Source organism: Pseudomonas sp. TE12508, from assembly GCF_056279485.1.
In genome coordinates, this window is record NZ_JBWCCN010000006.1 from 167740 (window position 1) to 225410 (window position 57671).

Annotated in this window: 54 protein-coding genes and 1 tRNA gene (2 of these 55 only partly in view); 20 read left to right on the plus strand and 35 right to left on the minus strand. The window is 59.1% G+C overall.

Annotated features, from left to right (window positions below; all coding sequences use genetic code 11):
* Positions 1 to 309, plus strand: partial view of a MurR/RpiR family transcriptional regulator gene (locus tag ACZ9IM_RS10305; RefSeq protein WP_177319492.1) — the end only. Its footprint begins 552 nt before the window's first position; only the last 309 of its 861 coding nucleotides appear in the window; the start codon falls outside the window, past its left edge; it ends in the stop codon at positions 307 to 309.
* Between the two features lie 108 nt (positions 310 to 417).
* Here ACZ9IM_RS10305 and ACZ9IM_RS10310 read toward each other — a convergent pair whose 3' ends face one another.
* The 11 genes from ACZ9IM_RS10310 to edd form a co-directional block, all read right to left on the minus strand.
* Positions 418 to 1287: a D-hexose-6-phosphate mutarotase gene (locus ACZ9IM_RS10310; protein ID WP_427628286.1), complete on the minus strand. Its 870-nt coding sequence runs from the start codon at positions 1285 to 1287 to the stop codon at positions 418 to 420.
* Positions 1288 to 1518: 231 nt separating this feature from the next.
* Entirely contained in the window at positions 1519 to 2865 is a 1347-nt protein-coding gene (locus ACZ9IM_RS10315; protein WP_218397890.1) for a carbohydrate porin, read from the minus strand.
* Between the two features lie 266 nt (positions 2866 to 3131).
* Positions 3132 to 4292, minus strand: coding sequence for an ABC transporter ATP-binding protein (locus ACZ9IM_RS10320; RefSeq protein WP_007902371.1), 1161 nt, complete (start codon positions 4290 to 4292; stop codon positions 3132 to 3134).
* Positions 4293 to 4295: 3 nt separating this feature from the next.
* Positions 4296 to 5141, minus strand: a complete 846-nt coding sequence (locus ACZ9IM_RS10325) for a carbohydrate ABC transporter permease (RefSeq protein WP_102616685.1) — start codon at positions 5139 to 5141, stop codon at positions 4296 to 4298.
* Positions 5134 to 6042, minus strand: a complete 909-nt coding sequence (locus ACZ9IM_RS10330; protein ID WP_007902369.1) for a carbohydrate ABC transporter permease — start codon at positions 6040 to 6042, stop codon at positions 5134 to 5136. The genes ACZ9IM_RS10325 and ACZ9IM_RS10330 overlap by 8 nt, the downstream gene beginning before the upstream one ends.
* Before the next feature lie 186 nt (positions 6043 to 6228).
* Complete coding sequence (locus tag ACZ9IM_RS10335; protein ID WP_218397894.1) at positions 6229 to 7536, minus strand: ABC transporter substrate-binding protein; 1308 nt, start codon at positions 7534 to 7536, stop codon at positions 6229 to 6231.
* Between the two features lie 117 nt (positions 7537 to 7653).
* Positions 7654 to 8913, minus strand: a complete 1260-nt coding sequence (locus tag ACZ9IM_RS10340; protein WP_476223835.1) for a D-mannose isomerase — start codon at positions 8911 to 8913, stop codon at positions 7654 to 7656.
* 243 nt (positions 8914 to 9156) lie between these two features.
* Positions 9157 to 10626, minus strand: coding sequence for an ATP-binding protein (locus tag ACZ9IM_RS10345; RefSeq protein ID WP_192343885.1), 1470 nt, complete (start codon positions 10624 to 10626; stop codon positions 9157 to 9159).
* Positions 10616 to 11347, minus strand: coding sequence for a response regulator (locus ACZ9IM_RS10350; RefSeq protein WP_008006907.1), 732 nt, complete (start codon positions 11345 to 11347; stop codon positions 10616 to 10618). The genes ACZ9IM_RS10345 and ACZ9IM_RS10350 overlap by 11 nt, the downstream gene beginning before the upstream one ends.
* 227 nt (positions 11348 to 11574) lie before the next feature.
* Complete coding sequence (locus tag ACZ9IM_RS10355; protein ID WP_476223836.1) at positions 11575 to 12534, minus strand: glucokinase; 960 nt, start codon at positions 12532 to 12534, stop codon at positions 11575 to 11577.
* Positions 12531 to 14357 (minus strand): phosphogluconate dehydratase, encoded by a 1827-nt coding sequence (edd, locus tag ACZ9IM_RS10360; RefSeq protein WP_008072944.1) that lies wholly within the window; start codon positions 14355 to 14357, stop codon positions 12531 to 12533. The genes ACZ9IM_RS10355 and edd overlap by 4 nt, the downstream gene beginning before the upstream one ends.
* 219 nt (positions 14358 to 14576) lie before the next feature.
* On the opposite strand from edd, the gene gap reads away from it, so the two are divergent.
* The 3 genes from gap to ACZ9IM_RS10375 all read left to right on the plus strand — a co-directional run bounded on the left by gap (position 14577) and on the right by ACZ9IM_RS10375 (position 17718).
* Positions 14577 to 15578 (plus strand): type I glyceraldehyde-3-phosphate dehydrogenase, encoded by a 1002-nt coding sequence (gene gap, locus ACZ9IM_RS10365; RefSeq protein WP_008013978.1) that lies wholly within the window; start codon positions 14577 to 14579, stop codon positions 15576 to 15578.
* A gap of 148 nt (positions 15579 to 15726) precedes the next feature.
* Positions 15727 to 16191, plus strand: a complete 465-nt coding sequence (locus ACZ9IM_RS10370) for a methylglyoxal synthase (RefSeq protein ID WP_123495468.1) — start codon at positions 15727 to 15729, stop codon at positions 16189 to 16191.
* 195 nt (positions 16192 to 16386) lie between these two features.
* Complete coding sequence (locus ACZ9IM_RS10375) at positions 16387 to 17718, plus strand: CoA transferase (RefSeq protein WP_476223837.1); 1332 nt, start codon at positions 16387 to 16389, stop codon at positions 17716 to 17718.
* Between the two features lie 125 nt (positions 17719 to 17843).
* Here ACZ9IM_RS10375 and ACZ9IM_RS10380 read toward each other — a convergent pair whose 3' ends face one another.
* Both ACZ9IM_RS10380 and arcD (ACZ9IM_RS10385) read right to left on the minus strand, forming a co-directional pair.
* Positions 17844 to 18707, minus strand: a complete 864-nt coding sequence (locus tag ACZ9IM_RS10380) for a DNA-3-methyladenine glycosylase family protein (protein WP_476223838.1) — start codon at positions 18705 to 18707, stop codon at positions 17844 to 17846.
* Positions 18704 to 20131, minus strand: coding sequence for an arginine-ornithine antiporter (gene arcD / locus ACZ9IM_RS10385; protein WP_427622888.1), 1428 nt, complete (start codon positions 20129 to 20131; stop codon positions 18704 to 18706). Before arcD (ACZ9IM_RS10385) ends, ACZ9IM_RS10380 begins: the two co-directional genes overlap by 4 nt.
* Positions 20132 to 20578: 447 nt before the next feature.
* On the opposite strand from arcD (ACZ9IM_RS10385), the gene arcD (ACZ9IM_RS10390) reads away from it, so the two are divergent.
* The 12 genes from arcD (ACZ9IM_RS10390) to ACZ9IM_RS10445 all read left to right on the plus strand — a co-directional run bounded on the left by arcD (ACZ9IM_RS10390) (position 20579) and on the right by ACZ9IM_RS10445 (position 35209).
* A complete protein-coding gene (arcD, locus tag ACZ9IM_RS10390; RefSeq protein WP_476223839.1) occupies positions 20579 to 22006 on the plus strand; it encodes an arginine-ornithine antiporter in 1428 nt (475 codons plus the stop codon).
* Positions 22007 to 22041: 35 nt separating this feature from the next.
* Entirely contained in the window at positions 22042 to 23298 is a 1257-nt protein-coding gene (gene arcA / locus ACZ9IM_RS10395) for an arginine deiminase (protein WP_427622890.1), read from the plus strand.
* 69 nt (positions 23299 to 23367) lie between these two features.
* Positions 23368 to 24378 carry an ornithine carbamoyltransferase gene (locus ACZ9IM_RS10400; protein WP_123495477.1) on the plus strand — a complete coding sequence of 337 codons (1011 nt, stop codon included), beginning with the start codon at positions 23368 to 23370 and terminating at the stop codon, positions 24376 to 24378.
* Between the two features lie 191 nt (positions 24379 to 24569).
* Positions 24570 to 25499, plus strand: a complete 930-nt coding sequence (arcC, locus tag ACZ9IM_RS10405) for a carbamate kinase (RefSeq protein ID WP_063341308.1) — start codon at positions 24570 to 24572, stop codon at positions 25497 to 25499.
* Between the two features lie 12 nt (positions 25500 to 25511).
* Positions 25512 to 25874, plus strand: coding sequence for a DUF5064 family protein (locus ACZ9IM_RS10410; protein ID WP_123495482.1), 363 nt, complete (start codon positions 25512 to 25514; stop codon positions 25872 to 25874).
* A gap of 207 nt (positions 25875 to 26081) precedes the next feature.
* Positions 26082 to 27590 (plus strand): sigma-54-dependent transcriptional regulator, encoded by a 1509-nt coding sequence (locus ACZ9IM_RS10415; protein ID WP_476223840.1) that lies wholly within the window; start codon positions 26082 to 26084, stop codon positions 27588 to 27590.
* 456 nt (positions 27591 to 28046) lie between these two features.
* The gene (gcvH, locus tag ACZ9IM_RS10420) at positions 28047 to 28430 is read left to right on the plus strand and encodes a glycine cleavage system protein GcvH (protein WP_008005432.1); all 384 of its coding nucleotides are present in this window, start codon (positions 28047 to 28049) and stop codon (positions 28428 to 28430) included.
* 11 nt (positions 28431 to 28441) lie between these two features.
* The gene (gene gcvP, locus ACZ9IM_RS10425; RefSeq protein WP_427622893.1) at positions 28442 to 31294 is read left to right on the plus strand and encodes an aminomethyl-transferring glycine dehydrogenase; all 2853 of its coding nucleotides are present in this window, start codon (positions 28442 to 28444) and stop codon (positions 31292 to 31294) included.
* Positions 31295 to 31496: 202 nt separating this feature from the next.
* Positions 31497 to 32873: an L-serine ammonia-lyase gene (locus ACZ9IM_RS10430; protein ID WP_008072921.1), complete on the plus strand. Its 1377-nt coding sequence runs from the start codon at positions 31497 to 31499 to the stop codon at positions 32871 to 32873.
* 33 nt (positions 32874 to 32906) lie between these two features.
* Complete coding sequence (gene gcvT / locus ACZ9IM_RS10435; RefSeq protein WP_476223841.1) at positions 32907 to 34031, plus strand: glycine cleavage system aminomethyltransferase GcvT; 1125 nt, start codon at positions 32907 to 32909, stop codon at positions 34029 to 34031.
* A 381-nt stretch (positions 34032 to 34412) separates the two neighbouring features.
* On the plus strand, positions 34413 to 34625 hold the full coding sequence (locus tag ACZ9IM_RS10440; RefSeq protein WP_003175786.1) for a cold-shock protein: 213 nt from the start codon (positions 34413 to 34415) through the stop codon (positions 34623 to 34625).
* A 95-nt stretch (positions 34626 to 34720) separates the two neighbouring features.
* Positions 34721 to 35209, plus strand: coding sequence for an RDD family protein (locus ACZ9IM_RS10445; RefSeq protein ID WP_008072918.1), 489 nt, complete (start codon positions 34721 to 34723; stop codon positions 35207 to 35209).
* A gap of 131 nt (positions 35210 to 35340) precedes the next feature.
* Here the strand turns inward: ACZ9IM_RS10445 and nadA are convergent, their stop codons facing one another.
* From nadA to ACZ9IM_RS10535, 18 genes are all read right to left on the minus strand, one after another.
* Positions 35341 to 36399 (minus strand): quinolinate synthase NadA, encoded by a 1059-nt coding sequence (nadA, locus tag ACZ9IM_RS10450; protein ID WP_427622895.1) that lies wholly within the window; start codon positions 36397 to 36399, stop codon positions 35341 to 35343.
* A 251-nt stretch (positions 36400 to 36650) separates the two neighbouring features.
* A tRNA-Lys gene (locus ACZ9IM_RS10455) sits at positions 36651 to 36726 on the minus strand.
* Positions 36727 to 36789: 63 nt separating this feature from the next.
* Entirely contained in the window at positions 36790 to 37482 is a 693-nt protein-coding gene (queC, locus tag ACZ9IM_RS10460) for a 7-cyano-7-deazaguanine synthase QueC (RefSeq protein ID WP_476223842.1), read from the minus strand.
* A gap of 1 nt (position 37483) precedes the next feature.
* Positions 37484 to 38131 carry a 7-carboxy-7-deazaguanine synthase QueE gene (gene queE, locus ACZ9IM_RS10465; RefSeq protein ID WP_008072914.1) on the minus strand — a complete coding sequence of 216 codons (648 nt, stop codon included), beginning with the start codon at positions 38129 to 38131 and terminating at the stop codon, positions 37484 to 37486.
* Positions 38132 to 38310: 179 nt separating this feature from the next.
* Positions 38311 to 39162 (minus strand): tol-pal system protein YbgF, encoded by an 852-nt coding sequence (ybgF, locus tag ACZ9IM_RS10470; RefSeq protein ID WP_476223843.1) that lies wholly within the window; start codon positions 39160 to 39162, stop codon positions 38311 to 38313.
* A gap of 6 nt (positions 39163 to 39168) precedes the next feature.
* A complete protein-coding gene (pal, locus tag ACZ9IM_RS10475) occupies positions 39169 to 39666 on the minus strand; it encodes a peptidoglycan-associated lipoprotein Pal (RefSeq protein ID WP_003178634.1) in 498 nt (165 codons plus the stop codon).
* Positions 39667 to 39718: 52 nt separating this feature from the next.
* Positions 39719 to 40987 carry a Tol-Pal system beta propeller repeat protein TolB gene (gene tolB / locus ACZ9IM_RS10480; RefSeq protein ID WP_201060569.1) on the minus strand — a complete coding sequence of 423 codons (1269 nt, stop codon included), beginning with the start codon at positions 40985 to 40987 and terminating at the stop codon, positions 39719 to 39721.
* Positions 40988 to 41016: 29 nt separating this feature from the next.
* A complete protein-coding gene (tolA, locus tag ACZ9IM_RS10485; protein WP_008072426.1) occupies positions 41017 to 42096 on the minus strand; it encodes a cell envelope integrity protein TolA in 1080 nt (359 codons plus the stop codon).
* Positions 42096 to 42548: a protein TolR gene (gene tolR, locus ACZ9IM_RS10490; RefSeq protein ID WP_162556275.1), complete on the minus strand. Its 453-nt coding sequence runs from the start codon at positions 42546 to 42548 to the stop codon at positions 42096 to 42098. The genes tolA and tolR overlap by 1 nt, the downstream gene beginning before the upstream one ends.
* Positions 42549 to 42571: 23 nt before the next feature.
* A complete protein-coding gene (gene tolQ / locus ACZ9IM_RS10495; RefSeq protein ID WP_007897030.1) occupies positions 42572 to 43267 on the minus strand; it encodes a protein TolQ in 696 nt (231 codons plus the stop codon).
* On the minus strand, positions 43257 to 43724 hold the full coding sequence (gene ybgC / locus ACZ9IM_RS10500; RefSeq protein ID WP_007933231.1) for a tol-pal system-associated acyl-CoA thioesterase: 468 nt from the start codon (positions 43722 to 43724) through the stop codon (positions 43257 to 43259). Before ybgC ends, tolQ begins: the two co-directional genes overlap by 11 nt.
* 127 nt (positions 43725 to 43851) lie before the next feature.
* The gene (gene ruvB / locus ACZ9IM_RS10505; RefSeq protein WP_476223844.1) at positions 43852 to 44913 is read right to left on the minus strand and encodes a Holliday junction branch migration DNA helicase RuvB; all 1062 of its coding nucleotides are present in this window, start codon (positions 44911 to 44913) and stop codon (positions 43852 to 43854) included.
* Positions 44914 to 45531, minus strand: a complete 618-nt coding sequence (gene ruvA / locus ACZ9IM_RS10510) for a Holliday junction branch migration protein RuvA (protein WP_059182263.1) — start codon at positions 45529 to 45531, stop codon at positions 44914 to 44916. It lies immediately after the preceding gene.
* A gap of 114 nt (positions 45532 to 45645) precedes the next feature.
* Positions 45646 to 46170 carry a crossover junction endodeoxyribonuclease RuvC gene (ruvC, locus tag ACZ9IM_RS10515; protein ID WP_008147379.1) on the minus strand — a complete coding sequence of 175 codons (525 nt, stop codon included), beginning with the start codon at positions 46168 to 46170 and terminating at the stop codon, positions 45646 to 45648.
* A gap of 166 nt (positions 46171 to 46336) precedes the next feature.
* Positions 46337 to 47083 (minus strand): YebC/PmpR family DNA-binding transcriptional regulator, encoded by a 747-nt coding sequence (locus ACZ9IM_RS10520; RefSeq protein WP_008072427.1) that lies wholly within the window; start codon positions 47081 to 47083, stop codon positions 46337 to 46339.
* A gap of 123 nt (positions 47084 to 47206) precedes the next feature.
* The gene (aspS, locus tag ACZ9IM_RS10525; protein WP_008072428.1) at positions 47207 to 48982 is read right to left on the minus strand and encodes an aspartate--tRNA ligase; all 1776 of its coding nucleotides are present in this window, start codon (positions 48980 to 48982) and stop codon (positions 47207 to 47209) included.
* Positions 48983 to 49104: 122 nt separating this feature from the next.
* Positions 49105 to 49326: an FmdB family zinc ribbon protein gene (locus ACZ9IM_RS10530; protein ID WP_010457489.1), complete on the minus strand. Its 222-nt coding sequence runs from the start codon at positions 49324 to 49326 to the stop codon at positions 49105 to 49107.
* A gap of 136 nt (positions 49327 to 49462) precedes the next feature.
* Positions 49463 to 49801 carry a ribbon-helix-helix domain-containing protein gene (locus tag ACZ9IM_RS10535; RefSeq protein ID WP_476223845.1) on the minus strand — a complete coding sequence of 113 codons (339 nt, stop codon included), beginning with the start codon at positions 49799 to 49801 and terminating at the stop codon, positions 49463 to 49465.
* Between the two features lie 464 nt (positions 49802 to 50265).
* Here ACZ9IM_RS10535 and ACZ9IM_RS10540 point away from each other — a divergent pair, with 464 nt between their 5' ends.
* Entirely contained in the window at positions 50266 to 50868 is a 603-nt protein-coding gene (locus tag ACZ9IM_RS10540) for a cold shock domain-containing protein membrane protein (RefSeq protein ID WP_427622898.1), read from the plus strand.
* A gap of 76 nt (positions 50869 to 50944) precedes the next feature.
* Here ACZ9IM_RS10540 and ACZ9IM_RS10545 read toward each other — a convergent pair whose 3' ends face one another.
* A complete protein-coding gene (locus ACZ9IM_RS10545) occupies positions 50945 to 51151 on the minus strand; it encodes a SlyX family protein (protein ID WP_427622899.1) in 207 nt (68 codons plus the stop codon).
* Positions 51152 to 51154: 3 nt separating this feature from the next.
* The gene (locus ACZ9IM_RS10550; protein WP_123495507.1) at positions 51155 to 51580 is read right to left on the minus strand and encodes an HIT family protein; all 426 of its coding nucleotides are present in this window, start codon (positions 51578 to 51580) and stop codon (positions 51155 to 51157) included.
* A gap of 899 nt (positions 51581 to 52479) precedes the next feature.
* Here ACZ9IM_RS10550 and ACZ9IM_RS10555 point away from each other — a divergent pair.
* Positions 52480 to 53826: an OprD family porin gene (locus ACZ9IM_RS10555; RefSeq protein WP_427622900.1), complete on the plus strand. Its 1347-nt coding sequence runs from the start codon at positions 52480 to 52482 to the stop codon at positions 53824 to 53826.
* Positions 53827 to 53891: 65 nt separating this feature from the next.
* Here ACZ9IM_RS10555 and ACZ9IM_RS10560 read toward each other — a convergent pair whose 3' ends face one another.
* Both ACZ9IM_RS10560 and ACZ9IM_RS10565 read right to left on the minus strand, forming a co-directional pair.
* Positions 53892 to 54734, minus strand: coding sequence for a mechanosensitive ion channel family protein (locus ACZ9IM_RS10560; protein WP_427622901.1), 843 nt, complete (start codon positions 54732 to 54734; stop codon positions 53892 to 53894).
* A gap of 138 nt (positions 54735 to 54872) precedes the next feature.
* Positions 54873 to 55358: a YajQ family cyclic di-GMP-binding protein gene (locus ACZ9IM_RS10565; RefSeq protein WP_476223846.1), complete on the minus strand. Its 486-nt coding sequence runs from the start codon at positions 55356 to 55358 to the stop codon at positions 54873 to 54875.
* A 139-nt stretch (positions 55359 to 55497) separates the two neighbouring features.
* On the opposite strand from ACZ9IM_RS10565, the gene ACZ9IM_RS10570 reads away from it, so the two are divergent.
* Entirely contained in the window at positions 55498 to 56415 is a 918-nt protein-coding gene (locus ACZ9IM_RS10570) for a putative 2-dehydropantoate 2-reductase (protein ID WP_427622902.1), read from the plus strand.
* Between the two features lie 45 nt (positions 56416 to 56460).
* Positions 56461 to 57671 carry the 5' portion of a sensor histidine kinase gene (locus ACZ9IM_RS10575; RefSeq protein WP_476223847.1) on the plus strand. Its footprint extends 826 nt past the window's final position, so only the first 1211 of its 2037 coding nucleotides appear in the window; its start codon is at positions 56461 to 56463; its stop codon lies beyond the right edge, outside the window.

Here is a 57671-nt window from a genome sequence, read left to right on the forward strand (position 1 = left end):
TACACCGGCCGCACCCGGGAACTGGTGGAAGTGGCGCGCATCGCCCGGGAAAACGGTGCTTCGGTGCTGGGCCTGACGGCCGAGGGTTCGCCGCTGGCCAAGGCCAGCACCTTGAGCCTGAACATCCCGTTGCCGGAAGACACCGACATCTACATGCCGATGACGTCACGGATCATTCAGCTGACCGTGCTCGATGTGCTCGCCACCGGCATGACCCTGCGCCGGGGCGTGGATTTCCAGCCGCATTTGCGCAAGATCAAAGAAAGCCTGAATGCCAGTCGGTATCCGATTGGGGATGAGTTTAATTAACTCGTACCGATCGTTCCCACGCTCTGCGTGGGAATGCCTCTAGGGACGCTCCGCGTCCAGTGACGCGGAGCGTCACGGGCTGCATTCCCACGCAGAGCGTGGGAACGATCAAGCGCAGAGCGTGGGAACGATCACCCGCGCCTGCAAACTCAAATGCGCCCGCTCCCCCGGTTCCAGGCACAGGCTGTCGGTGCCGCCGCTGGCCGCTTCCACACAAACAAACTCTAAAACCTCGTTCCAGCTCACGCCCAGCAACGGCCGCGAGCCGGGATGCCAGACCACCGTGTCTGCATGATCGCCGGTGTCGATGCACAATTGCCGCTGCCAGGCGTGGTCCTTGAGCTGCAATTCGCCGTCATGCTGGAACACTCGCTGACAACCGCCATCAACCCGCAACTCGCCTTCCTGCTGACAAACCTGGCGGCTCAACTGGTCGTAACCTTGCGCGCCATCGAGCCCAGACAGCGCTACCTCGCCCACATCACCAATACGCCAATAGGCATGCAACGCCTGGCTCAACTGGCACGGCATGTCGTCTTGATGCTCGGTGCTCAGGTGCAAATCCATGCGTTCGCCCAGATGCGCGTGCAAGTCCACTTGCCAGTCGCACAGCTGTAACTGCCAGTGCAGGTGCACGCCATCGTCATCAGCGCTGCTGTCGAGCAGTTTCCAGTCGAGCAAACGCGCCCACCCATGGGACGGCCAGGCGTTTTCGCTCGGATGACGGCCGTACCACGGCCAGCACACCGGCACACCGCCGCGAATCGCACCGACATGCGGCCACTTCGCCGCGCACCACAGCCAGGGTTTCTGCCCCTTTGGCTGGAAGTGCAGCAACTGCGCGCCCTGCCGACTGAACACCGCCTGACACAGCGGATGGTCGATCACCAGCACATCGCGCATCTGATAGCGCTCCCACGCAAACACCGGACGTTCGCGCAAGGATTTGAAGAAGCGTTGTAGCGGATGCTCAAGCATGTGCCACGGTCCTGAAAATCATTTTTCTACCTGATCATTCCCACGCTCTGCGTGGGAATGCATCCCGTGACGCTCTGCGTCACATACGATGGACGCAGAGCGTCCAGAGCGGCGTTACCACGCAGAGCGTGGGAACGATCTGTCCAAGGGGTGCGCTGCCCCCAAAAAAAAGCGGACAGCCATGGCCGTCCGCAAATATGCGCACATAGAGAGGAGCTTATCGCAACAGCGTTAGAACACCGACTGAATTTTCAGACCAGCCACCAGAGCGTTGTCGACTTCATCCACACCGCCCGGGTGAGTGATGTATTGCAGGTTAGGACGGACGGTCAGCCAGTTGGTAACGTGGAAGCCGTAGTTGATCTCGTAGTTGTACTCGGTGGAACGCAACGGCGAGAACAGCGGGTCTTCGTAGTCGGTGACACCATTGGCAGCGTTGACCAACTCGGCGTTTTTCTTCACGTCATCGTTGACATGGATACGGGCGAAACCGATTCCGACGTCGTCTTTAGGACGCGCATCGAACGGCCCCTTGTACACAAACATCAGCGACTGGTAGTTGTCGACGAAGTTGGTGTCCTTGTCGTGGAAGGTGGCGTTGGCGGCGATGTTCAGACCGCGTGAAGCATCACCGTTATGCGTGGTGAGTTGTTGCTGCGCCACGAACCAGTAGCCGTGCTTGCTATCGTGACTGCGATAGGCATTACCGCTGGTTGCCGCATCGTCGCCGTTGTCGTCTTTACGCACGTCATCGGCGTTGGCAGTGCTCTTGTAGTAACCGACACGGTATTCGCCCGGCAGGTTGTTGACCTTCGGCGACCAGACCAATTCAACCGGCAAGACGGTGCCCTCGGTACCACTGCCGCTGAGCTTGAAGCCGTTACCGTGCTCAAGTTGCGACGGGTTCTGGTTGTACGCGCCGATCTGCGCATAGAACTCGGGCGTGATGTTGTACTTCACGCGAACCGCTGCCTGCATGACCGGCCAGTTGTACCAGATGTTGGTTGCCCAGTTACCCGCTTGTGAACCGCAGAATGCCAGGTTCTGGAACTCGCAAGGGAAGGTGTTGAAGTCTTCGCCTTCGCCGAAGTAACCGGCCTTGACGTCCAGTTTACCGTCGAGAAACTGGTGCTTGATCCACAACTGGGTCAGACGGACCATGTGGCCACGGCCGTAGACTTCCTGGGAGGAACTCAAGGTGCCGGCACGCGGGTCGCCGACACGGTCATTGGAGATGTTCTGGCCGTTACGGTTGGTGAGCTGGATCTTCGCCTGGGTGTTATCCCAGCCCCACAGTTTTTCCAGGTCCAGCGCCACGCCCAAGCCAAACTGGTCGGCGTAACGCGCCGTCTTGTCGTCGTTGTAGCCGCCATGCAGGTTGGCGCCCACTTCACCAACGTAGTCGGCCTTGATGTCGATACCTTGCTCGATCAGCCTGGTCCGCTCGCCGCCCCAATCCCCGGTCATCCACTGCGAGTCGGCACTGAACGCGTCAGCCGCGTGCGCGCTACCGGCCATAGTCATCATCGCAAGAGCTGACAATTGGCAGATAAGCTGAGCGTTGTTCTTCTTCTTCATCCCTACATCCTCGTCTTTATTGTTATTAACTGTTTTTATCTAACGCGGTTTACATCGATTGCGACGCACGACAGTCCGGGCGCCACAGATCCCCCCTGTGGGAGCGAGCCTGTGGCGAGGGGGCTTGCCCCCGTTGGGGCGCGAAGCACCCCTGAAACCAGTCACCGCGATCCAGGATTAGAAAGCAGTGACCGGTTTACGACTGCTTCGCAGTCGAACGGGGGCAAGCCCCCTCGCCACAAAAGCCCATTCCCACATTTGATTCTTCAGCGGCCTTTGAACTGCGCCACGTTGGCGCTGTGAGCTTCGGTTTTCGGCAGGCCGGCCACCCCCAGGCGTTCACCGGTCTTGGCATCGAACAACAGCACTTTCGATGGATCGAATTGCAGGGTCAGGGTCTCGCCCACGGCCGGCGCGACGTCCGGTGCCAGGCGGCAGCAGACTTTGGTGTCGTTGAGGTTGACGAACACCAGGGTGTCGGGACCGGTCGGCTCGGTGACCTGCACTTCGGCACGAATGGTCGGCAAACCATTCGGCTCGCTACCCGCCAGCACGATCTGCTCCGGGCGCATGCCGAGGATCACTTCGCGGTCTTCGAGACCGGCATCCTGCATGCCCAGCGGCAATTCGCAGCGCGCCTGACCGCTGTCGAGCAGTGCCACCAGACGACCTTCCTTACGCTGCAACCGCAGAGGAATGAAGTTCATTGGTGGCGAACCGATGAAGCTCGCCACGAACAGGTTGGCCGGGTTGTTGTAGATGTCTTTCGGCGTGCCGAACTGCTGAATGATCCCGTCCTTCATCACCGCCACTTTGTCGCCCAGGGTCATGGCTTCGATCTGGTCGTGGGTCACGTAGACCGTGGTGGTTTTCAGACGCTGGTGCATCAGCTTCATTTCGGTGCGCATCTCGACCCGCAGCTTGGCGTCGAGGTTGGACAGCGGTTCGTCGAACAGGTAAATCTTCGGCCGCCGCGCCAGCGCCCGGCCCATGGCCACGCGCTGTTGTTGACCACCGGAAAGCTGGCCCGGCTTGCGGCTGAGCAGGTGTTCGATTTGCAGCAGCTTGGCCACGCGAGCGACTTCTTCGTCGATTTCGGCGGTGGGCATTTTGCGAATCTTCAGGCCGAACGCGATGTTGTCGCGCACGCTCATGGTCGGGTACAGCGCGTAGGACTGGAACACCATGGCGATGTCGCGATCTTTCGGGCTCATGCCGCTGATGTCGGCGTCGTCCACCAGGATCGCGCCGCCGCTGATGTTTTCAAGTCCTGCGATGCAGTTCATCAGCGTGGACTTACCACAGCCCGATGGACCGACCAGGATCAGGAACTCACCGTCATTGATCTTCAGTTCGATGTTTTTCAGGGTGTCCGGCAAACCGGCACCGTAGGTCTTGTTGACGTTGCGTAATTCGAGAGTTGCCATGTTCTACCCCTTGACCGCGCCGGACGTCAGCCCACGCAGGAAATACTTGCCAGCGAATATGTAGACCAGCAGTGTCGGCAGCCCGGCGATCATCGCGGCGGCCATATCAACGTTGTATTCCTTGGCCCCGGTGCTGGTGTTGACCAGGTTGTTCAGGGCCACGGTAATCGGCTGGGCATCGCCACTGGCGAAGACCACGCCGAACAGGAAGTCATTCCAGATCTGCGTGAACTGCCAGATCAGGCAGACCATCACGATCGGGATCGACATCGGCAGCAGGATCTTCCAGAAAATCGTGAAGAAGCCCGCGCCATCCAGCCGCGCCGCCTTGACCAGCGCATCCGGAATGCTCACGTAGTAGTTACGGAAGAACAGCGTGGTGAACGCCAGGCCGTAGACCACGTGCACCAGCACCAGGCCCGTGGTGGTGTTGGCCAGGCCGATCTTGCCGAGGGTGAACGAGGCTGGCAGCAGCACGGTCTGGAACGGCAGGAAGCAGCCGAACAACAACAGGCCGAAGAACAGTTGCGAACCACGGAAGCGCCACATCGACAGTACGTAGCCGTTCATGGCACCGATGAACGTAGAGATCAGTACCGCCGGCACAGTAATTTTCACCGAGTTCCAGAAGTAGCTGCCGACACTGTCCCAGGCCTTGATCCAGCCGATGCCATCAATCACTTGCGGCCAGCTCAACAGGTTGCCGGTGCGGATGTCTTCCGGGGATTTGAAACTGGTCAGCAGCATCACCACCAGCGGGACCAGATAGATCGCCGCAGCCAACAGCAACGTTGCGTAGATCGCGATGCGGCTGAAGCTGATACCCGGTTTGCCAAGTTGATTACTCATGGCGTTTGCCTCGCAATTCGGAGTACAGGTACGGCACCAGAATCGCCAGGATCGCGCCGAGCATCATCATCGCGCTCGCCGAACCAATGCCCATCTGGCCACGGCTGAAAGTGAAGGAGTACATGAACATCGCCGGCAGGTCAGACGAGTAGCCCGGGCCACCCGCGGTCATTGCCGCCACCAGGTCGAAGCTCTTGATCGCGATGTGCGCCAGGATCATGAAAGCGCTGAAGAACACCGGGCGCAGGCTCGGCAATACGATCTTCAGGTAGATGGTCGGCAGGCTCGCACCGTCGACTTGCGCCGCGCGGATGATCGATTGATCGACGCCACGCAGGCCGGCCAGGAACATCGCCATCACAAACCCGGAGGCTTGCCACACGGCGGCAATCACCAGGCAATACACCACGCGATCCTGATCCACCAGCCAGTCGAGACGGAAGCCTTCCCAGCCCCAGTCACGCAGCATTTTGTCCAGACCCAGGCCTGGGTTGAGCAGCCATTTCCACGCGGTACCGGTGACAATCATCGAGAGCGCCATCGGGTACAGGTAAACGGTGCGGATGAAGCCTTCCTTGCGAATGCGCTGATCCAGCAGCACCGCGAGGAACACCCCCAGCACCAGGCTGATGCCGATGAACATGCCGCCGAACACCGCGAGGTTCTTGCTCGCGACCCACCAGCGATCGTTGTCCATCAGGCGGATGTATTGCTGCAGGCCAACCCACTTGTAGCTCGGCATGAAACTGGAGTTGGTGAAGGACAGAACGAATGTCCAGATGATGTAACCGTAAAAACCAACCAGGACGATCAGCATGCTTGGCGCCAAAACCAGTTTGGGGAGCCAGCGCTGCAATGCGTCGAACGGTGAGGCTTTGCTGAAAACCGCCACAGAGCTCATCGGGATAATCCAGTTGAAGAGGAATGAAATCGGCACGGCGATCCCTTGTGGGAGCGGGCTTCTGTGGGAGCTGGCTTGCCTGCGATGGCATCAACTCGGTTTGAAGCTAAACCGAATCGCCTGCATCGCGGGCAAGCCTGACTCCCACATAAACCCATTCCCACAGGGGTAACGCGGCGTCAGGGATTACTGGGCGGCTTTGACAGCCGAGGCCAGTTGCGCGCTGGCCTTGGCCGGGTCAGCGTTCTTGTCGTTCATGAAGTTGGTCACCACATCAAAGATCGCGCCCTGTACGGCCAGGGACGTGGCCATGTTGTGCGCCATGCTCGGTTGCAGGCCGCCAGTTTTCTCGTCAGCCAGGAAATCCTTGGCGGAGGCTTGAGCGCAAGAATCGAAGCCCAGCGCGCTCATGTCGTTAAGCATGTCGGTACGCACCGGGATTGAGCCTTTGTTGATGCTGAAGACTTTCTGGAAGTCTTTGCCCAGAGCGACCTTGGCCAGGTCTTGCTGGGCGGCGATGTCGCCTTTGCGATCGGCTTTGAGCTTGAACACGGCCATCGAGTCGATGTTGTAGGTGAAGGCTTTTTCAGTGCCCGGGAACGGCACGCACTGATAGTCCTTGCCTGCGACTTTCTTCGCGGCGGTCCATTCGCTCTTGGCCCAGTCGCCCATCATCTGCATGCCGGCCTTGCCGTTGATGACGTCGGCTGCGGCGATGTTCCAGTCACGACCGGCGCGGTTCGGGTCCATGTAGCCGGTGACTTTTTTCAGCTCGGTGAAGGCCTTGGCCATCTCAGGCCCCGAGAGGGTTTTCTGGTCCAGGTCGACCAGGGCTTTCTTGTAACCATCTGCGCCCATGACCGAGAGCACCACGTCTTCAAACACGGTGCTGTCCTGCCACGGCTGGCCACCGTGGGCAAGCGCAATGAAGCCGGCGGCTTTGAGCTTGTCGCCAGCGGCATAGAATTCTTCGAGGGTGGTTGGCGCTTTGTCGATCCCGGCTTTCTTGAAGACTTCCGGGTTGATCCACAGCCAGTTGACGCGGTGGATGTTCACCGGCACGGCGACGTAATCGCCTTCGTATTTCACGGTGTCGGAGACTTTCTTGATCAGCAGGTTATCCCAGCCTTCGGACTTGGAAACCTCTTTGAGGGTGTCGGTGCTGAGCAGGCCAGTGCTGCCCCACTCCTGGATGTCCGGCCCCTTGATCTGGGCAACGCCCGGCGGGTTACCGGCCACGGCGCGGCTTTTGAGTACGGTCATGGCCGTGGAGCCGCCACCGCCGGCAACTGCGCCGTCCTTCCAGGTGAAACCGTCTTTTTCGACTTGGGCCTTGAGCACATCGACGGCTGCTTTTTCACCACCAGACGTCCACCAGTGAACGACTTCCACCGAACCTTTGGCATCGGCGGCAAGGGCACTGACGGGGAATGCAGCAACAGGAAGCAGTGAAGCGAGAGAAATGACAGTAGCGAGGCGAGAAATCGCATTCATCTAGTAGTACCTTTCTTGTTGTTATGCATGCAAGTCTGGTGCTTGCGCTGCATAGGATTCTAAACAGGGGATGCCCCTTCGCAGGTAACGAAGGGACGCGCGAATGTCACCACATGGTTACACAGCAACGCTCTGGGACAACTGCGCCAGTGCACTCGCCATGCTCGGCGCCAGTGGCAGGCGCGGGATCAAAACGGCTTGCCAGGCGTGATACAGGTCGGGTTTGCCGGCCCAGATATCGGCGCTCGGACGGTTCAGCGGATCGAGTTCATGGTGCCAACTGCCATCGCAACGGTCGATGAAATGACTGTCACAGAATTCCCAGAACAGTCGGTACCAGCGCTCGTATTGCTCATCACCGGTGCGTTTGAGCAGCGCACTGGCGGCGGCACTGGCTTCGGCGTGGGTCCAATGCAGGCGATGGCGAACCACCGCACGGTTATCCCAATCGAGGGTGTAGACAATGCCCGGCGCGCCGTCGACATCCCAACCGTGACGGCAATTGTGCTCGAAGAGTTTTTGCGCATCGGTTGCCAGCCAGCCCGGTGTGAGTATCCCGGCCTGCACCCGCGCCGCTTCAAGATGCAGCAACAGCCGCGCCCATTCGAAACCATGGCCCGGCGTGGTGCCGTAAGGGCGGAAACCGTCAGCCGGGTTGTCGTGGTTGTAGTCGCGCAACGGCTGCCAGTCGCGGTCGAAATGCTCGACCACCAGATAATCATTGGCCGCGGCATGATCATGAATGACGCGCTCGACGATGCGCTGGGCGCGAATCAGCCAGCGGTTGTCGGCGGTGACATCGGCCAGGGCGAGGAAGGCTTCGGTGGCGTGCATGTTGCTGTTCGCGCCGCGATAGGCTTCCTCGACGCTCCAGTCGCGGTTGAAGGATTCGCGCATGGCGCCCTCCTCCTCGCTCCAGAAATGACTGTCGATGATGTGGATTGCATCGTCCAGCAGCGCTTGTGCGCCGGGGCGCTGGGCGACCACCGCAGAACTCGCAGCCAATGCCACGAAGGCATGCAGGTAAGCGGCTTTGCCGGTATTGCCGTCGCGGTGTTCGGGCGTGGCGAACCAGCCACCGTGTTCGGCATCACGCAGCGGCCCGCTGAGGGCCTGGATGCCGTGATCCACCAGCTCGGCGAAACCCGGCAGGCCCTGGATGTGGGCCATGGCGAAGCTGTGGGTCATGCGCGCGGTGTTCATGGTTTCAGCTTGCGCGTTGGCCGCCAAGCGACCCTTTTCATCGAGATTGCCGAAGCCTTCGGCAAGCTTTGCAGCCTTGGCGAATGCCAGCAGGCGCAGGCCTTCGGCGGCGAGCCATTGCTGATGGGCAGGCGCGTTCAGCCAACTGCTGAAGGCGGGTTGGAAGGTGTCCATGGGAAGACCTTTTTTGTTGTTATGACTGGGGGCAGTCTAAACAACGGGCGGTGGCGGGCAGGTAACGAAGGGGGCGAGTTATGTCACCGAGTTGTGACATTTCCCCTGATTTTGAGGTGAGTGATGTGTTGTGGCGAGGGAGCTTGCTCCCGTTGGACTGCGCAGCAGTCCCATTCTTTTCAGGGATAAGGGGGGCCGCTCCGCGCCCCAGCGGGAGCAAGCTCCCTCGCCACAGGGGCGGTGTCAATCCACCGATCGCGGCAACTGCAACGTCACCCGCAACCCGCCTTCACGCAGGTTTTGCAGGCTGACTTCACCGCCATGGCTATGGGCAATGTTGCGCGCAATCCCCAGCCCCAAGCCATAACCCTGCTGCTGTCCGGCCAAGCGGAAGTGCGGTTCGAACACCTGCTCCAGACGCTGCTCCGGCACGCCCGGCCCTTCATCATCGACATGCAGGACAAACGCGCTCTCATCGTCATCGATGTGCAAATGCGCGTTCTGCCCATATTTCAAGGCGTTGTCGATCAGGTTGCCGATGCAACGCTTGAGCGCCAGCGGCTTGCCGGGATACGGCGCCAGCGCCCGGCCATGCTGGGTCACGCGACCATTGCCGTTGGGCGCCAGATACGGTTCCACCAGACAGTCGAGCACATGATTGAGATCCACCGGCTCGATGTTCTCGTGGATGTCGGTGTCTTTCACGCATTGCAGCGCGCCCTTGACCAGCAACTCCAGCTCATCCAGATCACGGCCGAACTTGGCTTGCAGTTTTTCGTCTTCAAGCAATTCCACCCGCAATCGCAGCCGGGTAATCGGCGTGCGCAAGTCATGGGAAATCGCGCTGAACAACTGGCTGCGTTCAGTCAGGTAACGGCTGATGCGCTCACGCATCGCGTTGAAGGCGCGACCCACTTCCACCACTTCACTGCCGCCACCCTCGGCCACCGGTTCGACTTCAGCACCCAGAGACATGTCCCGCGCCGCCCGCGCCAATCGCTTGAGTGGTCGGCTCTGCCAGTGCACCAAGAGGCCGATGAACAGCAGCAGGAAACCGCTGGTGAGCACGATGAACCAGACCTGCTGCGCCGGCAGGCCTTGTTCCTCAAGACTGGTGTAGGGCTCGGGCAACAGGGAGGCGATGTACAGCCATTCCCCCGGTGCCATCTGGATTTGCGTGACCAGCACCGGTGGGTTCACCGGCTCCAGGGTCAACGCGTAATGCGCCCAGGAGCGCGGCAACTCATCGAGTTTCAGGCCGCCATTGAAAATCCGCAGGTCTTCGGGGCTGACGAAGGTCACCGAGATGTCGGTGTCCTGGCCCAGCGACTGGCGCAGCACTTCGTCCACCGCTTTGAGCACCGCTGCTTTGCGCGGGGTGATCGGCAGCACTTCCATGCCCAGTGGTTTGTCGTTGAGGGTCACCACGAACCGGGTGCCGCCCATGCTGCGCAATTGATCGAGCACCAGCGGCCTGAACGCCACCGGTAATGAACGGAAATAACTGACGCTGGCCGTCATCGAATGGGCCAGGCTGCGGGCGCTGGTGACCAGGCCTTCGAGCTGCGTGGCGCGCAATTGCGACACCCAGATGACGCTCGACAGTGTCTGGGCGAACAGCACCGCCAGCAGGGTCAGCAGCAACATGCGCCCGAGCAGCGAGCGCGGTACCGGCACCCGCCCGGCGAGCTTGCGCAGGAACTCAGTGGCCATTGCTGGCAACCACGTTGGCTGCCAGTTGGTAGCCGCTGCCCCGCACGGTACGGATCAGCCGTGGCGGTTTTTCGGTATCGCGCAGGCGCTGGCGCAAACGGCTGACCGCCATGTCGACGATGCGATCGAGCGGCATCAGGTCACGGCCACGGGTAGCGTTGCCGATGGTGTCGCGATCGAGGATTTCCTGAGGGTGATCGAGGAACAGTTTCAGCAGCGCGAAATCGGCGCCCGAAAGAATCACTTCCTCGCCGTCGATATGGAACAGCCGATGGCTGACCATGTCCAGCCGCCAATCATCGAAGGCCAGCACTTCACTGCCGGAACGCTCCTGACCGAACTGCGCGCGGCGCAACAAGGCTTTGATGCGCGCCTGCAATTCACGGGGGCTGAAGGGTTTGCCGAGGTAGTCGTCTGCGCCCAGTTCCAGGCCGATGACACGGTCGGCCTCGTCGGAACTGGCGGTGAGCATGATGATCGGCACATGGGCCTGACGCGGGTGCTGGCGGATCCAGCGGCAGAGGCTGAACCCGTCTTCGTCCGGCAGCATCACGTCGAGTATTACCAGATCGCTCGGCGCCTCGTTCAAGGCCTGACGAAAGCCTGCACCATCGGGCGTGGTACGGACCTGGAAACCGGCGCGGGTCAGGTAGGTGTCCAGCAACTCGCGTATCTCTTGATCGTCATCGACCAACAAAATCGACTTGTTGACTGAGCTCACGGGGCGGCGTCCTTGTTGTTTGAATTAGGTGGATTATGCCTTAAGCGCGAAATCTACAAACACCGCAGAACCAATTGTGGGAACGGACCTGTGGCGAGGGGGCTTGCCCCCGTTTGAGTGCGCAGCACTCACAAGATCTTTGGTGCATCAGAGATTTTGGGGCTGCTGCGCAGCCCAACGGGGGCAAGCCCCCTCGCCACAGGCCCGCTCCCACATTTGATTGCATTTCAGGCTGGAATGGATTGCTCCAGCGCCACTCCCGCACCCACCAACCCGGAATACGGCGCAGTGACGAGCCACACCGGAATGCCTGTGAAGTAATCGCTCATGCAACCCTTGTCGGCGAAGCAGCGGGCGAAACCGCTTTCGATGAAGAAATCGGCAAACCGTGGAATCACCCCGCCGACGATGTACACACCTCCCCGTGCACCGGTGGTCAGCACGTTGTTGCCAGCCACGCGACCGAGCCAGCAGCAGAACTGCTCGAGCACTTCCAGGGCAATCGGATCACCCGCCAGCCCGGCCTTTGTAATCGCCTCAGGCGTGTCGAGCACAGGCGTGTGACCGTCCACTGCGCAGATCGCCCGGTAGACCCGCGGCAAACCACTGCCGCTCAACGCCGTTTCAGCGCTGACATGGCCGATCTCATTGAAGATCTGTTGCCACAGTTGGGTTTCTCGCGGGCTGCTCAGTGGCAGGTCGACGTGACCGCCCTCCCCCGGCAGCGGGGCAAAACGGCCCTCGCCCAGATCGAGCAAGGTGCCCACGCCCAGGCCAGTGCCCGGGCCGATCACCACCGCCGGACGCAACGGTTCCGGCGTGCCCTCGCAGACCACCCGAAATTCACCCGGTTGCAAGCGGGTCATGCCCAGGGCCATCGCCGAAAAATCGTTGATCAACAGCAGTTGATCCACCTGCAAGGTCTTGCAGAACCCCTGGCGACTGAGCCGCCAATGATTGTTGGTGAACTTGAATTCATCCCCGCTCACGGGGCCTGCCACAGACAGGCACACCGAACCGATCGAACCCGGCGCCAGACCGAGGCCGCTCAGGTAGAGCGCAATCGCCTCCTCCGGGCTGGCGTGGTCTGCCGTCGCCAGCACCTGGACCGATTCCAGCTGCTGGTTTTTCCACAACGCGAAACGTGCGTTGGTGCCACCGATGTCACCGACCAGAGCCAGTTTCAATTAAGCGTCTCCAGGGCAGAAGTAAAGGCGCTGGCGCCTTGCTCTGCGGAGCTGAAGGCCATGCGCATGAAACCAAACAGTTCGCGACCGCTGCCAATGTTGTTGCCCAACAGACCCTTGGCAGGTTCGCGCGCTGCGAATTCTTCGGCGTCCACCTTAAGCTCCAGGGTGCCTTTGACGCCATCGACGCGGATGATATCGCCCTCTTGCACCCGCGCCAAAGCGCCGCCCACATAAGCTTCGGGGCTGACGTGGATCGCCGCCGGGATTTTCCCCGAGGCGCCGGACATACGCCCGTCAGTCACCAACGCGACTTTGAAACCGCGATCCTGCAGCACGCCGAGGAACGGCGTCATCTTGTGCAGCTCCGGCATGCCATTGGAACGCGGTCCCTGGAAGCGCATCACCGCGACAAAATCCTTCTCGAGCAAACCGGCCTTGAACGCATCGGCCAGGTCCTGTTGATCCTGGAACACCATGGCCGGTGCTTCGACGACCTGGTTTTCCAAAGCGACCGCCGAGACCTTCATCACGCCACGGCCGAGGTTGCCTTCCATTACGCGCAAGCCACCCTCTGGCGAGAATGCGCGAGCGACCGGACGCAGGATGGTTTCGTCGAGGCTTTCGATCGGGCCTTCGCGCCAGACCAGCTCGCCGTTTTCGAGGAACGGTTCCATGGTGTAGCGGCTCAGGCCGTGGCCCAGCACCGTGTTGACGTTTTCGTGGAGCAGGCCGGCTTCCAGCAGTTCGCGGATCAGGAACGACATGCCGCCCGCCGCCTGGAAGTGGTTGATGTCGGCTTTGCCGTTCGGGTACACGTGGCTCAGGGTCGGCACCACCTCGGAGAGGTCGGCCATGTCCTGCCAGGTCAACTGAATGCCCGCGGCCATGGCGATGGCTGGCATGTGCAGGGTGTGGTTGGTCGAACCGCCGGTGGCGTGCAGGGCCACGATGGAGTTGACCAGCGAACGCTCGTCGACGATTTCGCCGATCGGCATGAAGTCGCCGTTCTGCTTGGTCAAGCGGGTGACCTGGTGCGCCGCTTCGCGGGTCAGGGCATCGCGCAACGGGGTGTTCGGGTTGACGAAAGAGGCGCCTGGCAAGTGCAGGCCCATGACTTCCATCAGCAACTGGTTGGTGTTGGCGGTGCCGTAGAAAGTGCAGGTGCCAGGGCTGTGATAGGACTTCATCTCCGATTCCAGCAGCTCTTCGCGCGTCGCCTTGCCTTCGGCGTAGCGCTGACGCACATCGGCTTTCTGCTTGTTGGAGATGCCCGAAACCATCGGCCCGCCCGGCACGAAAATCGTCGGCAGATGACCGAACCGCAACGCGCCCATCATCAGGCCCGGCACGATCTTGTCGCAGATGCCGAGCATCAACGCGCCGTCGAACATGTTGTGGGACAGCGCCACAGCAGTGGACAACGCGATCACTTCGCGGCTCGGCAGGCTCAGTTCCATGCCCGGCTCGCCCTGGGTCACGCCATCGCACATCGCGGGGGTGCCGCCAGCGAACTGGCCGACGGAGCCGATTTCGCGCAGGGCTTTTTTGATCTGTTCCGGGAAGACTTCGTACGGCTGGTGCGCCGAGAGCATGTCGTTATATGACGAAACTATGGCGATGTTGGCGGAGTTCATCATCCGCAGGCTGTGCTTGTCGTCGCTGCCACACCCGGCTACGCCATGGGCGAAGTTGGCGCATTGCAGCTTGCCGCGCATTGGGCCGTCGCTGGCGGCGCCGCGGATCAATGCAAGGTAAGCCTCACGCGTGGTGCGGCTGCGGGCGATAAGCCGTTCGGTGACCTCAAGGACGCGGGGATGCATGTGTAGAACTCCAGGCTAACGGATGTGGCGACCTGATTGTCTATGCTGACCAAGTACCGCTGTGATCGGGGTGACAGACGGTTTTCTTGATCATTCGGACCAGTTGATTCAGGTCACTCGTTGTAGATAAAACAAAATATTGCCACTAAAAAGGCTTGTTTTCTATTTTTTTGCGAATAATCTTGTAATTCCAACAACAAAACGACGGCGGCGCTGTAAATGACTCTTCGAATTGCAATCAATGGTTTTGGCCGTATCGGCCGTAATGTCCTGCGCGCACTGTATACCCAAGGCTATCGTCAGGATCTGCAGATCGTAGCGATCAACGACCTGGGCGACAGCTCGATGAATGCTCATCTGCTCAAGTACGACACCGTTCACGGCACATTCGATGCCGATGTCCAGCACGATCAGGAAAGCCTGACCGTCAACGGCGACCGTATTTCGGTCAGCGCCATTCGCAACCCGGCCGAACTGCCTTGGGCCGCGGAAAAGGTCGACGTCGTGTTCGAATGCACCGGTCTGTTCACCGACCGTGCCAAAGCCGCCGCGCATATTACGGCCGGCGCGCGCAAAGTGATCATCTCGGCCCCGGCCAAAGGCGCCGACGCCACCGTGGTTTATGGGGTTAACCACGACATTCTGCGCCAATCGCACCAGATCATTTCCAACGCCTCGTGCACCACCAACTGCCTGGCCCCGGTGGCCCAGGTGCTGCACCGCGAGCTGGGCATCGAAAGCGGTCTGATGACCACCATCCATGCCTACACCAACGACCAGAACCTGACCGACGTCTATCACACCGACCCGTACCGCGCCCGTTCCGCCACCCAGAACATGATCCCGAGCAAGACCGGCGCCGCTGAAGCGGTAGGCCTGGTGCTGCCGGAACTGGCGGGCAAACTGACCGGCATGGCGGTGCGTGTTCCGGTGATCAACGTGTCGCTGGTGGACCTGACCGTGCAGCTCAAGCGTGAAGCGTCGGCCGATGAAGTCAACGCGATGCTCAAACAAGCCAGCCAGCACTCGAAGATTCTCGGCTACAACACCCTGCCGCTGGTTTCCAGCGACTTCAACCACAACCCGCTGTCGTCGATCTTCGACGCCAACCACACCAAGTCCAGCGGCAAGCTGCTCAAAGTGCTGGCCTGGTACGACAACGAATGGGGCTTCTCCAACCGCATGCTCGATAACTGCCTGGCGCTCTGCAACGCAGAATAAACAGCTGCGTCGACGCGGCCCCCGTAGGAGCTGCCGCAGGCTGCGATATTTTGATCTTGATCTTCTCCGGATCGCTGAAAATCAGGATCAAAAGATCGCAGCCTTCGGCAGCTCCTACGCGGCGCATTACGCCTGGGAGAAGCAAGCGATGATCGGTATCAGCTTTACGCAAAAGACCCTGGCGGCGCGCAAGCGTATCGCCCTGGTTGCCCACGACCACTGCAAGGTATTTTTGCTGGACTGGGCCGAGCGGCAAAAAAACAAACTCGCGCAACATGAACTGGTCGCCACCGGCACGACGGGGTTGTTGTTGCAACAACGCCTCGATCTGCCGGTGGAAAGCATGATCAGCGGTCCGCTGGGCGGCGATCAGCAACTCGGCGCGCGAATCGCCGAGCAGCGGGTCGACATGCTGGTGTTCTTCTGGGACCCGTTCGAACCGCAACCCCACGACCCGGACATCAAGGCCCTGCTGCGGGTCGCGGCGGTGTGGAACATCCCGGTGGCCTGCAACGAATGCAGCGCCGATTACCTGCTCAGCAGTCCGTTGATGGATCAGGCTCACGAACACCGCATCCCGGATTACGCGACCTATTTGCTGGGGCGCGGGTAAAGCACCCGGAATCACTCTCGATACCCTCCTGACACAAATCCCCTGTGGGAGCGAGCCTGCTCGCGATGACGGATGACATTCACCATGGATGTCGACTGAAAGACCGCTATCGCGAGCAGGCTCGCTCCCACAGGATTTCATCCGACCCGCCAGTTTTTTGATCTATGCTCGGGCTCTCGCTCCGGAGGGCCTTCGATGACTGATTTACTAACGTCCATTCAAGCCGCACTCGGCTTGCCCCACACACCCATCTCGTTCACCTCGAGCGGCGCCCTGCCCTCGGCATTTGCTGTCACCGACCTTGCCTGCGCAAGCATTGCCGCCGCCGGTCAGGCTGTCAGTGAATGGCTGCAACAACACACCGGCCGTTTGCCTACTCTTGACGTCGACCGGCGCCTGGCGTCGTTCTGGTTCGCAACGTCGATCCGCCCCGTGGGCTGGAGCGTTCCACCGTTGTGGGATCCGGTCGCCGGCGACTATGCGACCAAGGACGGCTGGATCCGCCTGCATACCAACGCACCTCATCATCGTGCCGCCGCTGAAAGCGTCCTCGGCGCCTGTGCCGACCGCGCCGCGATGGCGAGCAAGGTAGCTCAATGGGCCAAAAGCGATCTGGAACAGGCCGTAGTCGATGCCGGTGGTTGTGCGGCCGAAATGCGCAGCTGGGCGCAATGGCAAGCGCATCCCCAAGGTGTAGCGGTGAACGCCGAGCCGTTGATTCAGTTCAGCGCCGACAGCGGCGAAAATGCAAAGCCGTGGCGGGGTTCGGTGGCGCAACCGCTGGCGGGCATCAAGGTGCTGGATTTGACCCGCGTGTTGGCCGGCCCCATCGCCAGTCGTTTTCTCGCCGGTCTCGGCGCCGATGTATTGCGCATCGACCCACCAACCTGGAACGAACCGGGCGTAGTGCCGGAAGTCACTTTGGGCAAACGTTGTGCGCGCCTGGATCTGCACGACAAGACTGATCGTGTGGTGTTCGAAAGCCTGCTCAAGGACGCCGATATCTTGCTCCACGGCTACCGCGCCGATGCACTGGAAAAGTTGGGCTACGGCGTCGCCGTGCGGCAAAAACTGGCGCCGGGCCTGACTGATGTGTGCCTCAACGCCTACGGTTGGAGCGGCCCTTGGCAAAACCGTCGAGGGTTCGACAGTCTGGTACAGATGAGCAGCGGGATTGCCGAAGCGGGTATGCAGTGGAAGAAAGCGAACCAGCCCACACCGCTGCCGGTGCAGGCGCTTGATCACGCCACCGGGTATTTGATGGCTGCGGCGGCGATCACGTTATTGGGACGTGGCGGGTCGGCCAGGTTGTCGTTGGCGCGGACCGCCAAGTTGCTGATTGAACATGGCGCGGGGACCGATGAGGCATTACGGGCGGAGGATCAAAGCGATCAAGGGATGTTGGTTGAACAGACGCCTTGGGGGCCGGCGCATCGGCTTCATGTACCGCTGAAAATCACCGGGACACCGCTACAGTGGGCGCTGCCAGCCGGGGAATTGGGTTCCCATCGCGCGCAGTGGTGGTGACTCTCCGGGCCCCTTCGCGAGCAAGCCCGCTCCCACAGTCGACCGAGTTTCCTTGGAGGAATGCAATCAAATGTGGGAGCGGGCTTGCTCGCGAAAGGGCCCGTAGGTTCACTACACATCTCAGCTCAATCCCGTCGGCTAAGCGATGTCCAAAGCACCTGCGCCGCATACCCTCGAAAGGGCCGCCAAGCCTCGGCCCTCACCCACAACTCCCGAGCCGTCACCGACCCACCTTCCAGCGCCACCAGCGAGTTGATCAACCCCACATCCCCACTCGGAAATGCATCCATCTCCCGCATCTGCCGCAAGGCAATGTATTGCGCCGTCCAGTCACCAATCCCGTGCAACGCCAGTAACCGCGCCACACCACCTGGCCGTTCCGGTTCAAACAACCGGGGATCATCCAGCAACGCCTGAGCCACGCCAGACAAGGTCCGACCGCGACTTTTCGGCATTCCCAACATTGCCAGATCCGCCGCTGCCAACGTGGCAGCATCAGGAAACACATGACTCAACCCCGGCCTCGGCGACTGCAATGGCTGTCCATATTGCACCACCAGTTTCCCCGCCAACCTGATCGCCGCGACCACGCTGATCTGCTGCCCCAACACCGCACGAATGGCCAACTCCAGCCCATCCCAAGCCCCGGGCACTCGCAGCCCCGGACGCGCGGCAATCAAGCGCGCGATCAACGGATCGACCGCCAGTTGTCGATGAATGGCTGGCAAATTCGCATCCAGATCAAACATCCGCCGCAGCCGCGCGACAATCTCCGGTACGGCCGCTGAATCAGGAAAATCCAGCGTCACTTCCAGCACATCGCCCGCCCCTGGCCTGACCGAAATCACACCGTGAACACCGTTCAATGCAATGCTGCGCGAGTACACCCCATCGACCACGGTTTCCATCCCGACCACCGCCCGCGCCGACAAGAAATCCAGCATCGCCGACCAGTCATAAGGCGGTTGATATGCCAGCAACAACCTCACAACGACAACAATCCGCTGTACAACCCATAGGCCGCCAACCCCGCCCCGGCAACCACACAGCTGAAAATGCCTTTCTCCATCAACGTAAACAGCGGTTTGCCCTGCTCCCGCTTGGCCTGGGCAAACAAAATCACCCCCGGGGCATACAACAACGCCGAGAGCAGCAGGTATTTCACGCCACCGGCATACAACAACCAAACCGCATAACACAGGGCAATGCCACCGATCAGCAAGTCTTTCGTGCGCTCGGCCGAAGCATGCTCATAGGTTTCCCCTCGTCCGCTCAACAACACCGCATACGCCGCCGACCACAGATACGGCACCAGAATCATCGATGAGGCGAGGTAGATCAGGCTGGTGTAAGTACCGGCGGAAAACAGCGTGATCAGCAGAAAAATCTGGATCATCACGTTGGTCAGCCACAGTGCGTTGACCGGCACATGGTTGGCGTTCTCTTTTTTCAGGAAGGCTGGCATCGTCTTGTCTTTAGCGGTGGCGAAAAGGATTTCGGCGCACAGCAGCGCCCAGGACAGCAACGCTCCCAATAGCGAAATAGCCAAGCCGATGCTGATCAACAGCGCGCCCCAAGGGCCGACGATATGCTCCAGCACTGCCGCCAGCGACGGGTTCTGCAAGGTGGCCAATTCCGGTTGGCTCATGATGCCGAGCGACAACAGGTTCACCAGCACCAGCAGCGCCAACACACCGATAAAACCGATGACCGTCGCCCGGCCTACGTCCGAACGTTTCTGCGCCCTCGCCGAATACACGCTGGCGCCTTCGATGCCGATGAAGACGAACACGGTGACCAGCATCATGTTGCGCACCTGATCCATCACGCCGCCGAAATTCGGGTTGCTGCGCCCCCAGATGTCTCGGGTGAAGATGTCTGCCTTGAAGGCCACAGCGGCAATGACGATGAACATGATCAGCGGCACGATCTTGGCCACCGTGGTCAGTTGATTGATGAACGCCGCTTCCTTGATTCCGCGCAGCACCAGAAAATGCACCGCCCACAGCAGCACCGACGCGCAGCCGATGGCGATGGGCGTGTTGCCTTGGCCAAAGGCCGGGAAGAAATAACCGAGGGTGCTGAACAGCAAGACGAAATAACCGACGTTGCCCAGCCAGGCACTGATCCAGTATCCCCAGGCCGACGAGAAACCCATGTAATCGCCGAAACCTGCCTTGGCGTAGGCGTACACCCCGGAGTCCAGTTCCGGCTTGCGATTGGCCAGGGTCTGAAAGACGAAAGCCAGGGTCAGCATGCCAACAGCAGTAATCGCCCAACCAATCAATATCGCCCCGGCATCGGCACGCGCCGCCATGTTTTGCGGTAAGGAAAAAATCCCACCACCAATCATCGATCCCACCACCAAAGCGATCAGCGCACCCAGGCGAAGCTTTTGTGTCGGTTGCGACATTCGTGCATCTCCCTTTCCCCGCCGCGCTATGGTCTCAAGACCGTCACATAGTCGGTTTTTAACTAAATAGATAAAGCGTAATAACGTTTATCCATTAACGCCAATCTTGTTTTTATTTATAACTGATCACGCTATCGCAGCCATCCAGAAATAGCGGTTTTGTCGGTAGATCCTAATAAATCAATATCACTGCAAAATCAAATGACCAATACTTGCCAAAACAAAAAAACAAACTAGCGTCTACACTTCAACTGATACGCTTTATTTCTTTAACTTTTATACGAAGCCTCTGGAAAGGGCTTTTCGGGCATTAGACCTTATGCCTGCCAAAGACCCATAAGTCTTTAATTAACAATGGAATGTGACCATGCATTGATCTAAGTCAGATAATTGAACAGCAAACGAAATTAATCTGTTTTCTCTCTTCTCCTGCACTGGAGTCATGCAATGTCTGAATCCCCCGGAAAACTGAAACTCGGCGCCCTGGTTGCATTGGTTGTCGGCTCAATGATTGGCGGCGGGATCTTCTCTTTGCCCCAGAACATGGCCGCCAGTGCAGACGTCGGGGCCGTTCTTATCGGTTGGGCAATTACCGCTGTGGGCATGTTGACCCTGGCCTTCGTCTTCCAGACCCTCGCTAATCGAAAACCTGATCTGGACGGCGGTGTCTACGCCTACGCCAAAGCCGGTTTCGGCGACTACATGGGTTTCTCGTCCGCCTGGGGTTACTGGATCAGTGCCTGGCTGGGTAACGTTGGTTACTTCGTTCTGTTGTTCAGTACCCTCGGCTACTTCTTTCCCGTTTTTGGCGAGGGCAATACCGTTGCGGCTGTGATTGGTGCGTCGCTGCTGCTCTGGGGGGTGCATTTCCTGGTATTGCGCGGAATCAAGGAAGCAGCGTTCATCAACCTGGTGACCACCGTCGCCAAAATCGTGCCGCTGCTGCTGTTTGTCCTGATCGCGATTTTCGCCTTCAAGCTGGAGATCTTCACCGCCGACATCTGGGGTCTGAAAAACCCGGACCTGGGCAGCGTGATGAACCAGGTGCGCAAGATGATGCTGGTCACCGTCTGGGTGTTCATCGGCATCGAAGGCGCGAGCATCTTCTCGGCCCGTGCGGAAAAACGCAGCGACGTGGGTAAAGCCACCGTTATCGGTTTCATCACCGTGCTGCTGTTCCTGGTGCTGGTGAACGTGCTGTCGCTGGGGATCATGACCCAACCGGAATTGGCCAAACTGCAGAACCCGTCCATGGCCGCGGTGCTGGAGCATGTGGTCGGTCATTGGGGCGCGGTGCTGATCAGCGTCGGCCTGATCATCTCGTTGCTCGGTGCGCTGCTGTCGTGGGTGTTGCTGTGTGCGGAGATCATGTTCGCCGCCGCCAAGGACCACACCATGCCGGCCTTCCTGCGTAAGGAAAACGCCAACCATGTGCCGGTCAACGCGCTGTGGCTGACCAACGCCATGGTCCAGTTGTTCCTGATCATCACGCTGTTCTCGGCCAGCACTTACCTGTCGCTGATCTACCTCGCCACCTCAATGATTCTGGTGCCGTACCTGTGGTCGGCGGCGTACGCGCTGCTGTTGGCAGTGCGCGGCGAGAGTTATGAAAACGCTGCGGCCGAGCGCAGGAAAGACCTGCTCATCGGTGCCGTCGCGTTGATCTACGCGGTCTGGCTGATCTATGCCGGTGGCGTCAAATACCTGCTGCTCTCCGCCCTGCTCTATGCACCCGGCGCGATCCTGTTCGCCAAGGCCAAGCTTGAAGTCAACAAACCGGTTTTCACCAACGTCGAGAAGCTGATTTTCGCAGCGGTCGTCGTGGGCGCCCTGGTGGCGGCTTACGGGCTGTATGACGGCTTCCTGACCCTGTAACACCTGACCCATTTGTCATCTGGAGGATCACTGTAATGACCACCGAAAAAGTTAAGTACGGCGTCCATTCCGAAGCCGGCAAACTGCGTAAAGTCATGGTTTGCTCCCCCGGCCTGGCCCATCAGCGGCTGACCCCGAACAACTGTGACGAACTGCTTTTCGATGATGTGCTGTGGGTTGCCCAAGCCAAGCGTGACCATTTCGACTTTGTCACCAAAATGCGCGAGCGCAACGTCGAAGTGCTGGAAATGCACAACCTGCTGACCGACATCGTCGCCATTCCAGAAGCGCTGGACTGGATTCTGGAACGCAAGATCACCGCCAACTCGGTCGGCCTTGGGCTGGTCAACGAAACCGGTTCCTGGCTGCGTAGCCTGGAGCCGCGCAAGATCGCCGAGTTTCTGATTGGCGGTGTCTCGGCCGATGACCTGCCGGATAGCTTTGGTGGCAAGACCATCCAGATGTTCCGCGAATTTCTCGGTCACTCCAGCTTCATTCTGCCGCCGCTGCCCAACACCCAGTTCACCCGTGACACCACCTGCTGGATCTATGGCGGCGTGACGCTCAACCCGATGTACTGGCCGGCGCGCCGTCAGGAAACCCTGCTGACCACGGCAATCTACAAATTCCACCCGCAGTTCACCAACGCCGACTTCCAGATCTGGTACGGCGACCCGGATCAGGACCATGGCAGCGCCACCCTGGAGGGCGGCGACGTGATGCCGATCGGCAACGGCGTGGTGTTGATCGGCATGGGCGAGCGTTCGTCCCGCCAGGCCATCGGTCAATTGGCGGTCAATCTGTTCAAGAACAAAGCGGTCGAACGTGTGATTGTCGCCGGCCTGCCGAAGTCCCGCGCCGCGATGCACCTGGACACCGTGTTCAGCTTCTGCGACCGCGACCTTGTGACCATTTTCCCGGAAGTGGTGAGCCAGATCGTCGCCTTCAGCGTGCGCCCTGACGAAAGCAAACCGGGCGGCGTCGACATTCGCCGCGAAGACACCAGCTTCCTCGACACCGTGGCCAAGGCCCTCAACCTCAAAGCACTGCGCGTAGTGGAAACCGGCGGCAACAGCTTCGCCGCCGAACGCGAGCAATGGGACGACGGCAACAACGTGGTGGCCGTGGAACCCGGGGTGGTGATCGGTTACGACCGCAACACCTACACCAACACCCTGCTGCGCAAGGCCGGTGTGGAGGTCATCACCATCAGCGCCGGCGAACTCGGTCGCGGGCGTGGCGGCGGCCACTGCATGACCTGCCCGATCATTCGCGACCCTATCGACTATTAACTTTCAAACCCTGGCCGCCGCTTATCCAGCGCGGCCCGGGGGATAACCGATACCCAAGGAGATCCAATCATGGCTTTCAACATGCGCAACCGCAGCCTGCTGAGTTTGATGCACCACACCACTCGCGAGCTCAATTACCTGCTGGACCTGTCCCGTGACCTCAAACGCGCCAAGTACACCGGCACCGAGCGTCCGCACCTGCAAGGCAAGAACATCGCGCTGATCTTCGAAAAAACCTCGACCCGCACCCGTTGCGCCTTCGAAGTCGCGGCCCATGACCAAGGCGCCCACGTCACTTACATCGACCCGGTGTCGTCGCAGATCGGCCACAAGGAAAGCATGAAAGACACCGCCCGCGTGCTGGGGCGGATGTTCGACGCCATCGAGTACCGTGGCTTCGAACAGGAAATTGTCGAAGAACTGGCGAAGTTCGCCGGCGTGCCGGTGTTCAACGGCCTGACCGCTGAATTCCACCCGACGCAAATGATCGCCGACACCCTGACCATGCGTGAACACAGCGACAAACCGCTGCACGACATCAGTTACGCCTACCTCGGCGATGCCCGCTACAACATGGGCAATTCGCTGCTGATGATCGGCGCCAAACTCGGCATGGATGTGCGCATCGCCGCGCCGAAAGCGCTGTGGCCACATCAGGATTTCATCGATCAGTGCAAAGCCTTCGCCGAGGAAAGCGGCGCGCGCATCACCATCACCGAAGACCCGAAGGAAGCGGTCAAGGGCGTGGACTTCATCCACACCGACATCTGGGTGTCGATGGGCGAGCCGGTGGAGGCGTGGGACGAGCGCATCGAGCAACTGCTGCCCTACCAGGTCAACGCCGAGATGATGAAGGCTTCGGGCAACCCGCGGGTGAAATTCATGCACTGCCTGCCGGCGTTCCACAACAGCGAAACCAAGGTCGGCAAGGACATCGCCGCGCGCTATCCGCACCTGGCCAACGGCGTCGAAGTGACCGAAGACGTCTTCGAGTCGCCGGCCAACATCGCCTTCGAGCAAGCGGAAAACCGCATGCACACCATCAAGGCGATTCTGGTGTCGGCGCTGGCGGATATTTAAAGACTGACGCGGTGATCGTTCCTACGCTCTCCGCTGATCGTTCCCACGCTCTGCGTGGGAATGCATCCGGTGACGCTCCGCGTCACATGGGACGCAGAGCGTCCCGGGCGGCATTCCCACGGGGACCGTGGGAACGATCAGCGAGGGAACGATCATCGTGTTGTTCGCTCCCTCTCTGAAAGGACTGCATTATGCGTATCGTCGTTGCTCTGGGCGGTAACGCCCTGCTCCGCCGGGGTGAACCCATGACCGCGGACAACCAGCGCACCAACATCCGGATCGCTACCGAACAGATCGCCAAGGTCCATCCCGGCAACCAACTAGTGATCGCCCACGGCAATGGTCCGCAGGTGGGCCTGCTGTCGCTGCAAGCGGCGGCCTACACCCAGGTGTCCGCTTACCCGCTGGACGTGCTCGGTGCCGAAACCGAAGGCATGATCGGCTACATCATCGAACAGGAACTGGGCAACCTGCTGGACTTCGAAGTCCCGTTTGCCACCCTGCTGACCCAGGTCGAAGTCGACGCCAACGACCCGGCGTTCCAGGCCCCCAGCAAACCTATCGGCCCGGTCTATACCAAGGCCGAAGCAGAAAAACTCGCTGCCGAGAAAGGCTGGGCGATTGCGCCGGACGGCGACAAGTTCCGCCGCGTGGTGGCCAGCCCGAGACCGAAACGCATCTTCGAAATCCGCCCGATCAAGTGGCTGCTGGAAAAAGGCAGCATCGTGATCTGCGCGGGCGGTGGTGGCATCCCGACGATGTATGGCGCCAGCGGCAAACTGCAAGGCGTGGAAGCGGTGATCGACAAGGACCTGTGCTCGGCGCTGCTGGCCGAACAGCTTGAAAGCGATCTGTTGGTGATCGCCACCGACGTCAATGCGGCGTTCATCGACTTCGGCAAACCGACCCAGAAAGCCATCGCCCAGGCCCACCCCGATGAGATGGAAAAACTCGGCTTCGCCGCCGGCTCCATGGGACCGAAGGTCCAGGCGGCCTGCGAGTTCGCCCGCCATACTGGAAAAACCGCGGTGATCGGTTCACTCTCGGACATCGAAGCGATCGTCCAGGGCAAGGCCGGCACGCGTATCAGTACGGCGACACCTGGCATAACTTACTTGTAAGGAGAGACGTCAATGGCAACGTTTGAGCCCGGTCATCTGCACATCGAGCGCCACGCGCTGACCCCGGATGATGTCAACTACAACGTGCACCTCGACTATGAAGTCTCGCAGGATCCCAAGAAAGGCAAAGGGATTCTGTTCACCATGCACGGCAGCATGCAGGGAAAAGACATGACGGAGACCTTCTTTCTGCCCAAGGAGGAGGCTTACAACTTCGCCAACAACGTGACGAAAATCGCCGAGAAGTACGGAATCCCGAAGACACACAGCCAGATCGGCTCGGTTCACAAGCATTACGATTTAATGTTTGAAGACATCCGGAAGCAGCTGGATATGAAATCCGGCGACCCGGTAAACCTCGAGAACTTCGAATAACCCTGGATGAACGCTGAACCTGTGGGAGCGGGCTTGCTCGCGAAGGCGGAGTGTCAGTCGACTAAATGTTGCCTGCTATACCGCTTTCGCGAGCAAGCCCGCTCCCACATTGGTTCGGTGTAGCCCTGAAGTCCTGCGCAGGATTTCACCATTGGCCCGCCCCAAGGCATACTTGCCACCCTTCGCACTCCAGAACCCAACCGCCCCATGCGTATCCACGTCAGCTTCATCGACCGCGTCGGCATCACCCAGGAAGTCCTGGCCCTGCTCGGTGGGCGCAATCTCAATCTGGATGCGGTGGAAATGGTCCCGCCCAACGTCTACATCGACGCCCCGACCTTGAGCCCGGCAGTGCTCGAAGAGCTACGCGATGCGCTGTTCAGCGTACGTGGCGTGCAAGCGGTGACGGTGGTCGACATTCTTCCCGGCCAGCGCCGTCACTTGCAGCTCGATGCGTTGCTCGCCGCCATGACCGACCCGGTGTTGGCTCTGGACAGCGCTGGCAAGGTGCTGCTGGCCAACCCGGCGCTGATCGCCCTGTACGGCCGCGAACCGGCGGGTGAAAGCATCAGCGAGCTGTTTGCCGACCCGGCGCTGCTCGACACGTTGCTGGAAAACGGCTTCCGCCTGCCGCTGCGGGAGATCACCGTCAACGGTCAGACCCTGCTGCTGGACGCTACGCCGATCACCGACGCCGGCGCGCTGCTGACCCTGTACCAACCGAACCGCATCGGTGAACGCCTCTCGGCGCTGCACCACGACCATGCCGAAGGCTTCGACGCCCTGCTCGGCGAATCGCCGGCGATTCGTACACTCAAGACGCGCGCCCAACGGGTTGCGGCCCTCGATGCACCGTTGCTGATCCAGGGCGAGACCGGCACCGGTAAAGAACTGGTGGCCCGCGCCTGCCACGCCATCAGCGCCCGCCACGGTTCGCCGTTCCTGGCCTTGAACTGCGCGGCATTGCCAGAAAACCTCGCCGAAAGCGAACTGTTTGGCTATGCCCCCGGCGCCTTCACCGGCGCGCAACGGGGCGGCAAACCGGGGCTGATGGAACTGGCCAACCAGGGCACGGTATTTCTCGACGAGATCGGTGAAATGTCGCCGTATTTGCAGGCGAAACTGCTGCGCTTTCTCAACGACGGCAGCTTCCGACGGGTTGGTGGCGATCGCGAAGTGAAGGTCAATGTGCGGATCCTCAGCGCGACTCACCGCGATCTGGAAAAAATGGTCAGTGAAGGTACCTTCCGCGAAGACCTGTTTTATCGCCTCAACGTGCTGAATGTCGAAGTCCCGCCGTTGCGCGAACGGGGCCAGGACATTCTGCTGCTGGCGCGCTACTTCATGCAGCAGGCCTGCGCGCAGATCCAGCGCCCGGTCTGTCGCCTGGCGCCGGGCACTTATCCGGCGCTGCTAGACAATCGCTGGCCGGGGAACGTGCGGCAATTGCAGAACGTAATCTTCCGCGCCGCGGCGATTTGCGAAAGCAGCCTGGTGGACATCGGCGACCTCGACATCGCTGGCACCTCCGTGGCGCGCCAGAGCGACAGCGAGGTCGACAGCCTCGAACAGGCCATGGAAGAGTTCGAGAAAACCCTGCTGGAAAAGCTCTACGTCAGCTACCCCTCGACCCGCCAACTGGCCAGCCGCCTGCAAACCTCCCATACCGCGATCGCCCATCGGTTGCGTAAGTACGGCATACCCAACAAACCGTAAGGCTTGTGGCTGAACACAATCCCCTCAACACCACAAAACCCTGTGGGAGCGGGCTTGCCCGCGATGGCTATCTAACATTCGGCATAGAGGTTAAATGTAATGGCCCAATCGCGGGCAAGCCCGCTCCCACAGGTTCTGCGCTGCTTTTCAAAATCGTCTTCAAAAACGACCTCCATCTGTACTGAAAGCGCTACAGCGGAACGATATCGCTACACCCTCTCCTGATCGCCGCTGTGCAAGGCTTTGATCCACCTCAGCTTTTTTCTTCAGCCTGTGTTGTAGCGATTTCGCTACAGCAAGCCCTTCTCCCTCTTCCGCAAAAACAAATAACTTATTGATTTATAAAGAATAAATAACATTGGCCGCGTTTTTGCTTAGTAACCATCCATAAAGTACGGCATTGCCGAGCATTCAATCGCGTCCACCAGACGAGTCTGGCCCCCCTTAGGAGTTTCCATGAGCGAGTTGCGTTTTACTGAAGATCACGAATGGCTGCGCACCGAAGCTGACGGCACCGTCACAGTCGGCATCACCGCTTTCGCGCAGAACGCCCTGGGCGACGTGGTTTTCGTACAACTGCCTGAGCTGCAGTCCTACGACAAAGGCGCTGAAGCCGCCACCGTGGAATCGGTAAAAGCCGCCAGCGGCGTGTACATGCCACTCGACGGCGAAGTACTGGAAGTGAACCCGGCGCTCGACAGCAGCCCTGAACTGGTCAACGAAGATCCGCTGGGCGAAGGCTGGTTCTTCCGCTTCCAGCCAACCGACGCCTCAGCTGTCGGCCAATTGCTGGATCAAGACGCTTACGACCGTCTGATCAAAGCCAACGCTGAAGCCTGAGGAGCGCTGACATGACTCAAATTAATCTCGGCACTGCCAACGAATTCATCGCGCGCCACATCGGCCCGCGTGCCGGCGATGAGCAAGCCATGCTCAACAGCCTCGGCTTTGATTCCCTGGAAGCCCTGAGCGCCAGCGTCATTCCCGATAGCATCAAAGGCACCAGCGTCCTCGGCCTGGAAGACGGCCTGAGTGAAGCGGATGCCCTGGCGCTGATCAAATCCATCGCCGGCAAAAACCAACTGTTCAAGACCTACATCGGTCAGGGCTACTACGGCACTCACACGCCGTCGCCAATCCTGCGCAACCTGCTGGAAAACCCGGCCTGGTACACCGCTTACACCCCGTACCAACCAGAAATTTCCCAAGGTCGTCTCGAAGCGCTGCTGAACTTCCAGACCCTGATCAGCGACCTGACCGGCCTGCCGATCGCCAACGCCTCCCTGCTCGACGAAGCCACCGCTGCTGCCGAAGCCATGACCTTCTGCAAACGCCTGAGCAAGAATAAAGGCAGCCATGCGTTCTTCGCCTCGGTTCATTGCCACCCGCAGACCCTCGACGTGCTGCGCACCCGTGCCGAGCCGTTGGGCATCGACGTGGTGGTCGGCGACGAGCGCGAACTGAGCGACGTCAGCGCATTCTTCGGCGCTTTGCTGCAATACCCGGCCAGCAACGGTGACGTGTTCGACTACCGCGAACTGACCGAGCGCTTCCACGCGGCTAATGCGCTGGTCGCCGTCGCGGCTGACCTGCTGGCCCTGACCGTACTGACCCCGCCAGGCGAATTCGGCGCCGACGTGGCCATCGGCAGCGCGCAACGGTTTGGCGTGCCGTTGGGTTTCGGTGGTCCGCACGCGGCCTACTTCTCCACCCGCGATGCGTTCAAGCGCGACATGCCGGGCCGTCTGGTCGGCGTTTCCGTGGACCGTTTCGGCAAGCCGGCCCTGCGCCTGGCCATGCAGACCCGCGAGCAACATATCCGCCGCGAGAAAGCCACCAGCAACATCTGCACCGCTCAAGTACTGCTGGCCAACATCGCCAGCATGTACGCCGTGTACCACGGCCCGAAAGGCCTGACGCAGATCGCCCAGCGCATTCATCACCTGACCGCGATCCTCGCCAAAGGCTTGAGCGCATTGGGTCTGACCGTCGAGCAAGCCAACTTCTTCGATACGCTGACAATTAAAACCGGCGTTAACACCGCCAAGCTGCACGACCAGGCGCGTGCTCAGCAGATCAACCTGCGCGTCGTCGATGCTGAACGTCTGGGCCTGTCGCTGGACGAAACCACGTCGCAAGCTGACGTTGAAACCCTGTGGAGCGTGCTGGCCAACGGCAAGGCGCTGCCAGATTTCGCCGCCCTCGCCGCCTCGGTGGTCAGCACCCTCCCGGCCGCGCTGGTTCGCCAGTCGCCGATCCTCAGCCATCCGGTGTTCAACCGTTACCACTCGGAAACCGAGCTGATGCGCTACCTGCGCAAGCTCGCCGACAAGGACCTGGCCCTGGATCGCACCATGATCCCGCTGGGTTCCTGCACCATGAAACTCAACGCCGCCAGCGAAATGATCCCGGTGACCTGGGCTGAATTCGGTGCCCTGCACCCGTTCGCCCCGGCCGAGCAAAGCGCCGGCTACCAGCAGTTGACCGATGAACTGGAAGCGATGCTCTGCGCCGCCACCGGTTACGACTCGATCTCCCTGCAACCGAACGCCGGTTCCCAGGGTGAATACGCAGGTCTCTTGGCGATTCGTGCGTACCACCAGAGCCGTGGCGAAGACCGTCGCGACATCTGCCTGATCCCGTCGTCCGCCCACGGCACCAACCCGGCCACCGCCAACATGGCCGGCATGCGCGTGGTCGTGACCGCCTGCGATGCCCGCGGCAACGTCGACATCGAAGACCTGCGCGCCAAGGCCATCGAGCACCGCGAACACCTCGCCGCGCTGATGATCACCTACCCGTCGACCCACGGTGTGTTCGAAGAAGGCATCCGCGAAATCTGCGGCATCATTCACGACAACGGCGGCCAGGTGTACATCGACGGCGCCAACATGAACGCCATGGTCGGCCTCTGCGCACCGGGCAAGTTCGGCGGCGACGTGTCCCACCTGAACCTGCACAAAACCTTCTGCATCCCACACGGCGGTGGCGGCCCGGGCGTCGGCCCGATTGGCGTCAAGTCGCACCTGACGCCGTTCCTGCCGGGCCACGCCCAGATGGAACGCAAGGAAGGCGCGGTCTGCGCGGCACCGTTCGGCAGCGCGAGCATTCTGCCGATCACTTGGATGTACATTCGAATGATGGGTGGTGCGGGTCTCAAGCGTGCTTCGCAACTGGCAATCCTGAATGCCAACTACATTTCCCGTCGCCTCGAAGAGCATTACCCAGTGTTGTACACCGGCAGCAATGGTCTGGTGGCGCACGAATGCATCCTCGACCTGCGTCCGTTGAAAGACAGCAGCGGCATCAGTGTCGATGACGTCGCCAAGCGCCTGATCGACTTCGGCTTCCACGCCCCGACCATGTCGTTCCCGGTGGCCGGCACGTTGATGATCGAGCCGACCGAAAGCGAATCCAAGGAAGAACTGGACCGCTTCTGCGACGCCATGATCCGCATCCGCGAAGAAATCCGCGCGGTGGAAAACGGCACGCTGGACAAGGACGACAACCCACTGAAAAACGCGCCACACACCGCCGCAGAAATCGTCGGCGAGTGGACTCACCCGTACAGCCGCGAGCAAGCGGTGTACCCGGTTGCGTCGCTGATCGAAGGCAAGTACTGGCCACCGGTCGGTCGCGTCGACAACGTCTTCGGCGATCGCAACCTGGTCTGCGCCTGCCCGTCGATCGAAAGCTACGCTTAAACCAATGGGGGGCGGGTTCACTCGCCCCCGATTTCAAGAACACCACAAAAACCTGTGGGAGCTGGCCTGCCAGCGATAGCGGTGCATCAGTCGACATTTCCGTTGCCTGACACCCTGCAATCGCTGGCAGGCCAGCTCCCACAGGATCGTGCCTGGCCTGACATTTCGCCAATTCCCATAACAAGAAAACCGGAGAACAACCATGTCGTTAAGCGTGTTCGACCTGTTCAAGATTGGCATCGGCCCCTCCAGTTCCCACACCGTCGGCCCGATGCGTGCCGCTGCGCGTTTCGCCGAAGGTCTGCGCCGTGAAGGGCTGCTGGCCGCAACCACCTGCGTCAAAGTCGAGCTCTACGGCTCGCTCGGCGCCACCGGCAAAGGCCACGGCAGCGACAAGGCTGTGTTGCTGGGCCTGGAAGGCGAACACCCGGATACCGTAGACACCGAAACCGTCGCCGCTCGCCTGCAAGAGATTCGCGGCAATGGTCGCTTGAACCTGCTCGGCGAACACAGCATTGCGTTCAACGAGAAAGAACACCTGGCGATGATCCGCAAACCGTTGGCCTATCACCCCAACGGCATGATCTTTCGCGCATTCGATGCCGCTGGCCTGCAAATCCGCAGCCGCGAGTACTACTCGGTTGGTGGCGGGTTCGTGGTCGATGAAGACGCTGCCGGTGCCGACCGCATTGTCGAAGACGCCACGCCGCTGACCTTCCCGTTCAAAAGCGCCAAGGACCTGCTCGGTCATTGCACCACCTACGGTTTGTCCATCAGCCAAGTGATGCTGACCAATGAAAGTGCCTGGCGTCCGGAAGCGGAAACCCGTGCCGGTTTGCTGAAGATCTGGCAAGTGATGCAAGACTGCGTCGCCGCGGGTTGTCGCAACGAAGGCATTTTGCCCGGTGGGCTGAAGGTCAAACGCCGGGCTGCAGCGCTGCATCGGCAACTGTGCAACAACCCGGAATCGTCACTGCGCGATCCGCTGTCGGTGCTCGACTGGGTCAATCTGTACGCCTTGGCGGTCAACGAAGAAAACGCCAACGGCGGACGCGTGGTCACCGCGCCCACCAATGGTGCAGCCGGAATCATCCCGGCGGTGTTGCATTACTACATGCGCTTCATCCCCGGTGCCAACGAAGACGGCGTCGTACGCTTTCTGCTGACGGCCGCCGCGATCGGCATTCTGTACAAGGAAAACGCCTCTATCTCCGGCGCCGAAGTCGGCTGTCAGGGCGAGGTTGGCGTCGCCTGTTCCATGGCCGCCGGCGCCTTGTGTGAAGTGCTGGGCGGCACGGTGCAGCAGGTGGAAAACGCCGCCGAAATCGGCATGGAACACAACCTCGGCCTGACCTGCGACCCGATTGGCGGATTGGTGCAAGTACCTTGCATCGAGCGCAATGCCATGGGCTCGGTCAAGGCCATCAATGCGGTGCGCATGGCCTTGCGCGGCGACGGTCAGCACTTCGTCTCCCTCGACAAAGTCATCCGCACCATGCGCCAGACCGGCGCCGATATGAAAAGCAAATACAAGGAAACCGCCCGTGGCGGTTTGGCGGTCAACATTATCGAGTGCTGATGCGCGCATCTGCACTATTTTCAGGAGCTGGATATGTCCACCGAACAACTGTTGAAAACCCCGTTGCACGCACTGCACCTCGAACTCGGCGCCCGCATGGTGCCGTTTGCCGGCTACGATATGCCGGTGCAATACCCGCTGGGCGTAATGAAAGAACACCAGCACACCCGTGATCAGGCCGGGTTGTTCGATGTTTCGCACATGGGCCAGATCCGCCTGACCGGCGCCAACGCTGCCAAGGCCCTGGAAACGCTGGTGCCGGTGGACATCATCGATTTGCCGGTGGGCATGCAGCGCTACGCGATGTTCACCAACGAGACCGGCGGCATCCTCGACGACCTGATGGTCGCCAACCTCGGTAATGACGAACTTTTCCTGGTGGTCAACGCGGCCTGCAAGGATCAGGATCTGGCGCACCTGCGCAAGCACATCGGCGACCAGTGCACGATCGAACCACTGTTCGAAGAGCGCGCGTTGCTGGCGTTGCAAGGCCCGGCCGCCGTCACCGTGCTCGCACGCCTGGCACCTGAAGTTGCGAAGATGACCTTCATGCAGCTCGCCCGCGTGAAGCTGTTGGGCGTGGACTGCTTTGTCAGCCGCTCGGGCTACACCGGTGAAGACGGTTTCGAAATCTCCGTACCAGCCGCCAATGCCGAAGCCCTGGCTCGCGCCCTGCTGGCCGAACCGGAAGTGGCGGCCATCGGCCTCGGCGCTCGCGACTCCCTGCGCCTGGAAGCCGGTCTGTGCCTCTACGGTCACGACATGAACACCGAAACCACCCCAATCGAAGCCAGCCTGCTGTGGGCCATCTCCAAGCCTCGTCGTGCCGATGGCGCGCGGGCCGGTGGCTTCCCCGGCGCTGAACCCGTGTTCGCCCAACAGCAAACCGGTGTCAGCCGCAAACGCGTTGGCCTGCTGCCACAGGAACGTACGCCAGTGCGCGAAGGTGCAGAGATCGTCAACGAAGCCGGCGAAATCATCGGCAGCGTGTGCAGCGGTGGCTTCGGTCCGACCCTCGGCGGTCCTTTGGCCATGGGTTACCTCGACAGCGCTTATATCGCTTTGGATACGCCGGTTTGGGCAATTGTTCGTGGGAAAAAGGTGCCTTTGCTTGTAAGCAAAATGCCATTTGTTCCACAACGCTACTATCGTGGTTGATCGACCGTTTCTATAAGTAACGCGGCTGCGTTAACAGTGCACTAATCTGTAACGCAGGCGCCATAAAACAGTGCGAACGTTTCGTTTATGAACGTTACTTATAACGATCGAAAACAACTGAACAACTCCATCGAATAAGCCTGCGCTAGTGCCACCAACCCGAGGAAATACGGGCCTTCGCAGGGCTTGTTTTTTCTCCCGTAGTTGGCGTAGAGTTTGTTCACTGTGTTTGCATGGGTCGCTTGGAATCGTGACCTGGGCAGTAGCCTACAAGTTAGCTACATCCCGTTCGACGTCTTCTTACTCTCCTGCAACCAGCCCCAGTACTCTTTCACCAGAAGGAGACTGTCATTCATTTTTTTGCGTCAAAGGAAATAAGAAATGTCCCAACGTCAGAGCGGTACCGTCAAGTGGTTTAACGACGAGAAAGGTTTTGGTTTTATCACTCCAGAAAGCGGTCCGGATCTGTTCGTACATTTCCGCGCTATTCAGGGCAACGGCTTCAAGAGCCTGAAAGAAGGCCAGAAAGTGACTTTCGTTGCTGTGCAAGGCCAGAAAGGCATGCAGGCTGACGAAGTACAAGCAGAAGCCTGATCTTCTGTAGCGAAAAAGCCCCTGATACTGATATCAGGGGCTTTTTTGTGCGCGTAAATCCGTAAAATGGCTTCTTTTTCCGTTCAGAGGCTGCCATGTCGAAACACCTGCTATATCCACAGGGCGACTTCCCCGCCGTCGGCCTGGGTCGTCGCCTGGCAGCGATGTTCTACGACTTCCTGTTATGCACCGCGCTGCTGATCGTCACCAGCGGCATTTACAAGATGATTCAGATGGCGATCATCGGCGAAGGCCAAATGCGCGCCTTGACCGACGCCGGCGCGCTGGACGGTGATCCGCTGCTATCAACGGTGCTGTTGTTCGTGCTGTTCGGTTTCTTCGCCAAGTTCTGGATCTGGTCGGGGCAGACACTGGGCATGCAGGTGTGGGGCATCCGCGTGCAAAACGCCGACGGCTCATCCATCAGCCTGTGGCAGGCACTGCTGCGCTTTGTGGTATCGATCGCATCCTGGCTATGCCTTGGGCTTGGGTTCTTCTGGTCGCTGTTCGACAAGCAGAAACGCAGCTGGCATGACATCTACTCCAATACCCAGCTTGTGCGGATTCCGAAGAAGACCAAATAGCACTGGCAATGCAAATCACGGTGGCGAGGGAGCTTGCTCCCGCTGGGGTGCGAAGCGCCCCCAAATGCGGCTGCTGCGCGACCGAACGGGAGCAAGCTCCCTCGCCACAACAGCTCTCGCCACAGTAAGTATTAGGCGTTGCCGGCCAACTTCATCCGCGCCGCCTGCGTGAAATCAAGCATGCGCTTGAGCGGCCGAATCGCCTGCGGAATCAACGCCGGGTCGACGAAGATCTCGTTAGTCCCTTCCTTCAAGCTCTTCAGCATGCGCTCAAGCGTGTTCATCGCCATCCATGGGCAATGTGCGCAACTACGGCAGGCTGCGCCGTTACCGGCCGTTGGCGCTTCGATGAAGACCTTGTCCGGACACAGCTGCTGCATCTTGTAGAAGATGCCACGGTCGGTGGCGACGATCAGGGTCTTGTTCGGCAGACTTTGCGCCGCAGCGATCAGCTGACTGGTGGAACCCACCGCGTCGGCCAACTCGATTACGGCGGTAGGCGATTCCGGGTGCACCAGGATGGCCGCATCCGGGTACAGCGCCTTCATGTCTTCGAGCTGCTTGGCCTTGAACTCTTCATGGACGATGCAGGCACCGTCCCACAGCAGCATGTCGGCACCGGTCTTGCGCTGGATGTAAGTGCCCAGGTGCTTGTCTGGTGCCCAGATGATGGTTTCGCCGTTATCCATCAGGCTTTCGACGATTTCCAGCGCGCAGCTGGACGTCACCACCCAGTCCGCACGCGCCTTGACCGCCGCCGAGGTGTTGGCATACACCACCACCGTACGTTCCGGATGCTGATCGCAGAACGCCGAGAACTCGTCCACCGGGCAACCCAGGTCCAGCGAGCAGGTCGCTTCCAGGGTCGGCATCAGTACACGTTTTTCAGGGTTGAGGATTTTCGCGGTTTCGCCCATGAACTTCACGCCGGCGACTACCACAGTCTTGGCCGGGTGGGCATTGCCGAAGCGGGCCATCTCCAGAGAGTCGGAGACGCAACCACCGGTTTCTTCGGCCAGGGCCTGAATGACGGGATCGCAATAGAAGTGGGCAACCAGCACCGCGTCCTGAGCCTTGAGCTCGGCAGCGATGGCAGTACGGTAATAAGCCTCTTCCTCGGCCGTCAGCGGCTTGGGCTGCTTGGCGTCGAGGTGGGCTTGAACCAGAAGGCGTTCGGAAATCTGCGTCATGTTCGCAAGACCTGCAGGCGCTTTCGCGCGAAAGTCGAGTATACACCCGGCTCCGGACCCTTAAGGGTACCGCCGGGAGAGTGAGTATTCATCAGGCGTGGATAGCGTTGAAGCTGCGCAAGGCTACAGAATATCCCGTGGATGCAAAAGATGATTCTGACCTGCGTCACCCGGACTGAGTCGACCTAAAATCGCGGGCAAAAAAAAACCCGGAAATCCTCACTTACGTGGGCCTTCCAGATTTTTTAAAATGGTGGGTCGTGTGGGATTCGAACCTACGACCAATTGGTTAAAAGCCAACTGCTCTACCAACTGAGCTAACGACCCGCTGTGTGGTGGCGCGTATAATACTGATTTTTAAGGACTATTCAACACCTAATTTGAAATAAATCAAAAATAAGGTGTTGGGTCAGTCACACCGGCCGCCGCGAAGCCTTCTGCACGCAGGCGGCAGCTGTCGCATTTACCGCAGGCGCGGCCGTTATCGTCTGCCTGATAGCAGGAAACAGTCAGCCCGTAATCGACGCCAAGCTTCACGCCAGCCTGAACGATCTGCGCCTTGCTCAGATTCTGCAGTGGCGCCTGGATACGGAAGCCCTGCCCTTCTACCCCGGCCTTGGTCGCCAGGTTAGCCATGCGCTCGAAGGCTTCGATGAACTCGGGACGGCAATCCGGGTAACCGGAGTAATCCACCGCGTTAACGCCGATAAAGATGTCACGCGCGCCCAGCACTTCGGCCCAGCCCAGCGCCAGAGACAGAAACACGGTGTTGCGCGCCGGCACGTAAGTCACCGGGATACCTTCACCCGGTGTTTCCGGCACATCGATACTAGTGTCGGTCAACGCCGAGCCGCCGATGCCATTCAGGTTCAGGCCAATCACCTTGTGCTCGACCACACCCAAATCGCGGGCGACGCGTGCGGCGGCGTGCAATTCGGCGTGGGAACGTTGACCATAATCGAAGCTCATGGTGTAGCAGCGGTAGCCTTCAGCGCGGGCCATGGCCACGACTGTCGCGGAGTCGAGACCGCCGGACAGCAGGATGACCGCACGTTTTTCGACAGTGTTCAGTTGTTCAGTCATTTCAGCGCCCCGGCTCGTCATTCCAAAGATATTTATGCAGCTGCAATTGCAGGCGCACAGGCAGATTGTCCGCCACCACCCAGTCCGCCAGATCACGCGCGTTCAGGTCATGGTGGCTCGGCGAGAACAGGACTTCGCCGGCACGCTGATCCAGACCGTATTGAATCAGCTTGGACACGGCCCAGTCGTAGTCTTCCCGCGAGCAGATGACAAACTTTACCTGATCGTTAGGCGTGAGCAGCTCAATGTTCTCGTAGCGGTTGCGATGCGCTTCTTTCGAACCCGGGGTTTTCAGGTCGACGACGCGACTGACCCGCGGATCGACCGCCGAGATATCCAGCGCGCCACTGGTTTCCAGCGACACTTCGTAGCCGGCGTCACACAACTGCTTGAGCAAGGGAATGGCATTCGGTTGCGCCAGGGGCTCGCCGCCCGTGACACAGACATAACGCGGGCGAAAACCGGCCACTTGCTCGAGGATGTCATCGAGCGTGCGAATGGTGCCGCCAGTGAACGCGTAGGCGCTGTCGCAGTATTGGCAACGCAATGGGCAACCGGTCAGGCGCACAAAAACAGTGGGCAGCCCGGCAGTCCGCGTTTCACCCTGCAACGAGTAGAAAACTTCGGTGATTCTCAATGTGTCTTGCATAGTCGCCACGGGCGTAACAGCTAAACAGGCTGTCCGCCTCCGTCAGGCACTTCAAGGAACCTCGCCAACGCGCAGATCCCAAAAAGCGTGTTTCATAAAAAGGGCATGAATTCTAACGAAAAAACCCGCGATAGGCGCGGGTTTCTTCTAAACATAACTATTTCTACAAGCTTACAGGCTTACATGCGCTGCAAGTCACGCTGCGCCAGCTGAGCGGCGGAAGTGCCCGGATATTGGGACACGACCTGCTGCAGAATGCCTTTGACCCGGTCGGTATGACCGAGGCGACGCTCTACATCAGCGAGCTTGTACAACGAGTCAGGCACTTTTGGGTGCTTGGGGTACAGCTGCGAAACCTTGGCAAATGCCTGACCTGCGCCTTGCAGATCGCCTTTGGCCAGGTTCACTTCACCCAACCAGTACTGGGCGTTGCCCGCGTACTGGCTGTTCGGGTATTTGCGCAGGAATGCGGCGAAAGCCTGGCTGGCCTTGTCGAAATCCTTGGCTTTGATCAGGTCGAAGGCTGCATCGTAATACAGTTTCTCCTTCGCCGGATCAGCCGGTTCGCTACCTGCGGCAGGCGCTTGTGTGGAAGTGGCAGCGGCTGCCGCCCCCACACCTGCGCCGGCTGCTGCACCGGGGGCATTCAAGTTGCCACCGGTGGAAGAATTATCAGGAGTCGCGGCTGGTGCAACGCCGGTTCCTATGCGCCGATCAAGATCCTGATATCGCTCCAGGTTCTCTTGCTTCATGCGCGCTACATCATTTTGCAGAACTTCGATCACACCCTGTTGGCGTGAGATCTGCTCCTGCATCGATTGCAGTTGGTTGAACAGCTCGCCCTGTGCCGAGACAGGGGCCGAAACCCCTCCCCCGGCATAGGCGCCGTTCGTACCGTAACCCGCAGGCGGATAACTACTCCCGCTATTGTTATAGCCGGAGTTGTCCTCGACCACAGGAACCGCAGCCCACACCGCAAGCGGTGCGAGGCTGAGAGCCAAAACAGTTACAGCACGACGGCACGTTCGCATGACGAATTACTTACGCAGTTCGACGCGACGGTTTTGAGCCCAGGACTGCTCGTCGTTGCCGGTAGCAACTGGACGCTCTTCGCCGTAGGAAACCAGTTCCAGCTGAGCTGGGGAAACACCTTGCAGTACCAGGTAACGCTGAACGGCTTTCGCACGACGCTCGCCCAGTGCCATGTTGTACTCACGAGTACCACGTTCGTCGGTGTTGCCTTCCAGAACAACGCGAGCGCCGTTTGCTTTCAGGTCTTTGGCGTGAACGTCCAGAGCGCGCATGGCTTCTGGCTTCAGGTCCGAGCTGTCGTATTCGAAGTAGAAGGTGGTGATTGCGCGCAGAGCAGCTTCTTCGCTCAGGGAGCCGTCAACAGCACCAGTGTTAGCGCCGTAACCAGCGTTTGGATCAACAGCGCCTTCACCGGCGTTGTCGCCGCCTTTGGACGAGCAACCTACAGCTACAGCCATGGCCAGAGCCAGCGCAGCAAATTTACCAAACTTCAGCATTTCCATCGTGAAACTCCTAATGAACCCCAGTGTGTTAAGTACAACGTGTAGCGCCGCGTCAGTTCAGGTAAGGGGACCAGGACGGTTCTCTGACTTCGCCTTGTGCGGTAGGAAGCGGGAGCCTCACGCGTCCATTAATGGACACGAGCATCAAGACTCCCCGGCCCTGCTGGCGGGTGGCGTAGATTACCATGGTGCCGTTGGGCGCAACAGTAGGCGACTCGTCCAGAGTGCTATCAGTGAGGATCTTTACACTACCGCGCTGCAAATCCTGGGCCGCCACCTTGAAATTGGTGAAACCTTCCTGGCGATGGATCATCACCAGGGTCTTTTCATCGGCCGACAGTTTAGGGTTGGCGTTGTAGTTACCGATGAAGGTCACACGCTCCGCACCACCACCGCTTGCGCTGGTTTTGTAGATCTGTGGCTTGCCGCCACGGTCGGAGGTGAAGTAGATGGTCGAACCATCTTTACCCCAGAACGGCTCGGTGTTGATGCCCTGACCGTTGGTGACGCGACTGATCTGACGCGAACCCAGGTTCATCACATAGATGTCCGGGTTACCGTCTTTCGACAGTACGAATGCCAGACGCTGACCATCCGGCGACCAGGCTGGCGCACCATTCAGGCCTTCGAAGTTGGTGATCTGCTCACGGCGACCGGTGTCGATGTTCTGCATGAAAATGCGCGGACGCTTCTGCTCGAACGACACATAAGCAATGCGTTTGCCATCCGGTGCAAAACGCGGCGACAGGATCGGCTCGCGCGATTGCAGCAGTGTCACGGCACGGGCACCGTCATAGTCCGAACGTTGCAACGTGTAGCGAGTGTTCTTCTCGGAGAACCGCTCGGCCGTCACGTACAGCAGACGAGTCGAGAACGCACCTTTGATACCGGTGAGTTTCTCGAACGACTGGTCGGAGATGTAATGCGCCATGTCACGCAGTTGATCGACGCTGCCCGACACGCTGCCGGTCAGCACTTGCTGCTCGGTGGCGACGTTGAACAGTGCGTATTGAACCTGCAGGCGACCGCCCGCAGGAACGATACTGCCAACCATAATGTACTGGGCGCCAACAGCCTTCCAGTCACGGAAAATGATTTCGCTGGCCTGGCTTGGCTGGCTGATCATGTTCTGCTTTGGAATCGGTGCGTAGTAACCCGAGTTACGCAGGTCGTTACCGATGATTTCGGCCATGTCATCCGGCAGCACGGTGCCACCCTGGAAACCGAATGGCACTACGGCAATTGGAGTTGCCTGGGAGCTACCACTGCTGACCAGGATATTTTTTTCATCTGCCGTGGCCAGTCCTGCAAAGCAGAACATGACTACAAGCAGTCCTCGAAGAAGGTTTCTCACAAGGCTAGATCCTCAGGTGTGAATGTCATCTTGAATGAACGATAGGGTGCGAAATCAGCTGGCTTCAGACCCTGCATTTCGGTCAATCGACCAATATTTTTTACTGCCGCTACCGCTGAACTGTCGAACGGCACATCACCACTGGAACGGGCAACCGATACGCCGGAGATCGTTCCGTCAGGCAGCATGTTGATTTGCAGGATCACTTTCATGCCCTTGCGGGCCGACGGTGGCTGCGCCCAACCTTCAGAAGCACGCGAGCGAATCAGGTCATCGAAGTTGCCGGCGACTTCGTCACCCTGCTCATCGGCCAAGGCCTGCTGACGCTGCGGCGTGTCGGAAAGCAAATCTGCCAGGGCCTGAGCCTTTTTCTCATCGACGGATTTACGTGCCGCTTCCTGCGATTTTTTCTTCGCGGCATCGGCAGCAGCTTTCTTCTTCGCGTCTTCGGCGACTTTCTTCTTCGCCTCTTCAGCTTCAGATTTCTTCTTGGCGTCTTCGGCGGCTTTCTTCTTCGCGTCTTCGACGATCTTTTTCTTCGCTTCTTCAGCGGCCGCTTTCTTGGCCTCTTCTTCAGCAGCTTTCTTGGCTTCTTCTTCAGATTTCTTCTTGGCTATATCAGCCAATTGTTTCTCTTCGGCCTTTTTGGCTTCGGCGGTCTTCTTGGCTTCATCGGCTTTCTTGGCTTCATCAGCCTTTTTTGCCTCTTCCGCTTTCTTCGTCTCGTCGGCCTTCTTGGATTCTTCGGCTTTTTGAGCCGCATCTTCCTTCTTTTGTTCCGCGGCCTTGATCGCTTCCTGTTCGATCTTTTTCTGTTCCATCTGTTCGACTTCGGTCTGGCGCGCAGCAGATTTCTGCGCTTCACCCGCAATCTTCTGATTGGTCTGGGTGGTCGCCCGACTTTTCGATTTCAACTGGTACAGGGTCGCCTGGACGATAGGCTTGGCCGGCGGCAGCTCCGGTGTGAAGGCGAAACTGACGAACAGCATGCCGAACACCAGCACGTGCAAGACAATCGCCCAGACACTAGGCCAGAAGTAGCTTTCCGAGGCGGACGGCTCTCGCATTTGCTGCATCAGGGTGCCTCGGTAATCAAGCCAACATTACCGACCCCGGCTTTCTGCAACCCGCCCATCGCGCCCATGACGGAGCCGTAATCGACAGTCTTGTCGCCGCGAATGAATACCTGGGTACGCTTGCCGCCTTCAGTACCGGCGCGAATGATCTTGGTCACCGCGTCGGTCATTTGCGGCAAGGTCATGGCCTTGTCCTGCTGCTTTTCGGTGTCGACTTCGCTGCCAAGGTTCCAGTAGTAGGTCTTGTCAGACTTGATCGAAATGGTCAGGACCTGAGTGTTGTTGTCCTGCGGCAAGGCTTCGCTGGAAACCTTGGGCAGATCAACTTTCACGCCCTGATTGAGCATCGGCGCGGTCACCATGAAGATGACCAGCAGTACCAGCATCACGTCGATGTAAGGCACCACGTTCATCTCGGCAACCGGCTTGCGCTTTTTGCGAGCTCGAGCGATTAAAGCCATTGGAAATTACCTGCTTATTCTTCGCTGGTGTGCACTTTGCGGTGCAGGATCGCCTGGAATTCGTCGGCGAAGGTGTAGTAACGGCCCAGCAAGGTTTCGCTGCGAGCAGCAAAACGGTTGTACGCTATAACGGCCGGGATGGCGGCGAACAGACCGATCGCGGTAGCAATCAGTGCTTCGGCAATACCAGGGGCCACAGTGGCCAGGGTCGCTTGCTGGGCAGTTGCCAGACCACGGAAGGAGTTCATGATGCCCCAGACCGTACCGAACAGACCGATGTACGGGCTGACGGAACCGACGGTGGCGAGAAACGGCAGGCTCTGCTCGAGTTTTTCTTCCTCGCGGGAGATGGCCACGCGCATGGCACGGGCCACGCCTTCCATGACCGCTTCCGGGTCAACGCCTGACTGCTGACGCAGACGGGAGAATTCCTTGAAGCCGGCACGGAAGATTTGCTCGACGCCCGAATCCGGATCAGGGTTGCTGCCGGCCTGACGGTAGAGTTTGGACAGGTCGATACCGGACCAGAAGCGCTCTTCAAAGCTCTCCAGGGCACGTCGACCGGCGCGCAGCAAGTTGCTGCGCTGAAAGATCATGATCCATGAGGTCACCGATGCGGCTACCAGGATCAGCATTACCAGTTGCACCACGATACTGGCATTGCTGACCAGGCTCCACATGGAGGAATGGTCGACGACGTTAGCTTCCACGCTTTATCTCCTGCTTTGAGTGTGTACCCGCGCCGCTCACGTCGGCAAAGGCCGCACGTAGAGCTTCGGGAATGGCCCGGGGTTTCAAACTGTTGGTGCGCACACAGGCCACCAGAAACTGCCCTTCGCAGAGCAGCACATTATCCGTAGCCCGCCTGACCTGCTGTTTGAAGCGCAGGCTGACCCGGTTCAATTCAATTACTTCAGCGCTTACCAGCAGTTCGTCGTCCAGTCGCGCCGGCGCGTGGTAACGCGCTTCGCTGGAATGCACGACAAACAACAGGTCCTCCCCTGCCAGCGCCGACTGGGCAAAGCCCAGCTCCCGGAGCCGCTCGGTTCGAGCCCGTTCCATAAACTTGAGGTAATTGACGTAATACACGATGCCGCCCGCATCGGTGTCCTCGTAATAAACGCGACAACGATGTGCGAACGGCTCAAGCCCGTTTTGCGCGCGCATACTCTAGTGCTTACTCCTCAGGTTGCCAATCCGGCCAGGCAACTGTTTTTCATTGATTCGCGGCTTTCTGGTGAAAGTACGGTCCTGGGACAGCACAAACCCCGAATAAATCAGCGCGCAAAGGTTACTAATCGTCCACGGCATCGAGGAACTCGTCTACCACGGGCATCTCGCCTAATCGTGACGGGATGTTTAAACCGAAGTGCAGGTACGCATGTCGAGTGACCACCCGCCCCCGCGGAGTGCGCATGATATAGCCCTGCTGGATCAAATACGGCTCCAGCACGTCTTCAATGGTGTGACGCTCTTCGCTGATCGCCGCCGCCAGACTGTCCACCCCCACCGGCCCACCGTCGAACTTCTCGATCATGGTCAGCAGCAGGCGTCGATCCTGGTGATCGAAGCCACGCTCGTCGACATCCAGCAGGTTCAGCGCCAGGTCGGCGATCGGCTTGGTGATGTGGCCTTTGGCGCGAACCTCGGCGAAATCCCTTACTCGTCGCAGCAAGCGGTTGGCGATCCGCGGCGTGCCACGGGCACGGCGGGCGATTTCGAAGGCGCCTTCCGGGTCCAGCGGCAAACCGAGAATGTTCGCCGAACGGCTGACAATCGTTGCCAGGTCGGCGGTGTTGTAGAACTCCAGACGCTGAACGATCCCGAAACGGTCGCGCAACGGGTTGGTCAGCATGCCGGCCCGGGTGGTTGCGCCGACCAGGGTGAACGGCGGCAGATCGAGTTTGATCGAGCGCGCGGCCGGCCCTTCGCCGATCATGATGTCGAGCTGGAAATCTTCCATCGCCGGGTACAGCACTTCTTCGACGATCGGCGACAACCGATGGATCTCGTCGATGAACAGCACGTCATGGGGTTCAAGGTTGGTCAGCAACGCTGCCAAATCACCTGGACGCTCAAGAACCGGCCCCGAGGTGCTTTTGATCGACACGCCCATTTCCTGGGCAATGATGTTGGCCAGGGTGGTTTTACCCAGCCCCGGCGGGCCGAAAATCAGCGTGTGGTCCAGGGATTCATTGCGCCCACGCGCGGCCTGGATGAACAACTCCATTTGCTCGCGAACGGTTGGCTGGCCAATGTACTCGGCCAGGCTGACGGGACGAATCGCCCGGTCCTGGACTTCCTCGCGGTCACGGGGATCACCCGTGGCAGCGATCAGACGATCAGCTTCAATCACTTAGATCATTCCCTTCAGGGCACGACGAATCAAGTCTTCACTGCTCAAACCTTTCTCCTTGATCGCAGAAATTGCCTTGCTGGCTTCCTGCGGCTTGTAGCCCAGGGAAATCAGCGCGCTGACCGCGTCATTTTCGGCGGTGGCGACTGGAGCTGGCGCATCTGGCCCACCCGGCTGGTTTGGCACCAACGCAAACATCGCCGGCACGGTTTCCCACGCCTTGAAGCGATCCTTGAGTTCCACCAACAACCGCTCGGCCGTCTTCTTGCCAACGCCAGGCACCTTGGTCAGGGCCGAAGTGTCCTGGGACTGCACGCAACGAACCAGCTCGTCGACCTCCAGGCTCGACATCAAGGCCAGCGCCAGTTTCGGCCCCACACCATTGAGACGGATCAGCTCGCGAAAAAAGTCTCGCTCGCGCTTGCCAAAGAAGCCATAGAGTAACTGCGCGTCTTCGCGTACGACCAAATGGGTGTGCAAGGTCAGTGGTTCACCGACCGACGGCAAGCGATAAAGCGTTGTCATGGGCACTTCCAGCTCATACCCCAGACCGTTTACATCCAGAATCAGGTGCGGCGGCTGTTTCTCAGCCAAAGTGCCGCGCAAGCGTCCAATCACGTTTCAGATCCTTGAGCCTTGGCCAGATCAGTGCTGGCGACTGACAGAACAAGGGTTTTGCGCCGACAACACAGGCGCAAAACCCTCATTCCATAAAAATGATTGCTGATGCTATCAGAGACGCAGGCGCCCGCCACGACTGCGTGCTGTGCCCAGACCATGAGGCAACAGGCTGGAACGGGTGTGAGCGTGGCAAATCGCGATGGCCAGGGCATCCGAGGCATCGATTTGCGGCTTGCTGGTCAATTTCAGCATGTGCATGACCATCATCTGCACCTGCTCCTTATTCGCCGCGCCGGTGCCGGTCACCGCCTGTTTGACTTGGGTCGCGGTGTATTCGGCGATTTCCAGGCTTTCCTCGGCACCGGCCACGATGGCAGCGCCGCGGGCCTGACCGAGCTTGAGGGCGGAGTCGGCATTGCGGGCCATGAAGACTTTTTCGATGCCCATGGTCACCGGGCCGTAGGTCTGGATCACTTCGCGCACGCCCCGGTAGACGATTTGCAGGCGCTCGTGCAGCTCGCCGGAGCCCGTGCGAATGCAGCCCGACGCCACGTACACGCAGCCACGCCCGGTATCACGTACCACGCCATAACCGGTGATACGCGAACCGGGGTCGATACCAAGAATTAAAGTCATAACGCCTGCAGAAAGAGATCGCGGTGGCTTGAGGATAACTGTGTAGGAGCTGCCGAAGGCTGCGATCTTTTGATTTTCGATCTTAAAGTCAAAAGATCGCAGCCTTCGGCAGCTCCTACGGGTTTAGCGTAGGGCCTGGCAAGGGCTGCGATCTTTTATAAATGCATCAACCGAGCTGTGCGGCCACCGACTCCGGGATGTCCGCGTTGGAATACACATTTTGCACGTCATCCAGGTCTTCGAGCATATCGATCAGCTTCAGAACCTTCTCGGCGCCTTCCAGGTCCAGTTCGGCACTGGTGGTCGGCAGCATGACGATTTCTGCGTCATCGCCCTTGAAGCCTGCAGCCTCCAAAGCGTTGCGCACGGAATAGAAGCCGGCGAACGAGGTGAACACGTCGATAGAACCGTCTTCGTGGGTCACCACGTCATCGGCGTCGGCCTCCATGGCCGCTTCCATCAGCGCATCCTCATCCACGCCTGGCGCGAAGGAAATCTGCCCCTTGCGCTCGAACAGGTAGGCCACCGAACCATCGGTGCCGAGGTTGCCGCCACACTTGCTGAACGCATGGCGAACAGCCGCTGCAGTACGGTTGCGGTTGTCGGTCATGCATTCGACCATCACCGCCACACCGCCCGGACCGTAACCTTCATAGGTCAGTTCGACCATGTCGTCGGTATCGGCAGCACCGGCACCGCGGGCCACTGCGCGATCGATGATGTCGCGACTCATGTTCGCACCCAGCGCTTTATCCAGCGCCAGACGCAAGCGCGGGTTGGAGCCTGGATCACCGCCGCCCTGACGAGCAGCAACCGTCAGTTCACGAATCCACTTGGTGAAAATCTTGCCCTTCTTGGCATCCTGACGTTCTTTGCGGTGCTTGATGTTCGCCCACTTGGAATGACCCGCCATAACTCGCTCCGAATTATCTTTGAAACATTGCCCGCCACGCCATGATGCGCCGGCCAGCAAATAAAAATCTCGACCATTGTATAAAGAAAGGGCGCATCCGAAGATGCGCCCTTCTGGCCAGCCTTACTCAGCTTTAGGCGTTTCGCGCAGACGAATGTGCAGTTCGCGCAATGCCTTGGCATCCACCAGCCCCGGTGCCTGAGTCATGACGCAGGCAGCGCTCTGGGTTTTCGGGAAGGCGATCACTTCACGGATCGACTGGGCGCCGGTCATCAGCATCACCAGACGGTCCAGACCGAAGGCCAGACCACCGTGCGGCGGCGCGCCATATTTCAGGGCGTCGAGCAGGAAGCCGAACTTCTCTTCCTGTTCCGCTTCGCTGATACCCAGCAGGCGGAACACCGACTGTTGCATTTCCTTGCGGTGGATACGGATCGAACCGCCACCCAGTTCGGTGCCGTTCAGGACCATGTCGTAGGCACGGGACAGCGCGGTTGCCGGGTTGGCTTCCAGTTCTTGCGGCGTGCACTTCGGCGCGGTGAACGGGTGGTGCAACGCGGTGAAGCTGCCGTCGTCGTTCTCTTCGAACATCGGGAAGTCGACGACCCACATCGGTGCCCACTCGCAGGTCAGCAGGTTCAGATCGTGACCAACCTTGATCCGCAGCGCGCCCAAGGCTTCGCTGACGATCTTCGATTTATCAGCGCCGAAGAACACGATATCGCCATCAACTGCACCGACGCGATCGAGGATCACGTTCAGGTTAGCCTCAGGGATGTTCTTGACGATTGGCGATTGCAGACCTTCAACGCCTTTGGCGCGCTCGTTGACCTTGATGTACGCCAGGCCCTTGGCACCGTAGATGCCGACGAACTTGGTGTAGTCGTCGATCTTGCTGCGCGGCATGCTTGCCGCGCCTGGAACGCGCAGAGCGGCAACGCGGCATTTCGGGTCGTTGGCAGGGCCGCTGAACACCTTGAAGTCGACTTCTTTCAGTTGATCGGCAACGTCAACCAGTTCCAGCGGGTTACGCAGGTCCGGCTTGTCGGAACCGTAACGACGCATGGCCTCTTCGAAGGTCATGTGCGGGAAGTCGCCGAACTCCAGGTCCAGCACTTCCTTGAACAGGTTGCGAATCATTTGTTCGGTGATGCCCATGATCTCTTTTTCATCGAGGAAGCTGGTCTCGATGTCGATCTGGGTGAATTCCGGCTGACGGTCGGCGCGCAGATCTTCGTCGCGGAAGCACTTGGCGATCTGGTAGTAACGGTCGAAGCCGGCGACCATCAGCAGCTGCTTGAACAGCTGTGGCGATTGCGGCAAGGCGAAGAAGCTACCTGCGTGAGTACGGCTCGGCACCAGGTAGTCGCGAGCGCCTTCTGGCGTGGCGCGGGTCAGAATCGGCGTCTCGACATCGAGGAAGCCGTTCTCGTCCAGGAAGCGACGGATGCTGGTGGTCATGCGCGAACGCAGACGCAGCTTCTCGAGCATTTCCGGGCGACGCAGGTCGAGGAAGCGATAACGCAGGCGGGTTTCTTCGCCGACATCGGAGAACTCGTTCAGCGGGAACGGCGGGGTTTCCGCTTCGTTCAATACTTCCAGCTCGTAGCCCAGCACTTCGATCATGCCCGACGCCATGTTGGCGTTGGTGGCACCGGCCGGACGCAGGCGCACCTTGCCGGTGATCTTGACCACGTATTCGCTGCGCACGCGATCGGCGGCGGCGAAGGATTCAGCGCGGTCCGGGTCGAACACCACCTGGGCCAGACCGTCACGATCACGGATATCGAGGAAAATCACCCCACCGTGGTCACGACGACGATGGACCCATCCGCAAAGGGTAATTTCCTGGCCTTCCAGGCTTTCGTTCAGTTGGCCGCAATAATGGCTGCGCATCATGGTAGTGGTTTCGCTTCTCGTAATTCGAAATTCGGTTGGAGGTCTTGCCGCACCCCCGCACTTGAATCAGGTGCCAGATGATGCAAGAACTCGCGCGTGTCATTCAGCCCGGGCGCTAGACCCTAGTCAGCTTTGTCGCCACCGGCCAGATTTTTCTTGGAACCGGTCTTGAAGTCGGTTTCGTACCAGCCGGTGCCGCTGAGGCGGAAGCCCGGCATGGACAGCATCTTTTTAAGCTCTGGCGCCTGGCAGGCAGGGCAGTCGACCAGCGGTGCTGCGCTGATCTTTTGAATGGCTTCCAACTGATGACCACAGGAAGCACATTGATAGTCGTACATCGGCATGGGGGTTGTCTCGGCGATCAGATTGCTACCGCGCATGCTGGGCTTTGCGGCAAAGGGCGGGATTATATCCATTAAATGCAGCCTGTGCAGCCGTAAGACTGCACAGACCGACACTCGACCCGATCAACCGCCATCGTCAAGCCATGACGGGGCAACTTCCTTCCTTCAGGCTGTGCACGACGCAGACAACCCGCACCAGCCCGGTGAAGTTCTTCACCCCGCCGTGGCGCAGATGCACTTCGCGATCCACGTGGGACAACAGTGCACTGACCGAGCAGCAATTGACCTTGGCCATATCACCCAAAATATCCCAATAAACCTGCTCCAGCCGCAAACAGGTCGCAAAGCCGTTCAAGCGCACTGACCGGGATAATGGCTGGGCCAGGCCCATATCGAATTCGCTGACAAATGAATCAATCCTTACTTCCTTGAGTGGACCGACCCTCCCCTCGCTTCGCCTGTCTTGATAAACCATAGCGTTGACACTCCTTTGCCATCCTTGCTGCTTATAAGAGTCATATTCCGTTTGCTTATAAAAGCGCAGGCGCACAGGGATATCTAGATGACTTTATGACCATCGACGTAGGATAAGCCAACAACTGAGGGGAGATCATGGAGCTCGTCCTAGGCCGGACGATTTCCTACGAAAACTGACGCAATGTCTTTCAGCGGAACGGCAAAAAGACGCGAGAAACACAGCAGGCAAATAATACTCAGCAAGCGTCATGCACACAGCGGCCAGCAGGAGTACCGCTGGACTGCCTGATTTGAGTAGCTGCGGGCTTTGCTGTTAAATAGGCAGTGTGTCGCTACCGCCTATTTTCCGGGGGCTGCGCATAGGCTGATAGCGGGAACGTGTCCAACGCCTCTTATTGTTCCGAAGCGAACCGTGCTCCATCAGCTCTTCCTTGTGATCCGTCTTAACGTGAGTTAATCAAAATGTTGAAAATCGTCCACCTGCTAATGGGCGCAGCAGCCTTGCTGCTGTCCTTCATCCCTAGCCTGCGATCCGAAGCGCTACCTTACCTGCAACAACCCGATGCGCTGTACCTGGCCTTTTTCGGCCTGCTCAACCTCACCCTTGCACCTGTTATCCCTTACTGGAACAAAGGCCCACGTCATCAACTGCAAAACCTGGTCAGCGCCTTGCTGGTTCTGGCTGTGGTATTGCAAACACTGACATTGTTCGCCCCGATGCCTGTCATCGCCGGTCAACCTGCCGTTCTGTTCAGTCTGGTCGTTGCCCTGATCGCCATTTTTTTGCACCTGGCCGTCAGCTTCTACAAATCTTCACCGGCCGCCGCCTCGCCAAGCTATGACATGAGCAACCGCGATACTGGCACCGTTAAATGGTTCAACACCTCCAAAGGCTTCGGCTTTATTTCCCGTGATTCCGGCGATGATATTTTCGTGCACTTCCGGGCAATTCGCGGTGAAGGCCACCGTGTTCTGGTCGAAGGCCAGCGCGTGGAGTTCTCTGTCATGAACCGTGACAAAGGCCTGCAAGCCGAAGATGTGATCGCCGCCCTGCCGCGTCGCTGATTCCAAGGCTAAAAAAAACCGCGAACAGCCCAGGCTGTTCGCGGTTTTTTTATGGCCTCTTCTTCACTAATGTGGCTCAGTAATGCGGCGGTGGCGCCTCTTCTTCGAAGGACTCGAACTGACCGGCCATCTCCTCCTGCCGCTTGAGCAACGCAGCCATTTGCAATTGCAAGCGCTCTACCATCCGCTGCTGCGCCGCCAGCACATCACTCAATGCCTGGATGGTGTCATCCTGAAACGCCAACTGGCTTTCCAGATCGGTAACGCGTTCTTCCAGGCTCATGTTTCAGCCCTCCAGAAACGTGAAGTCATCGGTCAACACCAGACGCAGCCGCTCACGAATCGCCGCGATCTGCTCTGGACTGTAGGGTTTGGCCGGCTGCTTGCCCCAGACCGGAGCTGGCCAGGCGGCGTCCTCACGCTTGCGCACAATCACATGCATGTGCAACTGGCTGACGACATTACCCAGGGCCGCGACGTTCAACTTGTCCGCATCGAACGAGTCCTTGAGCATTTCCGCCAGTGCGGTGGTTTCCTGCCACAGCTGCTGTTGATCTGCGACATCTAATTGAAATATCTCACTGATATCCTCGCGGCGGGGCACGAGGATGAACCACGGGTAGTTCGAATCATTGGACAACAGCAACCGACAGAGCGGGAAATCGCCGATAGGCAACGTGTCTTGTTGAAGTCGTGGATCTAAAGCGAACACAGCGCACACTCCCCTCTGGTGATCTTTTTTCAGCTTAGCGCCCCCCTGCGAAAGACGGCGCACCAAGCGACAGGACGGCAGCATACCTGCGAACGCCACACGCTTCACGACGAACTGCCACCTGCTGCACCCTACGGGCGCCCCGACATGAGCCATTTTGATCCGGTATGCACCATGACAGAACCAGCCACCGCACAAAAAATGCCGAAATGACCGATAAACGACGGGCCGTTCGAATCCACGACAAAGCGACACCGTGTGAATTCGATACAACAATTGAAATTTTTTGCACCAAAACCGCACAACGCGTCTACGCTCAGTGCGTCAGCATCCGCTAACTACTCACTGGCGGGGTGAACCGGTAACGTTTTTGGTTGTCGCCCCCACTGGATCGATGTGGTAAACACGATGCGAAGCATGGCGTCAAGCTCAGGCAAAACAAGCTTGAACCCCCCGGTTTTATGAGGTTTTTACAGCAACAGGCAGGCCTTTGGAAAAAAACAGCAACAGAATTCCGATTTGTGCACGCTTGTTGCATTCACACCCGTATCGTCTATAAGCGCTCCGCTGGAAGTGGAAGCCTTAAGGCCAATAAAAACAGCGGCAGGGTTGCCCGATGGAGATTCAAGTGCAGGACAAGGGACTCTTTTTTACCGACGCTCAAGCCATGGAAAACAACGTTGAAGTTGTCAGTCCGATTGCGTCGGGATTGTGAATTTGCGACATCTACCAAGCCATTTGCGACAGGGTCGTAAAGAAGCTGAAAGGTTAGATGCGCAAGTATCGCCAACATGGTCGGCGTGATATAAGTTTGCGCCGACACAAAAAGAAAGAGCCGCCCGGATAATAAAACAGGCGGGACGGCAGTACTCTTCTAAAAACCAAAGGAGCAAATCACGATGCGCGTGATGAAGTGGAGCATGATCGCACTGGCAGTTGCAGCAGCAGCCAGTACCCAAATGGCTACGGCCGCACCTTTCGTAAGTGACCAGGCTGAAGCCAAAGGTTTTGTTGAAGACGCCAAGTTCGACTTGCTGATTCGCAACTATTACTTCAACCGTGACAACAAAGATGGCGCCCGCGACGTTAAAGACTGGACCCAAGGTCTTTGGGGCACCTTCAACTCCGGTTACACCCAGGGTACTGTTGGCGTTGGCGTTGATGCATTCGGTTACCTGGCCATCAAACTGGATGGCGGCGATGGCACTTCCGGTTCGGGCAACATGAGCCGTAGCGACACCGTCAACGCCAACGGTGGCCGCAACGTCAACGACAGCCAGGGTAAAGCCGGGGGGGCCATTAAATTCCGCGTCTCCAAAACCGAGCTGAAATTCGGCGACATGTCGCCAAGCACTGCTCCAGTGTTTGCTGTTGGCGGTTCCCGTATCCTTCCTCAAGTTGCCAGCGGTTTCCAACTGCAGAGCAGCGAAGTCAAAGACCTTGACCTCGAAGCCGGTCACTTCTACTCGGGTTCCAGCCAGGACAAAAACGCCCGTGACGGCGGTCTGTTTGCAAACTACGCCGGCGTTGAAGCCAACAGCATCGACTATTTCGGTGGCAAGTACGGCATTACCGATAACCTTTCCGCATCGCTGTATGGCGCCAAGCTGGAAGACATCTGGAACCAGTACTACGCCAACGTGAACCTCACCACTCCATTTGGTGGTGACACGTCGCTGAACACCGACTTCAACATCTACCGCACCACCGACACCGGTGACGCGAAAGCCGGTGACATCAGCAACACAGCATTCTCGCTGGCCACTGCTCTGTCGTTCCTGAAAGCACACACCATCACCCTGGCCTTCCAAAAGGTTAATGGCGATACCCCGTTCGACTACGTCGGTATTGGCAAGAACAACCGCGGCGGCGACTCGATCTTCCTCGCCAACTCCATCCAGTACTCTGACTTCAACGCCCCTGGCGAGAAGTCTGCCCAGATCCGTTACGATCTGAAAATGGCTGAGTACGGCGTTCCTGGTCTGAGCTTCATGACCCGTTATGTGAAAGGTTGGGACATCGACGGTACCAAAACTCCAGCAGGTAGCGCTTACGCCGGCCTGTACGGTGAAGATGGCAAGCACAACGAAACCAACTTCGAAGCCAAGTACGTTGTTCAGTCTGGCCCGGCAAAAGATCTGTCCGTCCGCTTCCGTCAAGCTTGGCACTTTGCTAACGCCGACGAAGGTGAAGGCGACGTGAAAGAGTTCCGTGTGATCGTCGACTACCCGCTGTCGATTTTGTAATCGCATCCAGTTAGTTTGCGGTAACAAACAAAAAGGCCCATCTTCGGATGGGCCTTTTTTGTTGCTTACTGCACCGCAGATTCCTGAACCACTCGAATCACCCGCTGTGGAAACGGAATATCGATACCGGCCGTTTTCAAACGATCACGGGACTGTTCGTTGAACATGAACATCACATCCCAATAATCCGCCGTCTTCACCCACACTCGAAGGGAAACAGTAATCGAACTGTCGCCCAGAGTAGAAATCACTGCCTGAGGTGCCGGGTCAGCCAAAACGCGCTCATCTTTTGCCAGGTCCAGCAACACTTCACGGGCCTTCTGCAAGTCCGCCTCGTAAGCCACGCCGACATCGAATATCACCTTGCGGGTCGGCTGACGGTTGGTATTGGTAATGATGCCGTTCGACAGATTGCCGTTAGGCACGATGATGGTTTTGTTATCGCCGGTACGCAGTACGGTGTGGAAGATCTGGATGCTATCAACAGTACCCGCAACACCTTGAGCTTCGATCCAGTCGCCGATGCGGAACGGACGGAACAACAGAATCAGCACGCCGCCAGCGAAGTTCGCCAGGCTGCCCTGCAACGCCAGACCGATCGCCAGGCCAGCAGCACCGATCGCTGCGACGAACGAGGTGGTTTCCACGCCGATCATCGACGCCACGCTAACGATCAGCAGAACCTTGAGAATGATGTTCGCCAGGTTGCTGATGAAACCTTGCAACGCCAGGTCGGCATTACGCAACGCCAGCAGGCCGCCGAGTTTTTGCGCCACCTTGTTGATCAGCCACCAACCGATGGCCAGGGTAATCACCGCCAACAGCACACGACTGCCGTATTCCATGATCATCGGAATCCAGGCTTGGGATTCCTTGACCAGGTTGTCCACTTCAGCATTCAAATCCATCTTTTTTCTCCTGATTTCCGGCTACCCGGCACGCAAAAAATGAGCGGCAGAAAGACCGAACCCATGAAGGATTCAATCGTTTCTGCCGTTGCTTGGGCCTCGGACGTCGAAAACGCCGAGAGGTTCCCGCTTGAAAAGTCAGTCGCGGAAGTTATTGAACTGTAGCGGCAAATCGAAGGATTTGGCGCGCAGTGCGGCAATTGCTTCTTGCAAGTCATCACGCTTCTTGCCGGTGATGCGCACTTGCTCGCCCTGAATGGCGGCCTGGACCTTGAGCTTGGCGTCTTTGACGTGAGCGACGATTTTCTTCGCCAGCTCTTTGTCGATGCCTTCCTTGAGGACCGCTTCCTGCTTCATCAACTTGCCCGACGCGTAGGCATCCTTGACTTCAAGGCACTGCACGTCGATCTTGCGCTTGACCAGGGCCAGCTTGAGGATCTCGATCATCGCTTCGAGCTGGAAATCGGCTTCCGCGGTCAGGTTGACGGTCAGGTCCTTTTCCTTGAACTCGAAGGTGCCTTTGCCTTTCAGGTCATAACGACGATCGAGTTCCTTGACGGCGTTCTCGACCGCGTTGGTGACTTCGTGTTTGTCCAGTTCGGATACCACGTCGAACGACGGCATGTAATCTCTCCAATAAAAGGCGCGCTCGATAACGATGGAGCGCGCTTGGCTTGCGGTTAAAATCGGGCTCATTATAACGGGTCTTTTCCAACCGATACTGCGAGCCTCACATGCCAGCGTCAAACCGAGCAAAAAGCTGATGTCTACCCCTTGGCATATTCTGGGCGCCGGCAGCCTCGGCACCCTTTGGGCCACACGTCTGGCGCGGGCTGACGTGCCGGTCAGGCTGATCGTGCGGGACGCGACACGCTTACAGGCCTATCGGACGGCTGGCGGTTTGACGCTGGTCGAACATGGCGAAGCGCAGCTGTATCCGGTACCCGGCGAAACAGCCGACAGCGACGAGCCCATCAGCCGTCTGCTAGTGGCCTGCAAAGCCTACGACGCCGTAACAGCCGTGGCCCGTCTCGCCCACCGGCTGACACCCGACGCCGAACTGATCCTGCTGCAGAACGGCCTCGGCAGTCAGGACGCGGTTGCCGCGCAGGTGCCTCAGGCGCGCTGCATCTTCGCCTCCAGCACCGAAGGCGCGTTTCGCGATGGCGACTGGCGTGTGGTGTTCGCCGGTCACGGCTACACCTGGCTGGGCGATGCGGGCCATCCGGTAGCGCCGATCTGGCTGGAGGACTTGAGCGCCGCCGGCATTCCCCACGAGTGGAGCACCGATATCCTCACAAGGCTGTGGCGAAAACTGGCGCTCAATTGTGCGATCAACCCGCTGACCGTGCTGCACGAATGCCGCAACGGCGGTTTGCAGCAACATCATTGCGAAGTCGCCACCCTGTGCGCCGAGCTCACCGAGCTGCTGGAGCGCTGCGGCCAACCGGCAGCGGCACAAAACCTCCGGGAGGAAGTCGAACGGGTAATCAAGGCTACCGCGGCCAATTTCTCCTCGATGTACCAGGACGTCGCGAATCAGCGCCGCACCGAAATCAGCTACCTGTTGGGCCATGCTTGCAAAGTCGCGTCGCGGCATCAGCTGAACCTGCCCCACCTCAGTCAATTGCAGGAGCGCCTGATTGCTCATCTGCGCAGCCTTGGATTGCCCAGCGACTGAGCAGCGGCTACGCTGGCCACTTGTTCCTTTTCAGCGATAAACCTGATGCCATTGCGCCAGCGCCTTGAAAATCTTCCAGTCGGCCAGAAATTGCTGGCCGCCCTGCTGGTGCTGTTGACCACCGTTTTGCTGGTCGCCAACCTGACCTTTATCAGCGCCGCCTATTACATCTCCCAGGAAAGCATGGCTCCCCAGGCCTTGCAGACCATCGGCCGACTGGTGTCCAACCCAAGTCTGATCTCCGAAGCCTTGAAGTCGCCACAAACCGCCGAACGCCTGCTCAACGAACTCAACAGCTATACACCGCTGCGTGCGGCTGCGCTCTATGACGGCAAAGGTGTGCTTCTGGCGCAGCTGCAGCAGGGCGACAAGCTCCAGCTGCCGGAGCATTTCCGGCACCTCGACGCCTGGCAAGCCACGGAGTTTCGCAGCAACCAAGTGATCACCCTGCCCCGCCCCGGCACTGCGCCTGGGCATTTGCTGCTGGTGGCCAGCAGCGAACTGCCGATGGCGTTCTACACCGGGACTCTGACCGCCAGTTTGGGGATTCTGATCTTCAGCGTGCTGTTGTGGCTGGTGATCGCCCGGCAGATCAAACGCCTGATTACCCGGCCGATTCACCAGCTCGAAGAGTTGTCCCGGCAAGTGACCCGGGAAGAGAACTACGCCCTGCGCGCCTCGCGCGGCAACCACGACGAAATCGGCAGCCTCGCCGAAGCGTTCAACACCATGCTCTCGCGCATCGAGGCCCGGGAGCAGCAGCTCAAGCGCGCCCGCGACGATTCCCAAGCCGCTTACGACCAGGCTCAGGGACTGGCCGAAGAAACCCGTCACACCAACCGCAAGCTGGAACTGGAAGTTCAGGTGCGCAGCAAGATCGAAAAGAAACTCACCGGTTTCCAGAACTACCTCAACAGCATCATCGACTCCATGCCGTCGGCACTGATCGCCCTCGACGAGCAGCTCTACGTAACCCAGTGGAATCAGGAAGCCAGCGCCCTGTCCGGCACGCGCCTGGACGAAGCCTTGAACCAACCGATCTTCCTCGCCTTCGAACCGCTCAAGCCGTTCCTGCCGCAACTCAGGCAAACCGTCGAGCAGCACACGGTGGCGAAGATTGAACGGGTTACCTGGCTCAAGGACGATGAACCCAAGCATTACGCCCTGACGTTCTATCCGTTGATGGGCGGTGCCGGGCGCGGCGTGGTGATCCGGATCGACGACATCACCCAGCGTCTGTCCCTGGAAGAAATGAT

Bases quoted from the DNA above. Each gene is read 5' to 3' on its own strand.
- ACZ9IM_RS10310 (WP_427628286.1), bottom strand. From the start codon at position 1,287: ATGCTTGAGCATCCGCTACAACGCTTCTTCAAATCCTTGCGCGAACGT.
- ACZ9IM_RS10315 (WP_218397890.1), bottom strand. From the start codon at position 2,865: ATGAAGAAGAAGAACAACGCTCAGCTTATCTGCCAATTGTCAGCTCTT.
- ACZ9IM_RS10320 (WP_007902371.1), bottom strand. From the start codon at position 4,292: ATGGCAACTCTCGAATTACGCAACGTCAACAAGACCTACGGTGCCGGT.
- ACZ9IM_RS10325 (WP_102616685.1), bottom strand. From the start codon at position 5,141: ATGAGTAATCAACTTGGCAAACCGGGTATCAGCTTCAGCCGCATCGCG.
- ACZ9IM_RS10330 (WP_007902369.1), bottom strand. From the start codon at position 6,042: ATGAGCTCTGTGGCGGTTTTCAGCAAAGCCTCACCGTTCGACGCATTG.
- ACZ9IM_RS10335 (WP_218397894.1), bottom strand. From the start codon at position 7,536: ATGAATGCGATTTCTCGCCTCGCTACTGTCATTTCTCTCGCTTCACTG.
- ACZ9IM_RS10340 (WP_476223835.1), bottom strand. From the start codon at position 8,913: ATGGACACCTTCCAACCCGCCTTCAGCAGTTGGCTGAACGCGCCTGCC.
- ACZ9IM_RS10345 (WP_192343885.1), bottom strand. From the start codon at position 10,626: ATGGCCACTGAGTTCCTGCGCAAGCTCGCCGGGCGGGTGCCGGTACCG.
- edd (WP_008072944.1), bottom strand. From the start codon at position 14,357: ATGCATCCCCGCGTCCTTGAGGTCACCGAACGGCTTATCGCCCGCAGC.
- gap (WP_008013978.1), top strand. From the start codon at position 14,577: ATGACTCTTCGAATTGCAATCAATGGTTTTGGCCGTATCGGCCGTAAT.
- ACZ9IM_RS10370 (WP_123495468.1), top strand. From the start codon at position 15,727: ATGATCGGTATCAGCTTTACGCAAAAGACCCTGGCGGCGCGCAAGCGT.
- ACZ9IM_RS10375 (WP_476223837.1), top strand. From the start codon at position 16,387: ATGACTGATTTACTAACGTCCATTCAAGCCGCACTCGGCTTGCCCCAC.
- arcD (WP_427622888.1), bottom strand. From the start codon at position 20,131: ATGTCGCAACCGACACAAAAGCTTCGCCTGGGTGCGCTGATCGCTTTG.
- arcD (WP_476223839.1), top strand. From the start codon at position 20,579: ATGTCTGAATCCCCCGGAAAACTGAAACTCGGCGCCCTGGTTGCATTG.
- arcA (WP_427622890.1), top strand. From the start codon at position 22,042: ATGACCACCGAAAAAGTTAAGTACGGCGTCCATTCCGAAGCCGGCAAA.
- ACZ9IM_RS10400 (WP_123495477.1), top strand. From the start codon at position 23,368: ATGGCTTTCAACATGCGCAACCGCAGCCTGCTGAGTTTGATGCACCAC.
- arcC (WP_063341308.1), top strand. From the start codon at position 24,570: ATGCGTATCGTCGTTGCTCTGGGCGGTAACGCCCTGCTCCGCCGGGGT.
- ACZ9IM_RS10410 (WP_123495482.1), top strand. From the start codon at position 25,512: ATGGCAACGTTTGAGCCCGGTCATCTGCACATCGAGCGCCACGCGCTG.
- ACZ9IM_RS10415 (WP_476223840.1), top strand. From the start codon at position 26,082: ATGCGTATCCACGTCAGCTTCATCGACCGCGTCGGCATCACCCAGGAA.
- gcvH (WP_008005432.1), top strand. From the start codon at position 28,047: ATGAGCGAGTTGCGTTTTACTGAAGATCACGAATGGCTGCGCACCGAA.
- gcvP (WP_427622893.1), top strand. From the start codon at position 28,442: ATGACTCAAATTAATCTCGGCACTGCCAACGAATTCATCGCGCGCCAC.
- ACZ9IM_RS10430 (WP_008072921.1), top strand. From the start codon at position 31,497: ATGTCGTTAAGCGTGTTCGACCTGTTCAAGATTGGCATCGGCCCCTCC.
- gcvT (WP_476223841.1), top strand. From the start codon at position 32,907: ATGTCCACCGAACAACTGTTGAAAACCCCGTTGCACGCACTGCACCTC.
- ACZ9IM_RS10440 (WP_003175786.1), top strand. From the start codon at position 34,413: ATGTCCCAACGTCAGAGCGGTACCGTCAAGTGGTTTAACGACGAGAAA.
- ACZ9IM_RS10445 (WP_008072918.1), top strand. From the start codon at position 34,721: ATGTCGAAACACCTGCTATATCCACAGGGCGACTTCCCCGCCGTCGGC.
- nadA (WP_427622895.1), bottom strand. From the start codon at position 36,399: ATGACGCAGATTTCCGAACGCCTTCTGGTTCAAGCCCACCTCGACGCC.
- queC (WP_476223842.1), bottom strand. From the start codon at position 37,482: ATGACTGAACAACTGAACACTGTCGAAAAACGTGCGGTCATCCTGCTG.
- queE (WP_008072914.1), bottom strand. From the start codon at position 38,131: ATGCAAGACACATTGAGAATCACCGAAGTTTTCTACTCGTTGCAGGGT.
- ybgF (WP_476223843.1), bottom strand. From the start codon at position 39,162: ATGCGAACGTGCCGTCGTGCTGTAACTGTTTTGGCTCTCAGCCTCGCA.
- pal (WP_003178634.1), bottom strand. From the start codon at position 39,666: ATGGAAATGCTGAAGTTTGGTAAATTTGCTGCGCTGGCTCTGGCCATG.
- tolB (WP_201060569.1), bottom strand. From the start codon at position 40,987: ATGTTCTGCTTTGCAGGACTGGCCACGGCAGATGAAAAAAATATCCTG.
- tolA (WP_008072426.1), bottom strand. From the start codon at position 42,096: ATGCAGCAAATGCGAGAGCCGTCCGCCTCGGAAAGCTACTTCTGGCCT.
- ybgC (WP_007933231.1), bottom strand. From the start codon at position 43,724: ATGCGCGCGCAAAACGGGCTTGAGCCGTTCGCACATCGTTGTCGCGTT.
- ruvC (WP_008147379.1), bottom strand. From the start codon at position 46,170: ATGACTTTAATTCTTGGTATCGACCCCGGTTCGCGTATCACCGGTTAT.
- ACZ9IM_RS10520 (WP_008072427.1), bottom strand. From the start codon at position 47,083: ATGGCGGGTCATTCCAAGTGGGCGAACATCAAGCACCGCAAAGAACGT.
- aspS (WP_008072428.1), bottom strand. From the start codon at position 48,982: ATGATGCGCAGCCATTATTGCGGCCAACTGAACGAAAGCCTGGAAGGC.
- ACZ9IM_RS10530 (WP_010457489.1), bottom strand. From the start codon at position 49,326: ATGCCGATGTACGACTATCAATGTGCTTCCTGTGGTCATCAGTTGGAA.
- ACZ9IM_RS10535 (WP_476223845.1), bottom strand. From the start codon at position 49,801: ATGGTTTATCAAGACAGGCGAAGCGAGGGGAGGGTCGGTCCACTCAAG.
- ACZ9IM_RS10540 (WP_427622898.1), top strand. From the start codon at position 50,266: ATGTTGAAAATCGTCCACCTGCTAATGGGCGCAGCAGCCTTGCTGCTG.
- ACZ9IM_RS10545 (WP_427622899.1), bottom strand. From the start codon at position 51,151: ATGAGCCTGGAAGAACGCGTTACCGATCTGGAAAGCCAGTTGGCGTTT.
- ACZ9IM_RS10555 (WP_427622900.1), top strand. From the start codon at position 52,480: ATGCGCGTGATGAAGTGGAGCATGATCGCACTGGCAGTTGCAGCAGCA.
- ACZ9IM_RS10560 (WP_427622901.1), bottom strand. From the start codon at position 54,734: ATGGATTTGAATGCTGAAGTGGACAACCTGGTCAAGGAATCCCAAGCC.
- ACZ9IM_RS10565 (WP_476223846.1), bottom strand. From the start codon at position 55,358: ATGCCGTCGTTCGACGTGGTATCCGAACTGGACAAACACGAAGTCACC.
- ACZ9IM_RS10570 (WP_427622902.1), top strand. From the start codon at position 55,498: ATGTCTACCCCTTGGCATATTCTGGGCGCCGGCAGCCTCGGCACCCTT.